49 protein-coding genes, 2 tRNA genes and 1 other RNA gene (2 of these 52 cut by a window edge) are annotated in these 57,671 nt (G+C 57.2%); 32 read left to right on the top strand and 20 right to left on the bottom strand.

Annotated elements, in window-relative coordinates; translation table 11 throughout:
- Nucleotides 1–316, bottom strand: the 5' portion of a protein-coding gene (locus HBO05_RS26260; RefSeq protein ID WP_172314624.1) for a hypothetical protein. Its footprint begins 188 nt before the window's first position; 316 of the gene's 504 nt are visible here — the first part of the coding sequence; its start codon is at nucleotides 314–316; its stop codon lies off the left edge, out of view.
- Nucleotides 317–473: 157 nt separating this feature from the next.
- Here HBO05_RS26260 and HBO05_RS26265 point away from each other — a divergent pair, with 157 nt between their 5' ends.
- The 3 genes from HBO05_RS26265 (at nucleotide 474) to HBO05_RS26275 (ending at nucleotide 4,462) form a co-directional block, all read left to right on the top strand.
- Nucleotides 474–983 carry a sigma-70 family RNA polymerase sigma factor gene (locus HBO05_RS26265; RefSeq protein WP_057440199.1) on the top strand — a complete coding sequence of 170 codons (510 nt, stop codon included), beginning with the start codon at nucleotides 474–476 and terminating at the stop codon, nucleotides 981–983.
- Nucleotides 984–985: 2 nt separating this feature from the next.
- Nucleotides 986–1,948: a DUF4880 domain-containing protein gene (locus HBO05_RS26270; protein ID WP_346343167.1), complete on the top strand. Its 963-nt coding sequence runs from the start codon at nucleotides 986–988 to the stop codon at nucleotides 1,946–1,948.
- Between the two features lie 105 nt (nucleotides 1,949–2,053).
- Nucleotides 2,054–4,462: a TonB-dependent siderophore receptor gene (locus tag HBO05_RS26275; RefSeq protein ID WP_172314628.1), complete on the top strand. Its 2,409-nt coding sequence runs from the start codon at nucleotides 2,054–2,056 to the stop codon at nucleotides 4,460–4,462.
- Here HBO05_RS26275 and dapF read toward each other — a convergent pair.
- Genes dapF through HBO05_RS26295 form a run of 4 tightly spaced genes read right to left on the bottom strand, consistent with a single transcriptional unit; the run spans nucleotide 4,459 to nucleotide 8,998 of the window.
- Entirely contained in the window at nucleotides 4,459–5,259 is an 801-nt protein-coding gene (dapF, locus tag HBO05_RS26280) for a diaminopimelate epimerase (RefSeq protein WP_169955106.1), read from the bottom strand. The genes HBO05_RS26275 and dapF overlap by 4 nt on opposite strands.
- 44 nt (nucleotides 5,260–5,303) lie before the next feature.
- Entirely contained in the window at nucleotides 5,304–6,239 is a 936-nt protein-coding gene (gene dsdC, locus HBO05_RS26285) for a DNA-binding transcriptional regulator DsdC (protein WP_169955105.1), read from the bottom strand.
- Nucleotides 6,240–6,272: 33 nt separating this feature from the next.
- A complete protein-coding gene (locus tag HBO05_RS26290) occupies nucleotides 6,273–7,628 on the bottom strand; it encodes a D-serine ammonia-lyase (RefSeq protein ID WP_170043647.1) in 1,356 nt (451 codons plus the stop codon).
- Nucleotides 7,629–7,654: 26 nt separating this feature from the next.
- Nucleotides 7,655–8,998, bottom strand: a complete 1,344-nt coding sequence (locus tag HBO05_RS26295) for a gluconate:H+ symporter (RefSeq protein WP_169955103.1) — start codon at nucleotides 8,996–8,998, stop codon at nucleotides 7,655–7,657.
- A gap of 189 nt (nucleotides 8,999–9,187) precedes the next feature.
- Between HBO05_RS26295 and HBO05_RS26300 the strand changes: the two genes are divergently transcribed.
- Nucleotides 9,188–9,487 carry a hypothetical protein gene (locus HBO05_RS26300; protein ID WP_172314630.1) on the top strand — a complete coding sequence of 100 codons (300 nt, stop codon included), beginning with the start codon at nucleotides 9,188–9,190 and terminating at the stop codon, nucleotides 9,485–9,487.
- Here HBO05_RS26300 and HBO05_RS26305 read toward each other — a convergent pair.
- Entirely contained in the window at nucleotides 9,481–10,134 is a 654-nt protein-coding gene (locus HBO05_RS26305; RefSeq protein WP_172314632.1) for a TetR/AcrR family transcriptional regulator, read from the bottom strand. The genes HBO05_RS26300 and HBO05_RS26305 overlap by 7 nt on opposite strands.
- A gap of 116 nt (nucleotides 10,135–10,250) precedes the next feature.
- Between HBO05_RS26305 and HBO05_RS26310 the strand changes: the two genes are divergently transcribed.
- A complete protein-coding gene (locus tag HBO05_RS26310) occupies nucleotides 10,251–10,604 on the top strand; it encodes a gamma-glutamylcyclotransferase family protein (protein WP_172314634.1) in 354 nt (117 codons plus the stop codon).
- A 94-nt stretch (nucleotides 10,605–10,698) separates the two neighbouring features.
- Complete coding sequence (locus tag HBO05_RS26315) at nucleotides 10,699–11,127, top strand: TOBE domain-containing protein (RefSeq protein ID WP_169955099.1); 429 nt, start codon at nucleotides 10,699–10,701, stop codon at nucleotides 11,125–11,127.
- A 229-nt stretch (nucleotides 11,128–11,356) separates the two neighbouring features.
- Here HBO05_RS26315 and HBO05_RS26320 read toward each other — a convergent pair whose 3' ends face one another.
- The 5 genes from HBO05_RS26320 to HBO05_RS26340 form a co-directional block, all read right to left on the bottom strand.
- Nucleotides 11,357–13,693 (bottom strand): restriction endonuclease subunit S, encoded by a 2,337-nt coding sequence (locus tag HBO05_RS26320; protein WP_172314636.1) that lies wholly within the window; start codon nucleotides 13,691–13,693, stop codon nucleotides 11,357–11,359.
- Nucleotides 13,690–15,159: a class I SAM-dependent DNA methyltransferase gene (locus HBO05_RS26325; RefSeq protein ID WP_060768023.1), complete on the bottom strand. Its 1,470-nt coding sequence runs from the start codon at nucleotides 15,157–15,159 to the stop codon at nucleotides 13,690–13,692. Before HBO05_RS26325 ends, HBO05_RS26320 begins: the two co-directional genes overlap by 4 nt.
- 88 nt (nucleotides 15,160–15,247) lie before the next feature.
- Entirely contained in the window at nucleotides 15,248–17,614 is a 2,367-nt protein-coding gene (locus HBO05_RS26330) for a DEAD/DEAH box helicase family protein (protein ID WP_172314638.1), read from the bottom strand.
- A gap of 458 nt (nucleotides 17,615–18,072) precedes the next feature.
- Nucleotides 18,073–18,951 carry a hypothetical protein gene (locus tag HBO05_RS26335; RefSeq protein ID WP_172314640.1) on the bottom strand — a complete coding sequence of 293 codons (879 nt, stop codon included), beginning with the start codon at nucleotides 18,949–18,951 and terminating at the stop codon, nucleotides 18,073–18,075.
- 3 nt (nucleotides 18,952–18,954) lie between these two features.
- Nucleotides 18,955–21,678 carry an N-6 DNA methylase gene (locus tag HBO05_RS26340; protein ID WP_172314642.1) on the bottom strand — a complete coding sequence of 908 codons (2,724 nt, stop codon included), beginning with the start codon at nucleotides 21,676–21,678 and terminating at the stop codon, nucleotides 18,955–18,957.
- A gap of 1,704 nt (nucleotides 21,679–23,382) precedes the next feature.
- On the opposite strand from HBO05_RS26340, the gene HBO05_RS26350 reads away from it, so the two are divergent.
- Genes HBO05_RS26350 through HBO05_RS26365 form a run of 4 tightly spaced genes read left to right on the top strand, consistent with a single transcriptional unit; the run spans nucleotide 23,383 to nucleotide 26,359 of the window.
- Nucleotides 23,383–24,789: a YfjI family protein gene (locus HBO05_RS26350; RefSeq protein ID WP_172314646.1), complete on the top strand. Its 1,407-nt coding sequence runs from the start codon at nucleotides 23,383–23,385 to the stop codon at nucleotides 24,787–24,789.
- On the top strand, nucleotides 24,776–25,129 hold the full coding sequence (locus tag HBO05_RS26355) for a hypothetical protein (protein ID WP_150689290.1): 354 nt from the start codon (nucleotides 24,776–24,778) through the stop codon (nucleotides 25,127–25,129). Before HBO05_RS26350 ends, HBO05_RS26355 begins: the two co-directional genes overlap by 14 nt.
- Nucleotides 25,113–26,093: an integrase domain-containing protein gene (locus HBO05_RS26360; protein WP_172314648.1), complete on the top strand. Its 981-nt coding sequence runs from the start codon at nucleotides 25,113–25,115 to the stop codon at nucleotides 26,091–26,093. The genes HBO05_RS26355 and HBO05_RS26360 overlap by 17 nt, the downstream gene beginning before the upstream one ends.
- Complete coding sequence (locus tag HBO05_RS26365; RefSeq protein WP_172314650.1) at nucleotides 26,090–26,359, top strand: hypothetical protein; 270 nt, start codon at nucleotides 26,090–26,092, stop codon at nucleotides 26,357–26,359. Before HBO05_RS26360 ends, HBO05_RS26365 begins: the two co-directional genes overlap by 4 nt.
- A gap of 166 nt (nucleotides 26,360–26,525) precedes the next feature.
- Here the strand turns inward: HBO05_RS26365 and HBO05_RS26370 are convergent, their stop codons facing one another.
- From HBO05_RS26370 to HBO05_RS26390, 5 genes are all read right to left on the bottom strand, one after another.
- On the bottom strand, nucleotides 26,526–27,782 hold the full coding sequence (locus HBO05_RS26370; RefSeq protein WP_172314652.1) for an integrase domain-containing protein: 1,257 nt from the start codon (nucleotides 27,780–27,782) through the stop codon (nucleotides 26,526–26,528).
- A gap of 186 nt (nucleotides 27,783–27,968) precedes the next feature.
- Nucleotides 27,969–28,362: a transfer-messenger RNA gene (ssrA, locus tag HBO05_RS26375) on the bottom strand.
- Between the two features lie 102 nt (nucleotides 28,363–28,464).
- Nucleotides 28,465–28,749, bottom strand: a complete 285-nt coding sequence (locus tag HBO05_RS26380) for a hypothetical protein (RefSeq protein ID WP_172314654.1) — start codon at nucleotides 28,747–28,749, stop codon at nucleotides 28,465–28,467.
- A 101-nt stretch (nucleotides 28,750–28,850) separates the two neighbouring features.
- Nucleotides 28,851–31,685: an FAD-binding and (Fe-S)-binding domain-containing protein gene (locus HBO05_RS26385; RefSeq protein ID WP_172314656.1), complete on the bottom strand. Its 2,835-nt coding sequence runs from the start codon at nucleotides 31,683–31,685 to the stop codon at nucleotides 28,851–28,853.
- A gap of 126 nt (nucleotides 31,686–31,811) precedes the next feature.
- The gene (locus HBO05_RS26390; protein ID WP_169995173.1) at nucleotides 31,812–33,506 is read right to left on the bottom strand and encodes a lactate permease LctP family transporter; all 1,695 of its coding nucleotides are present in this window, start codon (nucleotides 33,504–33,506) and stop codon (nucleotides 31,812–31,814) included.
- Nucleotides 33,507–33,766: 260 nt separating this feature from the next.
- On the opposite strand from HBO05_RS26390, the gene HBO05_RS26395 reads away from it, so the two are divergent.
- Nucleotides 33,767–34,534, top strand: coding sequence for an FCD domain-containing protein (locus tag HBO05_RS26395; protein WP_070994380.1), 768 nt, complete (start codon nucleotides 33,767–33,769; stop codon nucleotides 34,532–34,534).
- A gap of 66 nt (nucleotides 34,535–34,600) precedes the next feature.
- Here HBO05_RS26395 and smpB read toward each other — a convergent pair whose 3' ends face one another.
- Nucleotides 34,601–35,083, bottom strand: a complete 483-nt coding sequence (gene smpB / locus HBO05_RS26400; protein WP_029299012.1) for an SsrA-binding protein SmpB — start codon at nucleotides 35,081–35,083, stop codon at nucleotides 34,601–34,603.
- Nucleotides 35,084–35,251: 168 nt separating this feature from the next.
- On the opposite strand from smpB, the gene HBO05_RS26405 reads away from it, so the two are divergent.
- Nucleotides 35,252–35,686 carry a type II toxin-antitoxin system RatA family toxin gene (locus HBO05_RS26405; protein WP_032862891.1) on the top strand — a complete coding sequence of 145 codons (435 nt, stop codon included), beginning with the start codon at nucleotides 35,252–35,254 and terminating at the stop codon, nucleotides 35,684–35,686.
- Entirely contained in the window at nucleotides 35,679–35,993 is a 315-nt protein-coding gene (locus tag HBO05_RS26410) for an RnfH family protein (protein WP_172314658.1), read from the top strand. Before HBO05_RS26405 ends, HBO05_RS26410 begins: the two co-directional genes overlap by 8 nt.
- A 61-nt stretch (nucleotides 35,994–36,054) precedes the next feature.
- On the opposite strand, the gene HBO05_RS26415 is transcribed toward HBO05_RS26410, so the two are convergent.
- Nucleotides 36,055–36,582, bottom strand: a complete 528-nt coding sequence (locus HBO05_RS26415) for an outer membrane protein assembly factor BamE (protein WP_169955091.1) — start codon at nucleotides 36,580–36,582, stop codon at nucleotides 36,055–36,057.
- A gap of 98 nt (nucleotides 36,583–36,680) precedes the next feature.
- Here HBO05_RS26415 and fur point away from each other — a divergent pair, with 98 nt between their 5' ends.
- Complete coding sequence (gene fur / locus HBO05_RS26420) at nucleotides 36,681–37,085, top strand: ferric iron uptake transcriptional regulator (RefSeq protein WP_038448157.1); 405 nt, start codon at nucleotides 36,681–36,683, stop codon at nucleotides 37,083–37,085.
- An 85-nt stretch (nucleotides 37,086–37,170) separates the two neighbouring features.
- Here the strand turns inward: fur and recN are convergent, their stop codons facing one another.
- Nucleotides 37,171–38,844, bottom strand: coding sequence for a DNA repair protein RecN (gene recN / locus HBO05_RS26425; RefSeq protein ID WP_170058514.1), 1,674 nt, complete (start codon nucleotides 38,842–38,844; stop codon nucleotides 37,171–37,173).
- Between the two features lie 232 nt (nucleotides 38,845–39,076).
- Between recN and grpE the strand changes: the two genes are divergently transcribed.
- From grpE to HBO05_RS26465, 8 genes are all read left to right on the top strand, one after another.
- Complete coding sequence (gene grpE, locus HBO05_RS26430; protein ID WP_169955089.1) at nucleotides 39,077–39,646, top strand: nucleotide exchange factor GrpE; 570 nt, start codon at nucleotides 39,077–39,079, stop codon at nucleotides 39,644–39,646.
- 103 nt (nucleotides 39,647–39,749) lie between these two features.
- Nucleotides 39,750–41,669 (top strand): molecular chaperone DnaK, encoded by a 1,920-nt coding sequence (dnaK, locus tag HBO05_RS26435; protein ID WP_169955088.1) that lies wholly within the window; start codon nucleotides 39,750–39,752, stop codon nucleotides 41,667–41,669.
- 316 nt (nucleotides 41,670–41,985) lie between these two features.
- Complete coding sequence (gene dnaJ / locus HBO05_RS26440; RefSeq protein ID WP_169955087.1) at nucleotides 41,986–43,110, top strand: molecular chaperone DnaJ; 1,125 nt, start codon at nucleotides 41,986–41,988, stop codon at nucleotides 43,108–43,110.
- Nucleotides 43,111–43,120: 10 nt separating this feature from the next.
- Nucleotides 43,121–43,927: a 4-hydroxy-tetrahydrodipicolinate reductase gene (gene dapB / locus HBO05_RS26445; protein ID WP_169955086.1), complete on the top strand. Its 807-nt coding sequence runs from the start codon at nucleotides 43,121–43,123 to the stop codon at nucleotides 43,925–43,927.
- Nucleotides 43,928–44,185: 258 nt separating this feature from the next.
- Nucleotides 44,186–45,322, top strand: coding sequence for a glutamine-hydrolyzing carbamoyl-phosphate synthase small subunit (carA, locus tag HBO05_RS26450; protein ID WP_169955085.1), 1,137 nt, complete (start codon nucleotides 44,186–44,188; stop codon nucleotides 45,320–45,322).
- 105 nt (nucleotides 45,323–45,427) lie between these two features.
- Complete coding sequence (gene carB, locus HBO05_RS26455; protein ID WP_169955084.1) at nucleotides 45,428–48,649, top strand: carbamoyl-phosphate synthase large subunit; 3,222 nt, start codon at nucleotides 45,428–45,430, stop codon at nucleotides 48,647–48,649.
- Nucleotides 48,646–49,122, top strand: coding sequence for a transcription elongation factor GreA (gene greA, locus HBO05_RS26460; RefSeq protein WP_032862903.1), 477 nt, complete (start codon nucleotides 48,646–48,648; stop codon nucleotides 49,120–49,122). Before carB ends, greA begins: the two co-directional genes overlap by 4 nt.
- A 28-nt stretch (nucleotides 49,123–49,150) precedes the next feature.
- Nucleotides 49,151–49,555 (top strand): MFS transporter, encoded by a 405-nt coding sequence (locus tag HBO05_RS26465; RefSeq protein ID WP_172314661.1) that lies wholly within the window; start codon nucleotides 49,151–49,153, stop codon nucleotides 49,553–49,555.
- 8 nt (nucleotides 49,556–49,563) lie between these two features.
- On the opposite strand, the gene HBO05_RS26470 is transcribed toward HBO05_RS26465, so the two are convergent.
- The gene (locus tag HBO05_RS26470) at nucleotides 49,564–49,872 is read right to left on the bottom strand and encodes a YhbY family RNA-binding protein (protein ID WP_029298992.1); all 309 of its coding nucleotides are present in this window, start codon (nucleotides 49,870–49,872) and stop codon (nucleotides 49,564–49,566) included.
- Between the two features lie 105 nt (nucleotides 49,873–49,977).
- On the opposite strand from HBO05_RS26470, the gene rlmE reads away from it, so the two are divergent.
- From rlmE to nusA, 10 genes are all read left to right on the top strand, one after another.
- On the top strand, nucleotides 49,978–50,628 hold the full coding sequence (gene rlmE, locus HBO05_RS26475; protein WP_038445965.1) for a 23S rRNA (uridine(2552)-2'-O)-methyltransferase RlmE: 651 nt from the start codon (nucleotides 49,978–49,980) through the stop codon (nucleotides 50,626–50,628).
- 200 nt (nucleotides 50,629–50,828) lie between these two features.
- Entirely contained in the window at nucleotides 50,829–52,739 is a 1,911-nt protein-coding gene (gene ftsH, locus HBO05_RS26480) for an ATP-dependent zinc metalloprotease FtsH (RefSeq protein ID WP_029298988.1), read from the top strand.
- Nucleotides 52,740–52,747: 8 nt separating this feature from the next.
- Nucleotides 52,748–53,599: a dihydropteroate synthase gene (folP, locus tag HBO05_RS26485; RefSeq protein ID WP_170043569.1), complete on the top strand. Its 852-nt coding sequence runs from the start codon at nucleotides 52,748–52,750 to the stop codon at nucleotides 53,597–53,599.
- A 16-nt stretch (nucleotides 53,600–53,615) separates the two neighbouring features.
- Nucleotides 53,616–54,953 carry a phosphoglucosamine mutase gene (gene glmM, locus HBO05_RS26490; RefSeq protein WP_029298983.1) on the top strand — a complete coding sequence of 446 codons (1,338 nt, stop codon included), beginning with the start codon at nucleotides 53,616–53,618 and terminating at the stop codon, nucleotides 54,951–54,953.
- A gap of 66 nt (nucleotides 54,954–55,019) precedes the next feature.
- Nucleotides 55,020–55,775, top strand: a complete 756-nt coding sequence (gene tpiA, locus HBO05_RS26495; RefSeq protein ID WP_070994377.1) for a triose-phosphate isomerase — start codon at nucleotides 55,020–55,022, stop codon at nucleotides 55,773–55,775.
- 4 nt (nucleotides 55,776–55,779) lie between these two features.
- Nucleotides 55,780–56,163, top strand: coding sequence for a preprotein translocase subunit SecG (gene secG / locus HBO05_RS26500; RefSeq protein ID WP_029298979.1), 384 nt, complete (start codon nucleotides 55,780–55,782; stop codon nucleotides 56,161–56,163).
- A 21-nt stretch (nucleotides 56,164–56,184) separates the two neighbouring features.
- Nucleotides 56,185–56,270: transfer RNA gene (locus HBO05_RS26505), tRNA-Leu, on the top strand.
- A gap of 96 nt (nucleotides 56,271–56,366) precedes the next feature.
- Nucleotides 56,367–56,443 (top strand) — tRNA-Met (locus tag HBO05_RS26510).
- A gap of 140 nt (nucleotides 56,444–56,583) precedes the next feature.
- Nucleotides 56,584–57,042: a ribosome maturation factor RimP gene (rimP, locus tag HBO05_RS26515; protein WP_032867412.1), complete on the top strand. Its 459-nt coding sequence runs from the start codon at nucleotides 56,584–56,586 to the stop codon at nucleotides 57,040–57,042.
- Between the two features lie 59 nt (nucleotides 57,043–57,101).
- Nucleotides 57,102–57,671 carry the 5' end (the start) of a transcription termination factor NusA gene (nusA, locus tag HBO05_RS26520; protein WP_038445977.1) on the top strand. The gene runs 912 nt beyond the window's last position, so only the first 570 of its 1,482 coding nucleotides appear in the window; it begins with the start codon at nucleotides 57,102–57,104; its stop codon lies off the right edge, out of view.

Below are 57,671 nucleotides of genomic sequence, written 5' to 3' on the forward strand. Positions count from 1 at the left end.
CGCCCGGCCTTGTGCTTGAAAAAAACACAAGCAATGACAACACGAAAAAATCGGCCACGACGATAACGGCGAGCAGCGAGATCGCCTCTTCCAACGAGTCCATTATTGTAAATCTGAGGCGCGGATTCCTGCGCCGAACCCCCAGCACAAATGCCACGGCAGCCAATAGGGGCGATGTCACCAGGCAGATCATCACGCTCAACGTATTGAAGTACACGATGCGGTCGAGCCAGAACACCCATAACCCGATGGTTGCCACGAAAAGTACTACGCCCAGGCCGACGAGCAGGCGTGTAGAGGTCAGCGGTCTTCTCAATTCAAATGGCTTCCATGCAGTGAAGCAAAGGGGTAAACGCGACAGGCACTGTGTTTGGGTCGGATAAAACAGCAGGGAGTATAAACTTCTACTTGTCTCTAATGAGAAGTATTATCATACGCGCCTCCCGTCAGCTGCCAGTCCGGAAATCATCTCGATGGCCTCATCCTCTTCCTCCCACCGTGCTGTGGGTGAACTCTACGCCCAGCATCACGGCTGGGTGGTGCAGTTGCTGCGGCGCAAGCTGGGTGGGCAGGAGCAGGCACTGGACCTGGCTCAGGACACCTTCGTGCGTATCCTCAGCAGTGGGCCCTTGCCGCTGTTGCGTGAGCCGCGGGCTTATCTCACCACGGTCGCCAGCCGCCTGTGCGGCCAGTATTTTCGCCGCCAGGCTCTGGAGCGTGCGTACGAACAATCCCTGTTGATCCTCGAGCCGGAACACGCGCCGTCGCCGGAGACCCGCTTGTTGGTACTTGAAGCACTGGATGCGGTCGGGCAGGTGCTGGACGGGTTGGGGAGCAAGGTGCGGGAGATTTTCCTGCTGTCGCAGTTGGACGGCCTGACTTATCCACAGATCGCCGAGCAACTGGGCCTGACCGTGAATGTTGTGCAAAAGGCCATGCTCAAGGCCTATCGGCATTGTTACCTGGCGGTGTACCAGGCATGACGATGTTCCAGCCAACCGACGATCAATTGTTGGATGAATACGTGCTGGACCAGGCGCTGATGTGGATGGTCACCCTGCAATCGGGCGTCAGCGGCGCCGCCGAGCAACGCGCGTGTGCAGCCTGGCGCAATGCAAATCCCCAGCATGAACTGGCCTGGCAGCGCTTGACCGGCTTGAGCCGCGACCTGCGTAGCAGCACCGTTGCCCTGCCGGCGCCCGCCGCCCGCCAGTTGTTGCGGGCGCGCAGCCTGACCTCGCGGCGCACGCTGCTCAAGGGTTTCGCCGGCCTGGGGATTGCGGCGGCCATGGGCCTGGGTGTGCGCGAGCGCGTGGTATTGCCGCAGTTGTTCAGTGACTACCGCACCACCACCGGCGAGCGGCGGCCCTTGCAGTTGGCCGGCGCTGGCGCGGTGCAACTGGACACCCAGACGGCGGTGGATGTGCGCGGCCCGCAATTGGCCCTGAACCAGGGACGCTTGCTATTGGCGACGGCGGCGGACACCTTCGTCGGCGTCAAGACCGCCCATGGCTGGGTGCGGCCGGTGGCGCTGTCGCGGCTGATCATCAGCCAGGATCTGCCAGGCCAGCGCGGGACCCTGGTGCAAGTGCTCGCAGGCCATGTCTGGATCGAACCGCAGCAAGGTGGCCGGGTGTCGATCGGCGCCGGCCAGCAGTTGGCCTTCGACAGCCGCCAAAGCGGCCCGGCACAACCCCTTGCGCCCGCCGCCGATGCCTGGAGCCGTGGCTTGCTGATTGCCGAGCGCATGCCGCTGGCCCAGGTGGTCGATCAGCTCAACCGTTACCGGCGCGGGGTGTTGCGCTGTGACCCGGCGGTTGCCGGTCTGCAAGTCTCGGGTTCGTTCTCCCTCGACCGCCCGGATGCCAGCCTCGACCTGCTGGCCAAGGTGCTGCCGGTGCGCGTGCAGCGGGTCTTCGGCTACCTGGCGACGGTGGTGGCGGCCTAGGTAAAAAAATTTCCATGGGGCCGGCAGTATTTGCCATCTCGTGCATCAAGACAGGGAAGACGCTGAATAAGAGCGCCCCCAACCTTTCACCACAGGACAGTCTTTATGCACAGCCGCGTCACTCCGCTTGCCAGCGCCCTGCGCGCCATCATCGTTGGTTTAACCGTGGCCACGGCCAGCCACGGCGCCATGGCCGCCGCTGCGCAACCGGCTACCGAACAGGCCCCGCGCCAGTCCTACGACATCGCTGCCGGCAGCCTGGACCGCGTGCTGGGTGCTTTCGGCAATCAGGCGGGCGTGATGATCGCTATCGATTCGGCGCTGGCCAAGGGTGTGCACAGCCAGGGCTTGCACGGCAGTTTTGCCCTGGCCGAGGGGCTTGAGCGCCTGCTGGCACCGCTGGGCCTGCAGGCCGAGTATGAGCAGGGCAGCTATCGTGTGGTGGCGCGGGCCGTCGCAGACGGGCAAGTGCAATTGCAGGCCACGCAGATCAGCGCCAACCAGTTGGGCTCGATCACCGAAGGCACTGGCTCCTACACCCCGGGCACGATTGCCACCGCCACGCGGATGGTGCTCACCCCACGGGAAACGCCGCAATCGATCTCGGTGGTCACGCGCCAGGTGATGGATGACTTCGGCCTCAATGCCATCGACGACGTGATGCGCCACACGCCCGGCATCACCGTGTCGACCTACGACACCGAGCGCACCAACTACTATTCCCGTGGTTTTTCCATCGTCAACTTCCAGTACGACGGCATCCCCACCCTGCGCGACGCGCAGTACTCGGCGGGGCAGACCCTGACCGACATGGCCCTGTATGACCGCGTCGAAGTGCTCAAGGGCGCCACCGGCCTGCTCACCGGCGCGGGCGGCCCGGGCGGTACCATCAACCTGATTCGCAAGAAGCCGACCTCGGAGTTCAAGAGCAGCATCGAACTGGGCGCCGGCTCCTGGGACAACTACCGCTCGCAGATCGACGTCAGCGGCCCGTTGACCGAAACCGGCAACGTGCGCGGCCGGGCGGTGGCGGCGTACCAGGATAAAAAATCGTTCCTCGACCACTATTCGCGCAAAACCGGCGTTTACTACGGCATCCTTGAATTCGACCTTGACCCCGACACCCTGCTGACCCTGGGCGCCGACTATCAGGACAGCGACCCGAAAGGCTCCAGCTGGACCGGTACGCGGACCATCTTCGACCCGGCCGGCAACAAACTGGACCTGCCGCGCTCGTTCAACAACGGGCCGAAGTGGAGCAGTTGGGAGCAGTACACCCGCACCCTGTTCGCCACCTTGGAGCACACCTTCGACAATGGCTGGGTGACCAAGGGCCAGTACAACCATCAGATCAACGGCTACAACGCGCCCCTGGGCTACATCTCCCAGGACTCCCTGACCGCCAGCTCGATCTTTGCGCGTAAATACACCGGCGAGACCACCAGTGACAGCGTCGATGTGTACGCGTCCGGGCCGTTTGAGTTGTTTGGTCGTGAGCATCAACTGGTGGTGGGCCAGTCGTTGTCCATCTCCAAATGGAAGGGCAAGGACTACGGCAGCGCGACCTATTTCGACAACTCCTACGACTTCTACAAGTGGCACGGCGAAGCCATCGAGCCGCTGTGGAACCAACCGACCAGGATCAGCGACGAAACCACGCGCCAGACCGGCAGCTACATCACCGGGCGCTTCAGCCTGATGGATGACCTGCACTTGCTGCTGGGCACGCGCATCGCCAACTACCAGGTCACGGGCACCAGCGACACCCGGGAAAGCGGCAAGGTCGTGCCCTATGCCGGCCTGACCTACGACCTCAACGACAACTTCACGGCCTACGCCAGCTACACCGAAATCTTCCAGCCACAAACCCAGTATCGCGACCGTACGCGCACCATGCTTGATCCCAACGAAGGCAAGAACTACGAACTGGGCCTCAAGAGTGAGTTCTTCGACGGGCGCCTGAACGCCAGCCTGGCTTACTTCGAGGTCCACGAAAAAAATCGCCCGGTTGCTGATACGGCCTACAACTCCCAGCCGGGCGTGGACTACTCCTACATCGGCACTAAAACCGAGACCAAGGGCTACGAAGCGGAAATCTCCGGTGAACTGAGCCCCGGCTGGCAGCTACAGGCCGGCTACACCCACAAGATCGCCCGCGATGCCGACAAGAAAAAGGTCGCCACCTGGGAGCCGGAAGATCAACTGAGTTTCTACACCAGCTACAAACTCCAGGGCCGCCTGGACAAACTCACCCTGGGTGGTGGAGCGCGTTGGCAGGCTGCCGGTTGGCAAAACGTCAACAACCCCGGCACGCGCCAGAGCGAAAAATTCACCCAGGACCCGTACTGGCTGGTGGACCTGATGGCCCGTTATCAACTGACGGAAAACCTGTCGGCCACGCTCAACGTCAACAACCTGTTCGACAAGGCGTACTACACCAACATCGGCTTCTACGACTCGGCGTATTACGGCGACCCGCGCAATGTGATGGTGACTACGCGCTGGGATTTCTAGGCCGCAAACGTCCCTGAAAACACCCATTCAACCGGCCCGGTAAGCAGCACCGGGCCGGTGCCACGCCATTGCACCGTGACGCTGCCCCCATCACATTCAACCTCAACGCAATCGTCCAGCAGCCCCCGACGTATCCCATTGATCGCCGCACCACACGAGCACGAGCCAGACCCCAACGGCACGCCACCACCGCGCTCCCAAATGCGCAGCCGGATATGCCGGCGGTTGATGACTTTGACGAAATGCACATTCGTGCGCGCGGGAAACAGCGGGTTGGTTTCAATCAACGAGCCGACGGCCGCGATGTCAATGTTCGCCAGATCATCGACAAAATAGGTGCAGTGCGGATTACCAATGCTGCATGCGGTGGGCTCTCCGGCCAGTGGCAGCCGTAGGCTATCCATGGCCGTGGCCAAGGGGATCTGCGACCAGTCGAGCAGCGGTTCGCCCATGCTCACGGTAATCGCGCCGCTGCTGGTTTGTTCGCAGGTAAGCAGGCCACGGTTGGTTCGCAGTATCACCGAGGTGCTGTTGGATTCGCGCATCAAGCGCTCGGCAACCCCTCGCGTGGCGCTGCCACAGGTATCCAGCGCAGAACCATCGGCATTCCAGAACTCCACCCGCGCCTGTGCATCGTCGCAATCGAGCATCACCGCCAGTTGGTTGAAGCCAACCCCACGGTGGCGATCCCCCATGCGCTTGGCCAGGGCGCTGGTGATAGGGTTGGTGGCGTTGCGTGCGTCGACAACGACAAAATCATCGCCATTGGCGTGCATCTTGTGAAAGTTCAGCGGCATGGCGAAGTCCTGAGGTCAGCGTGATTTGCGCGCGGGTAGAGGCGTCAATTGTCCGCTTGCTCGACCAGCCAGTCGATCAGCGCCTTGAGCCGTCTGGGCAGGGTTTCGTGGGCGGGGTGGACCAGGTAGTAACCGTAATTGACCGCCTCGCTGAACCCGCCGAACGGCAGTACCAACTCGCCATCCTGCACGCGCTTGCGCACCAGTTGCTCGCGGCCGATGGCGACGCCCGCGTGGTTGATTGCCGCGAGAGTGCTCAAGTCGGAGCGGTCAAAGGTCATGAAGCGGCTTGGCAATGGGCTGCTGTCGCCCACCGCATCCAGCCATAAACGCCATTCTGCATCGAATGAAATGTTGTCCCATGCCGCCACATCGTGCAGCACCGTGCACTGTGCCAAGCGTTCCGGGTGCCCCATCAGGCCATGGGCCTGGGCATATTGCGGGCTGCACACCGGGGCAATCCGCTCGGGCATCAGGCGCAGGCTTGCCAGGCCCGGATGCTCGCCGTTGGAGTAGCACAGCACCAGGTCGATGCGCCGGGTGCGATAGTCGATCGGTTCGTTGCCGACCCGCACATCCAGTTGAATCCCGGGATAGCGGGCGGTGAAATCGGCCAGCCTTGGCACCAGCCAGCATTGCGCGACGGAAGGCCTGGCGTAGAAGCACAGCTGGCCTTCGATCTGCGTATCGGAACGCTCCTGCACAGCCTCGGACAGGGTGTCCATGGTGTGCTGCATGACCTTGAAAATGCGCTCGCCGTCATCGGTCAGGTCGACCTTGCGCGGCAAGCGATGGAACAGCTTGAGCGACAGTTCTTCTTCCAGGCGCGCTATGCGGTGACTGACCGCACTGGCGGTCAGGCACAGTTCGTCGGCGGCGCGGGCGAAGCTGAGGTGGCGGGCGGCGACCAGGAACGTATGCAGGTTGGACAGGTGGGCGCCGTTGAGCTTGGGCGCTTTGCTCAGGCCAAGTACTGCCATGTGGGTATCCCTCTTCGCGTCAGCCGCCGGCGATCAGCGGTGGATTGTCGTTTGCAGAGCACGCCCCTTATCCAGATAAGTCGCGTACTCCTGCGCAGGTACCATGCTGCCGCCGGTACCCCAGATCAAGTGCGTGGCGTTGGCCAGTTGTGCGGCACCGACGCCAATGCGCTGCAAATACTGCGCGTCCTTGAGTACCCGCACAATGCCTGGCGCGCCGGCCAGGGCCGAAGGTTCGAGTTTTACCCCTTCAAGGTCGTGGGCGAGGAACATCAGGCGGTAGAGCTCTTCGTCGGTGACGGTGTAGTAGCCATCGATCAGGCGCTGCATCGCCTTGCCGACGAAGCCGGAGGGGCGGCCCACTGCCAGGCCGTCAGCCGCGGTGACGTTGTCGATGCCGAAGTCCTGCACGCTCACCTGGTCGTGCAGCCCGCTGTACACACCGAGCAGCATGCATGGGGAGTGGGTCGGCTCGGCAAACACACAATGCACCGCATCGCCAAACGCCAGCTTCAAGCCAAATGCCACGCCACCAGGGCCGCCGCCAACACCGCAGGGCAGATACACGAACAGCGGGTGCTCGGCGTCTACCCGCACGCCCGCCACGTCGAATTGCCGGGCCAGGCGCTCGGCGGCCACGGCATAGCCGAGGAACAGGTGGGGCGAGTTTTCATCGTCGATGAAATAGCAGGCCGGATCGTTTTGCGCCTGCAGGCGGCCGTTTTCCACGGCAACGCTGTAGTCAGAGGCGTATTCCACCACCGTCACGCCGCTGGCGCGCAGTTTGTCCTTCTTCCATTGGCGGGCATCGGAGGACATGTGCACCGTCGCCTGGAAACCCAGCTTGGCGCTGATGATGCCGATGGACAGGCCCAGGTTGCCGGTGGAGCCCACGGCGATTTTGTACTGGCTGAAAAACGCCAGTGCGCGCTCGCCGGCCAAGGCTGCGTAGTTGTCGTCGAGGGTGATCAGGCCTGCCTGCAGGGCCAGGTCTTCGGCGTGCTTGAGCACTTCATGGATACCGCCACGGGCCTTGATCGAGCCGGAGATCGGCAGGTCGCTGTCTTTTTTCAGCCACAGCGCGCCGCTGTCGGGGAGGGCGGCCTCGCTCAACAGCGCGTGCTGCATGGCCTTCAGCGGCTGGATCGCGGACTCGATGATGCCGCCTGCCGCCGCCGTCTCCGGGAACACCTTGGCGAGATAGGGCGCGAAGCGAAGCAGGCGCGCGCTGGCGTCTTGTACATCGTCCAGGGTCAGGCCGACATCCCCCAGCCCTACAGCGGCCGGGGCGATCGCGGGGTTGAACCAACTGACCGGCTCAAGCGCGACCAGTTGCTGGATAACGGGATGACTTGCATACCAGGCGTCTAGGGTTTTGCCTTGAATCATGGGAACTGCCTTTGGGGTGGGGTTCATCACACAAACCGGGAAAGAATCAGGGTAAAGACCAGGGCCGCTACCGAGGCGAGCACGGTGGCGCCGGTGAATTTCTTGAGGGCCTCGGAGAGGGAAATCCCCAGGTACTCTTTTACGACCCAGAACGCCGAGTCGGTCACGTGGGTCCAGCCGATGGCGCCGGCACCGATGGCGATCACCAGGATCTCGGGGCTGTATTGCGGGTTCTGTCCGAGGATCGGCAGCACCATGCCGGCGGTGCTGATCATGGCGACGGTGGCCGAGCCCACGGCGAAGTGCATCAGCCCGGCGATCAGCCACGCCAGGAGGATCGGGTTGATGTTGGACTGGCCCAGCACGTCCGCCAGGACTTTGCCGATGCCGCTGCCGACCAGCATGTCGTTGAACGCCCCACCTGCACCGATCACCAGCAGAATGCCGGCCAGTGGCGGGAAGCAGCGGTGGGTCAGGTCAAGCAGGTCGCCCATGCCCAGCCCACGGCGCAGGCCCAGGGACCAGTAGGCAAAGCAAATCGACAGTACGAGCGCAATCAGCGGGTTGCCTATAAAAGATACCCACTCAAACGCCATCGAGCCTTTGGCCAGCAAGGGGGTGGCCAGGGTTTTGCCCACCATCAGCGCCAAGGGCAACAGCACGGTGATCATCGCGATCGCGAAGCTGGGGGATTGGCTGTCGTCGATGTTCCCTTCGCCGCGCTCGGCCAGGAACTGCGCCTGGCCGGCCGGGGCCTGCCGCGCGCAGGTCAGCTTGACCCAGATCGGCCCGGCGATCACGGCAGTGGGCAACCCGACGATCAGCCCGTACAGAATCACCTTGCCGATATCGGCATTGAGCATGCCGGTAATGGCCGTGGCGGCAGGGTGCGGCGGCAGGATGCAGTGCACCACCATCAGCGAGGTCGCCAGCGGCACGCCCAGGTACAGCAGGTTGATCCGGGTCTGACGGGCAACCACATAAATCAGCGGGATCAGCAGCACAAATCCCACCTCGAAGAACACCGGAATCCCGGCAATAAAGCCCACCAGCATCATCGCCCACGCGGCGTTCTGCTCACCCAGCAGCCGTAGCAGCGTGGTCGCAATGCGCTTGGCGCCGCCAGACTCTTCCAGCAACTTGCCGAGAATACTGCCCAACCCAATGATGCCGGCGAGAAAGCCGAGCGTGCTGCCCATACCCTTCTCAAATGCCGAGACAATGGCGGTGGGGGTCATTCCCGTGCCGACACCCACCAGCAGGCTGGCGGCGATCAGGGCGAGGAATGGATGGACGCGACATTTACCGATCAGCATGACGATCAACAGGATTGACGCGCCGAGGATCAATAGAGAAAAGGTAGGGGACATGGGTGGGTCTGCTCCATCGCAGTTATTGTTAGTTGTTTGCGATGGATTAGATTTCAGGCCTATGGCGGGGACAAACGATGATTCGTCAGGCGCTAGTTGAAGCCTGTTCACTTATGGCCAGGGGCTGCCGATTGCTCGACAATGCGCGGCGCCTGCGCAATCGTCAGGCCCTTACAGGAGTTCGAGTACTTGAAAGCATTACTGTTAAGCGGATGTATTGCCCTGGCCCTGACGGGTTGCACCTTCACCGGCGTCAATGAAATCGCGCCCGGCCAATACATGATCACCAGCCACGGCAGCATCTTTAACTCCCGCGAAGGCTTGTTGGAAAACATCAACCAAAAGGCCGCCAAGGCCTGTGATGGCAAGCCATATCATCTGGAAGGTGATACCGGGGCCAATATGGTGGTTGCCACGCAGACGCATATTGGCAGCACGCCGACCACCGTCTTGGGGTTGAAGGCTGTTTGTGAAGAGAGCGGTCAGTAACCTGGCGGTGTACCGGGGATTACCCCGCGCAGCACCATTCGCGTAATAGTCGCGGCCGCGCACGCATAGTCGGCGTCGTCGGGTGTTGGCTTGCCGGTAATCAACGACATCTGCCAGCCGAGGTTGGTGTAGGTCCGCGTTGCCGACCAGATGAACAGCATCAAGTGTTCCGGATCAAAAGGGCCGAGCAGGCCACGGTCGATCCAGTTGCGCAGGCATTCGACATTACGCCGCACCTCGGCCTGGAGCAGGTCCCTGCATTCATCCGGGAGTTGCTTGCCTCCAAGTAGCAGTTCGTGGCTGAAGACCTTCGAGGTCAGCGGGTTTTGCTCAAGGATGCGAATCCTGGCATGGACATAGGCCTGTAGTGCCACCACCGGATCGTCGCTGGCGCGCAGTTCTGCAGACGCCTGGAGCAGGGGCTCTACAAAGCTGAGCAGCACCTGGGCGTACAGGTTTTCTTTACTGTGGAAGTAGTAATAGAGGTTTGCCTTAGGGACCCCGGCGCGTGCGGCGATGGTGCGGGTCTGGGTCGCGTCGAAGCCTGTGGCGGCGAATTCCTCGCAGGCAGCCTGCAGGATCACACGTTGATGATGCTCACGGGTGCGGCAACGCTCGGCACCCTCTTGCGCGCTAGAGGTGGTCATGATGAGGGCTCATGGCTGTATCATTGACGAATATCGCAATATACAAAACTACATAGCGAATGACCTGCGCTTTCTAACAGCGGCAGGTTTTATGAAGACTTACCCAAGGAAACCCCATGACACATGACATCGAGCAAGCGGTTCTGTTGTTTTCCTACGGCACCTTGCAGGACAAGGCCGTGCAGCTGTCCAATTTTGGCCGCGAATTGAAGGGCCGCCCCGATACGCTGCCCGGTTACACGCAACAACTGGTCGAAATCACCGACCCCGCAGTGCTGGCCGCCAGTGGGAAAACCCATCATCCCATCGTGCTGGAGAGCGCCAACCTGCAGGATGAAATCGCCGGCACTGTTTTCGAGATTACCCAGCAGGAACTGATTGCCGCCGATGCCTACGAGGTGGCGGACTACAAACGAGTTAGCGTGGCCCTCAAATCGGGCAGCCGGGCCTGGGTGTATGTACGGGCTTGAGCCTGCTGCGCGAATCGCTGTCGTTGTCTTTACACAGCACTAAGCGTAATGATGGCTGGAGTTCTTAACTGAAAAGTCAAAAAAGGCCTCTCTCATGAAAGTCAGTGCACGCAACGTATTCAACGGCCGTGTCAGCCAGGTCCAGGCAGGGGCCGTCAACGCCGAAGTGGTATTGACCCTACCGGGCGGCGAGCAACTGGTTGCCGTGGTGACCATGGAAAGCATCCGCAACCTCGGAATTGCGGTGGGTAAAGACGCAGTCGCCCTGATCAAGGCACCGTGGGTGATGCTGATGACCGAATCCAGCGACATTCGCCTGTCGGCGCGCAACTGCCTGGAAGGCAAGGTGTTGAGCGTCAACGATGGTGCGGTCAACGCTGAAGTAGTTATCGAGTTGGCAGGAGGGTCGAAGGTCTACTCCATCGTCACCCGCGATGCCGTTGCAGAGCTGGGGCTGGTGCCGGGCGTTGGTGCTACTGCGGTGATTAAGGCTTCGCATATTATTTTGGGGGTGCGGGGTTGAGGTTTTTTTTTGGGGGGGGGGATGGGATTAATCGTGGGGTACAGGAAAGACGTTCTTGGACGTCTTTAGGCCGGGGTAATCTGAATTAGTTTCTTAGATATTTGATTTAATTGACTAATGTGAGTTTTTAAATTTCTTTGGAATACCAACTGGAATACCGCGATGAGCTGCATTGAGCGATATGCTTCGTATCCGTATCTTTCCGAGGACGGCCAAAAGCAATCTCTGTTTACTCGAAACCGGGCAAGCTGAGCATGCCTCCTGTGGTGCGTTTGCCAAAGCCGCTGGGCATGAGGATTTTGTGCTTCTTCATCTCTCCGAGTACCGCTAACCATTCGGCTTTGCCAAAGCGCAGCTTGGTGTCGTTCCAGCTATGCATGACTTCCTCCACGATGGCTTCATCGAAAACCGGGCGGCCTTCGAGAATAAAGTCGTTCCATGCGGCATAGAGCGTCACAGTCATTTCGCAACGATCCGTATCCCAGTCCCGCATTAGCTCGATTACCTGCTCAATGGTGTCGCGCTCAGCGGCCGACCAGACGCTGCTATACGCCTGTCTATGCTGCCCTGCTTGGGGAAGCGGGCGGTAAGCATGGCCAACAGTCTCGCGCTCGATGCGTTCATACCACTGATTGTTTTGCAGTTCGCCTTCGACCTTATTCATCAACTGGCGATCATGGGGGCCCGCGGCGTCTCGCAGGTAGTCGCCTTGGATGGCGGACAGCTTGGCTGCGTGTTCGGCCAAGTAAATCACTTTCTGCAGCTTGCGTTGACCGAAGGTGCGTTGGCTGTGCAGGCGATGAGTAACTTCTGCGGCGAGCAGGGTACGGGCTGTTTGCTGGTGCGTGGCAATGGGAGTCTGCTGGCCATCTTCGGCAAGAGCGCGTTCGATCAAGGTGTTGGCTAACTGTTCATTTAGTTGACGAGTCTGAGTTAGGCGGATTTTGAGTTGGTCGCAGAGGGCCATTAGCTGGTTGACTTTGGCAACGATACGATGTTGTTCGGCTATTGGTGGAGTAGAGACCATCATGTTTTTCATGATGGTTCCATTAACGTTGGCCTGCCCACACTGTTGCTTTAAGTGTGGGGTTATCTGGGTCTCACGGAAGCGTGGGGCATTCATCGACATATTCAAATATGACGGAGAAAATAGGCTTTTCAGGCATCGGATACGGATCAGGTATGAAGCGAAGGTGAACTCATCAGCGCGGCCCAAGAAAAGTCCAGTTTTACCGACTAACTCAGCGCTATTGGTTCTGTTGTAGAGAAGGTCTTCAGGTTCGAGGTATAGCTCTGGCAACCCCTCTGTTGCCTTACTTACTTTCATCTGTCCGCCAAGCATAATTTGACCATTCTGAATGTCCCCCATCTTTAATACAGGTACGCCATCCTGTAAGTCAGAGGTTTTCTCAGATAGGCCATATTCTGTACTGAGCGCTAAATCTCCTATTCGAGACCAAGTCCAATTGTCTGGTAATCCAAACGGCGCCTCTGGGGCGGTAATTTCTGCCTGAGGCTTCTGCTTCTTGAGCTTGCCTTCCGCCACCAGTCGCGCTTTCTCTACTGCAATGCGCTTCAATAACTCGCTAGCCGGCTCATCGCTGGGATCTTGTGGTACTAGTTTGCCCATCACGGCCATTTGCAGCAGGGCCGCTTTGAGGGTGTCGATACTGGGTTCAGTGGTAAACAGAGTGTGGAAGTGTTGGACTAGGCGTTGCCAGTTAGCGGCGAAATCGGTGGCGTCGCTGGTTTGCGTCAGGCTGTCGAGCAGTGCTTGAACCAGTTGGGCGTGGGCGCTTTCGGCATCAGCCCTCTTGGTTTTCATGCGGTCGCATAGTGCCATCAGCTCATCGACTTTGGCGACGATTCGGTGTTGTTCTGAAACAGGAGGAAGGGGGAAGAGCGCTTGCCTGCCATCTTCGGTTCCGAGCCGTGGCATTTTCATACCGTAGCTTTTGGCATTTACATAACTGAGAAAGTACGGACTTTTGATCGCGATCATGAAGTAGCGTGCCACAAAGGGACCGTGGCATCTGAAAGGAAGTATCTCTGTAGTGCAGAATCCATCGTCCTCAGCCACGAGAACCTTATTTAGATACGGGCGCAGCTTCCCGTACAGCACATCGCCTTTAGCGAAGCTGTTTTTGTCGCTGAGAGAGTTACGTTCGGAAAAGCGAGCTTTTCGCAGAAGCTTTGATGAGTCTTTCTCAATATCCTCAAGGTCGAGCACCCAAGCATCGTCTGGAATCTCATCTTTCTTAATCGTGGCACCAAAGTTGGTGATTTCTCCAAGGCGAGTCCATGTCCATTTCGCTGGCACGTCATACGGTGTTTCCTCAGGAGAAACTTCCGCCAGCGGCTTCTGCTTCTTGAGTTTCCCTTCTACAACCAACCGCGCTTTCTCTACTGCAATACGCTTCAATAACTCGTTAGCCGGCTCATCGCTGGGATCTTGTGGCACTAGTTTTCCGCGCACTGCCAGCTCAAGAATTAGCTCATGCAGCTTTTTTATGCCGTTTGGTGCGCCTGTCAGCAGCGGCAGATTCTCGGTTAGCAGCATGGTCATACCTGGCGCTCCAGGGCTTCGGCCAACACGGCCTTAAGCTGCTCGCGTAGGTCGCTGATTTCGCCTTGCAGGCTAGAGTAGTCGCGCAGCAGTTGATCTGGGTCGTGGCTGATCTGCTCACCGATATGTGGGTTTTTACAGTCCAAATTCCAATTACGCGCTTGTAGTTCTCCGACGCTGACTTGCCAGGCAAATTCGTTTTCTACTCGTGCGGCAAAGCCATCGGATTCGCTACCCCACCAGCCTTCCTCCACAGCGAACTCTTCGATGCGCATGGGGCGGGTTTTCGAGTAGTTCTTAACGCCTGCAGGGTACTGATGTTCGTAGAACCACACCTGTTTGGTCGATGCGCCCTTGGTGAAGAACAGCAGGTTTGTCTTGATGCTGGTGTAGGGGTTGAACACGCCGTTGGGCAGGCGAACGATGGTGTGCAAGTTGCACTCAGTCAGTAGTTTTTCTTTGATACGGCTTTTGATGCCGTCGCCGAATAGAAAACCATCGGGTAGCACTACTGCCGCGCGGCCACCGTCTTTGAGCAGCTGCATAATCAGCACCAAAAACAGGTCGGCGGTTTCGCGGGTGCGGAAGGTCGCAGGGAAGTTGGTTTCGATGCCATCTTCTTCCATGCCGCCGAACGGCGGGTTGGCGACGATGCAGTGCACGCGTTCACTCGGCCCCCAGCTGATCAGCGGCTTGCTCAGGGTGTTGTCGTGGCGAATCTGGTTGGGCACCTCGATGCCGTGCAGGATCATGTTCGTGGTGGCCAACAGGTGCGGTAGCGGCTTTTTCTCCACACCGAAAATGCTGGCCTGCAGGGTGCGTTCGTCTTCGGCGGTTTTTACATAGCGGCTGCGTTTGTGTTCGATGGCACATGTGAGGAAGCCGCCGGTGCCGCAGGCCGGGTCCATGACCTTTTCGTCCAACTTCGGATCGACCATACGCACCATAAACTCGGTGACTGGGCGCGGGGTGTAGAACTCGCCAGCGTTACCCGCGTTCTGTAGGTCTCGCAGCAGTTGCTCATAGAGGTTGCCAAACTCGTGGCGCTCCTGGGCCTTGTTGAAGTCCACACCTTCTTGAATCTTGTTGATCACTTGGCGCAATAACTGCCCGGACTTCATGTAGTTGTAGGCGTCTTCGAACACGCTGCGCACCACGAAGGCTGACGGCGTATTGCTGTACTCATGAAGGTTCTGCAACTGGGGGAATAGGTTGTTGTCGATAAAGTCCTTGAGCGCCTCACCGGTCATGCCTTCCGGATCGGCGGCCCAGTTACGCCAGCGGCAACTGTCGGGAATGGGCGAGTGGTAGTTGTCGTCCATCAGCTCCCATTCAAGCTCGCGGTCATCGAAGATTTTCAGGAACAGCAGCCAAACCAATTGGCCGATACGCTGGGCGTCGCCGTCTACGCCAACGTCTTTGCGCATGATGTCCTGGATGGACTTGATGGTGGAGCTAATGGACATGAAGTTCTCTCAACGCGTACCGCAAGGGGGGCGAAATTCTACCGGATAGTGGGGACGACTGCTTTGGCATGTCGTCGGTGCTTAGCCCTTAGCTTGCGTAAAGTTCGTCTTCCAGTTCGTGGATAGCCTTGTTGTAGCCAGCCTTGCCGCCAAATGCTTTGACCAGCTCGATAGGTGCTCCGAACTGGCTGAAAGGGTCAAGCTGCAGGATTTTGATGTCCTCGATATGCTCGATGCCGGTATCGGCGTATTTATCCAGCAACGCCTCCAGCACCTGGCGGGCTGCGCCTGAATATTTGGCGAAATAGTTTCGTTTTTTCACCTGCTCGGCCCGCTCGCGGCGTGATAGGGCAGGCTGATCGAAGGCGACGTGGCAGATCAGGTCGAACGGATCGAGCGGCTTGCCCTGTTTCTTTTCCACTTCCTCCGCCAAGGCTTCCCACATCACGCCCTGGACGGCCATCTCCTCGATGATGACTTTCTTTTGCTCGGCATCACTCCAACGCCGGAGGAAGTCATCCAGCGAGACGAATTGCTTTTGCACACAGGCGCGGGTGTAGTCGTGCAGCGATTCGGTGATCAGTCGGCCATCCGGGCCGTAATACTGCACACGCTCTGCGATGACATAAATTGGGACGTTGTCGATGACATACTTGATGCGTTTTTTGCCCTCATCTTCGCCTGTAAAATCCAGGTCATCACCCTCGTTATCGTTGCCTGCGCTTATTCCATCTTCATCGGCAAGTGGGTCATCCGGCGGTACGGGGGAGTCATCGCCTTCTGGCGCGTAGATCACCACTGGGTCTCCATCGAAGGCTGGGTCGGCAAACAGCTCGGTGGCCTTTTTGAAGTCCATGATGGTGAACCAGTACTTGCCGTAGTCCTCGTTGATGCGGGTGCCGCGACCGATGATTTGCTTGAACTCGGTCATCGATTTGATGTGCTGGTCGAGCACAATCAGCTTGCAGGTCTGCGCATCGACGCCTGTGGTCATCAGCTTGCTGGTGGTGGCAATCACCGGGTAGCGTTCTTCCGGGTTGATGAAGTTATCCAGCTCAGCCTTGCCTTCCTGATCATCGCCGGTGATACGCATGACGTATTTGCGATTCTCGGCCACGCGCTCAGGGTTAAGGTTGACCAGGGCCTGGCGCATGCGCTCGGCGTGGTTGATGTCGTCGCAGAAGACGATGGTTTTCTGAAACGGATCCGTGGCCTTGAGGAGTTCGGTAACCTTCTGCGCCACCAGTTGGGTGCGCGCCTCGATCACCAGAGTGCGGTCCATATCCTTGAGGTTGTAGATGCGGTCTTCGATCAGCTCGCCATTTTTATCGAGCATGCCTTTGGGGGGCCGCCAGCCTTGCAGGTCTTTGTCGAAGTCGATGCGCACCACTTTGTAGGGGGCGAGAAAGCCGTCTTCGATGCCTTGCTTCAAGGTGTAGCTGTAAATCGGTTCACCGAAGTAAGTGATGCTGGATACTTCTTTGGTTTCCTTCGGTGTGGCGGTGAGGCCGACATGGGTAGCGCTGGAAAAATAGTCGAGAATTTCACGCCAGGCGGAATCCTCGGAGGCGCTGCCACGGTGGCATTCGTCGATCACGATCAGGTCGAAGAAGTCGCGGGAGAACTGCTTGTAGATGTTCATCTCTTCATCGGTGCCGGTGACGGCCTGATAGAGCGACAGGTAGATCTCGTAGGAGGTATCGATCTGACGTTTGGCGATCTTGGTCATCGCCTGGCCGAAGGGCTTGAAGTCGTTGTTCTTGGTCTGGTCGACCAGGATGTTGCGATCGGCCAGAAACAGGATGCGTTTCTTCTGTTTCGATTTCCACAGCCGCCAGATGATTTGGAAAGCGGTGTAGGTTTTGCCGGTGCCCGTGGCCATCACCAGCAGGATACGGTCTTGGCCCCGCGCAACAGCTTCGACAGTGCGGTTGATGGCATTCATCTGGTAGTAGCGCGGCATGCGCCCGGAGCCGTCGTCGTAGTAGGGGGCTTCGATCTTGTGCTGGGCTGTAGTATCCAGCCTCTTCCACTGGCAGTAGCGATGCCAGAGTTCGGCAGGGCTGGGGAATTGATCAAGGGTGAGTTCGGTTTCTACCTGGCTGCCTGTGCCACTGCGGTCGTGAAACAGGAACCCATCGCCATTGCTGGAAAACACGAACGGTACGTCCAGCGCCTCTGCATAGCCCAGGGCTTGCTGCATGCCGGAGCCAACGGAGTGCTTGTTGTCCTTTGCCTCGATCACAGCGATAGGCAGGTTTGCCTGGTGGTAGAGGATGAAGTCTGCGCGGCGTGCCTCGCCGCGGCTGTGTAGCTTGCCCCGGACGATAATGCGGCCTTTGGTAAAGCTGACCTCCTCGCGCACCTGCTTGTGCATGTCCCATCCAGCTTGCTGAACGGCTGGGGCAATGTACTTGCTGCAGATGTCCCGTTCGGAAAGCGACTTTTTGTCCATAACCTCAATTCCCTTTCAAGCCGGTGTGGTCGCCCCATTCCGGCACTGCTGATCGTGCTCGATGGGCGTAAATGTACCTTGTTTGATGGTGGCGCGGGGGACGATCAGACTTTGGTGGCTGAAGCTATAAGCAAGATGAGTCGACGCCATAACAGCGGGAATGTTTCGCGTCGTCCGGATTCTTTTATCTTGGATCGCTCTCTGCGACGGGCTGAAGATGGCTAGGGTGAATAGGGACACAAGCGAATTGTTGGTGCTGAATTAACTTTCGTCGGCGTACGTCGTCAATTCTTAGCTCGGTAACACCCTGCCCAACGATAAAGCAGCCTCAAAGTTGCACTTTTAATTTGCAAGCAAACGCAATATTGGGCTAAGGCCATAACAAATAAAAATAAGTCGCGCATTGGGGGTGGTCGCCTTCTTTATAGTATTAATGAAGGCGAACTCTTGGGGTTGATTTATTTCTTGGGCAGATAAAGCTTTGACCAGAATATGAGTTCCAGTAAGCTAAGAATTGAGGATTTTAAAGTGTAATTACTAATATAGTACTTTTCAGCGGGGTCCGCATGGATGTATTTACCACATACCCAGTAGAGAGAGTTTGTTAGGTTAAATATGGCTGAATTTTGGTATTCTATTTTTGTTGGGATATGATTGGCGGAAGGGTAGCCGTTAAGGTGTTTCATTAGTTTGTTGAAATCTAACATGCCGTTGGGTCTTATTAGGTTGTCTGGAACGACTGGCTTATTGTATAGGTTGATCGTTTTATAAATGGTTTCCTGGAGCGATCTGATGTCTCTAAATATCCCACCAAAGCGAGGAAAGCTAGCCTCATCCTCATTCTTCAAGATTTCTATAAGAGTTGATTCTGCACTTTGAACGTAGCCGTGAGTTCTGATGATCGAAAATATTTCGTTGTGCGATATCGTTATTTTTATAAGTTCAGAATTGTCGCAATAAAATTTTAATTTTGTGATGGCTTCGCTTAGTCCGTCTGGTGTCTTTTGGTAGATGTTTTTCTCTTCTGCAAATCGCTTAAAGTTATTGAAGGCATCATCATCCCCAGTGAGCACAATTCGAGGGAAATTTGGAAAGTTTGTGTCCAGATATTTTAATGCGGTGCCAATGAAGTTTTCATTTTCAATAGCTTGGTCGTCAGAAATCAAACATTTTATATCGAGAACTACTGCGGATATGGAGTTGTGATACTTTGGCATCACTTCCTGTAAGCCTTCAAGACTTTTTCTATATATCAATCGAAGTTGGTTGTTCTGGGCTTCAATTTGGAATGTGTCTTTAAAATGTTCGTCGTCATCGATTAGAAGGATATTGTTCATTTGTCATTCGTCCTTGTTGGGTATTTCGATTTTCATTGAAAAGCCTTTGATTTTGTTTTCGTCTACTTCAATGTCTCCATCATGCGCTCTAATTATTCTATATATATAGTTTCCGCCAATTCCAGAGCCGGTACTTGATTTGCTTTTGGTGAAAAACTGAATATAGTCGGACTTTGTTAGCGTAAACGGTTTGCCGTTGTTGCTATATTCGATAATCGCAATTTTTCTTTCTTTATCTTCCTTTATTGTGAAAGTTATTCTGTCTTTACTGGATGCTACTGGGAATGCGTGGCACTCCGCGTTAGCTATAAGCTGGTCTATTACTTGTAGTATTGAAGCTTGATGTATGTTGGCTTCAATGTCGTAACCCTTGATTTCTAGTTTGTACTTGTGAGGGCGCTCAATTGTCTTTTTGCTAAAATGATCGCTCAAGAATTTCAGTAACCTTGTTTTTGTGAATTCTGACGGTTTAAGGTTTAGGGTCATAATTTCTTTAACAAGTGACAGTGTGTCGTTTAGCTCTTTAGAGTTGATAGCTATTTTTTGAGATACGAACCCGATGTCTAGATTTTCAGGTTGCTCAATTAGTCCCAAAATGTCATCGTCTATACCCAGCTCATCTGCGTCGTATTGCGAAAGCATGGATATATTATGTTTTTCAATGATCCGAATAAGTTTGTTGGATAGTGAGTTTATTTTGACTAGCTTTGGGCGTAACTCGTGAACTAGTGTGCTTATTAGTTCGTTCTCTTTCTGGATGTTTTCCTCTTCAAAGCCGATTGCTCGTAATCTTTGGGTGACTTTCTCTTTTTCTGCAGATATTAGGTTCGATTTTTGTGTTGCTATGAATTCTCTTTGGGAGTGCAACGGCATCATTGGTATAATTATTTCTGATAGCAGCCGTTTGCTAATGAAAGGCATCACCGTACCAATGCGTCTCTGCTCTACTTGTTTTTGTATTAGTGGTGAGTAAAGTTGGTAATACAAGTACTCAATATCTAAAGACGATTTTGGAAATGGGCGGAGGGCAATTACTCCGTTGTGAGTTATGATTTCGGGAAGTGTCTTGGAAGGTTTAAATATCGTAGGTTTTAAATTGTCACCAATCCTGGCAATAAGCAGGGACTCCTCCTTGATTAACGACTTTTCCGATTGTTTGGTTTTGATTATACGTGAGTTGGACTTTCCAGAGGAAAGGTGCATGTCCAGAATGTCTTTTTCTAAGCTCTCAATTTTTATATATGATGTGTCTTGAGCTAGGGCTTGAGTGTCACGTGTTGTGAAGCCAGAAATTATTTCAACGAGCTCACCAAGTTTTCGAGCCTTTCCATCCTTCAGCAGCTTTCCAGCTTCTTTGAATTCGTCAGTGTAGTAAGATGCGCTTAGACTTTTTTGAGAAATTACTTCTTCTGCGCTGACTATCTGTGAGTTACGGGATTCAGCATTTTTTTCCTGATATTGCTCAAGAATATTAGATATGTCTAGAACTGGAAGCTGCGACGCTGGAGATAAATTTTCAGCGGTTATAAATTTGATCTTGTTGATCAAAAAAGACGGCTTTGATTTGTTTATAATAATTATTGATGATTTGCCGTTCGTATATGGTTTTAAGCTGCCTGGAGGCAAGCTGATGATGCATTCTATGATATCGTTATGTAAAAGATATTCTCTGTAATTTTGCTCTTTTCCTTGGGAAAGTAAAAAGCTATCTGAAACTGTTAGTACCGCTTTGCCTTGCTGGTCGAGCTTTGAAATTACAAACTCGAGCAAAGGAATAAAACCCTTATCCTTCCATGGAGATCTATGGTTCGAATAGCCGGTTAGCGGAAGGTCACCAACGATATAATTGTAGTATTTTTCATCGTGTATCTCATCTAAGCAGTTCTCTGAAGTGATCTCATAGCTCGGTATGCCATGCATCTCAAGATTCATAAAAGCAATCTGAGCATTGCTGTTTTGGATTTCACTTCCTTTTATATGTAGTTGTGCGCCAGCTATCCTAGATGTATGAGCAAGTAGGCTTCCTATTCCGCACACAGGGTCGTAAACTACTCCAAGTTTAGGATTTAACAGTTTGGCCATTAGCTCAGAAACTTGCGGCGCCGTACCTGTGATGTAGCTTTTATGCGCCGAAGGCGTGCGTGTTTCAAGTATATACTCGAATGCAGTGCTAAATTCACTAGCGCTGAAAAGTAAAGTGTCTACTTGTTGTATCATGTTTATGATGTCTTCTAGTCTCTCAGGGGGGCATTTATTGAGTAGATTAGAAAAATCATTAAAGAGATCTAAGTCGTTTTGCTGTTGATTTCTTGCGGCTTGGATGGAGTCGAGCCATATTGTAAGAGTGCTATTTGAATTTAAATTTTTGTTGTATTTAATGCGACTCTTTGAGTCGTTGTATGCGCCATGTTTTTTATGCGTGTCTATAAGTCTTTTGTAGTAAAATAGGGCGGCTATAAGGAAGTGGAGCTCATGGGGTTTGTAATTCGCTTGAAGCGTGCTCAGCAAATACCAGTGCGCCCTAATTATTTCTTTCCATTTAGAGTTGGATATTGATATTATTTTTCCATTTATCTCTTGGAATGTCTCTTGGTTTCTTTTGACCGTTTCGATTACATCGATTACTGAGTGCTTTCCTCTGCGTCTGTAATTTAATTCTTCTGTGATTTCTGATGGAGTAAGAGGGTGTTTTTCTATAATGCCTTCTATTTCTTCAGTTAGTTGCACTGGAGTCTCCGGCGAAGTAGTGGTTAAATAATCATTTGCTGGTTTCAATGCAGAGGTCTTCTAATATTATATTTTGATAGTGATCTTAGTCGTTTGCGACCTGTTGGCTCAAGAGCTGTGGCGTCAATGATACAAAAATATTTATGGGGGCTGCAAAGCGCTTGCTTGTATGGAGAGACTTTTCGGATCGCCTTTCTATTAAAACAGGAGCCGATATTTTTGGTAATAGGTTGTTTGCCCTGTCAGGGGAGCGGCGGGCCTCCGCGCTGGGAGCGGCACCATTTCAAGACACAAGCGTGAGATAGTCCAGTTGGAGGTTTTCCCAAATCGACTCCAGTTCAACATGGCAGTGGGTTGGTAATAATACCGCGTGGCGCTGTACTGGTCTTTCAGGTTGTGAGAGAAAAACCAGCGGACATGATGAATTCGGCCCGATGAGTGACGACGGCGTTCGCTGTGCTGAGACCTGGCTTGACGGCTCATCACTACCGCTATGGTGGGCACTGGTGCAGAACCGAAGGCGTCATCGCCCAGGCGATTCCCGGGAAGTATTCGAAGCCAGTTTTCTGCTGCGGTTGCAGCAGACGCCGAGCATGCTACGTGAAGCCGCCACCGCCCAATCACCGGCTTTGATGCTTGAGGCGGTCTTTGACGTTTGAGATTTGTTTTTCCCGCCAAACCCTCCGATCCAGCGATCTTTGATCGCGCCGATCGGAGGGTTCACTCGCTCTTTCGCGGAGCCACCTCGTTCCTTCCTCCCATTTCAAATTTGATTAGCTCCATGTCTTCTTTTTCCGAGTAATTGCCTACGATCTCTATCGAGCGCAACACAATTTAAGAGTCAGAGCCGAGCTTGTCGTAGGCCTATGGCTAGAGAGGTGGCGACACCGGCGACAGCGGCGACAACCCGTGCAGCACGGGGCCTGGAACGTGGCGACAAAAGTGGCGACAGTCGCCATTTTTTCACGCTTTGGCCGTGACGCTTGACCGCCTTTTCGAGTGGGTATAAAAATTGGCGCACGGATCGCTGTCGTTGGCAGCACCTGCCCAGGTAGCCAGAACCTTCAAGGCTACGCCACTTGCGTGGTGGTTCTCCCAAAGTGCGATTAGCATCCGGCGGCTCGCACGGTCACTCCCCAAGAGTGATGGATGCCTATTTCACTTATCTGTCCACTGCGACAGACGATGGACCTTCCTGGCTGCACTGCAGCAACCTCACCTCTCGGCACACTTCGCTGCGCCAGATCGCGCCCGTCTCTTTCTCCTGGAAAGAGACGGGCGCTCGTACCACTGCTGCAAGCCACGTCATACAAGGCATTGCCGCAACTCTCCGCGTGACAATCGGCCAGACAAATCCGATTCGTCGCCATCCGCAACGACACAGGCACCGGTGCCGCAGCCTATGGAAAGGCCGCACCTGACTGACAGTCAGACATGCCCCAGGTTTCGATGTTGTTGCCTTCTCCCGCTCAGGATCTCTAGGTGCCGAACTCGTCAGTCGGCACAGCCTCCACCCGCCCGTATCTTCGGATGCGTCTAAGGAGGCCAGATTCATGGGGTCATGCCCTTGCTCCCGGTCCTAAGGAGCCGTTCGTTCCACGTCAGTGAACACCTCACAGGCTGCAGGGGCCTTGATCCCTGATAACACTCAACGTCCGTGGCGGGACTACGTGAGGACAACCAGCAATGAACGAGGAGAGGGCCATGCAGCAGTTAGATCCGAAGCTTGAACTACCACAACCACCTCGACCGTTGATTGAGTCGAATCCCCTAGCCCAGCTTTATCCTGTACAGGCACTGGGTGGGGTTCTTGGGCCTGCGGTGGAGCGCATGGCCGAGGTCATCGGCGTGCCCCAGGCATTGGCTGCACAATCGGTGTTGGCTGCCTCGGCGCTGGCTACCCAAGGTCATGCCGGCTTACAGCTCGACGGGAGAAATTATCCCCTCTCGCTGTACCTGATCACGGTGGCAGCTTCGGGAGATCGTAAAACGGCGGCAGACCGATCTGCATTGCTGCCAGCACGTCAATGGGAGCGTGAGCAGTGGCAGCGCTACCGCGAACAGCTTGCCCGGTACCGCGCCGCACAGCGCCAGATGCAGCGTATCAACCCTGCCGATCCCGACTCCGCGAACGGTGTACCGCTCGAAACGGAGCCCTCTGCACCGAGGCTAATTACCACGGACCCAACTATTGAAGCGCTGATCAAAGGGCTCTGCCATGACCTGCCGAGCATGGGGTTGTTCTGCGATGAAGGGGGACAATTCCTCGGCAGCAGCACCATGAGTCGAGATAACCGTTTGAAAGCGGTTACGACCTTGTCGTCACTCTGGGACGGCAGTCCGATAGATCGCGCGCGGTCTATGGCGGGTGAAAGCTTGCGAGCTTACGATCGACGCTTAAGCCTGCACCTGATGCTGCAACCGTATCTAGCCATGCAGTTACTCAGTGACCCATTGCTGCAGGGGCAAGGTATTCTCGGTCGCTGCCTCATCACCTGGCCCACCAGCCTGGCCGGACAACGCAGTTACCAGTCTGTCGACTTGTCCAAAGACCCCGCCCTAAAGCGATATCACCACCGTCTTTCGGCCCTGTTTCATCAGCCTTGGTCACTTTCCGCTGACGGTGCCTTGCGGCTATCACCGCTGACACTGAGTCCGTTAGCCCGCCGTCGCTGGATTGATTTGCATGATGCTATCGAAGCTCAGCTGGGGGAGTTTGGCGAGCTGGCCAGCGTACGGCCTAGCGGATCAAAGGCCGCCGATAACCTGCTGCGCGTCGCCGGCATTCTTGCAGTTGTGGAGGAGAGCAGCGTCGTGGAGGTCGACCATATCCAACGGGCCTCCGCTTTAGTCGGCTACTACCTCACCGAGATCCAGCGCCTGACTGAGCAGGAGCCAGTGTGTCGGGTAAAGGAAGAGGCGGACCGGTTGCTGCGATGGCTACAGGTCAAAGATTGGAAGCGTTTCAGTATTCGTGAATTGAATCGCAACGGTCCCCGCTTTGCCCGTAAGAGCAGTCGTCATACCGCCAAGCTGTTGGTCGAATTGATTGATCATCAGTGGCTCATCACTGACGGCCACACCTTCGAGGTGTGCCATGTTCAATATTGATGAAGCGCTACGCAACCATCTGGCTCAGCGCCAAAAGGAGCCGAAAGCGCGATTTGTCGCCGCTACTGTCGCCACTTTGTCGCCACGTTCAAAGCCAGGCAGGACAAGGGTTGTCGCCGCTGTCGCCGGTGTCGCCACTACCCACACAACTATTGCCTCGACGACAGCCATCATCCAATGGTTGGAAGAGCAGGGCGCGCAACTCTACGTCGCCAACAACACGCTTTGTTTCCGTCCAACTGATTGGGCCCAGTTCGCTATTGTGAGTGCACACTGGCAAGCCCTTCTACATGAGCTTGCTGCAGTCGATCAGGAACAGAAAAATGGCTCGCGTCGGTAAGCGAGCGGGGCGCAATTTCGGCTTCGGTCGCCAGCTCAGCTATGCCGGACCGCAAGCCCTGAAAGATCTGTTTGGCGACGGCCATTTTGCTACCGTCAAAGCCCATAGCGATCGGTGGCAGGCCTTCGTGAATTGGTGTCGATCCGAGGAAGGGCCGAGGCTCAATGACGCGCGTCAGATCGACCGCGAGATCCTCATGCGGTACGCCGCCTATATGAGGCAGCAGGTTGACCAGGGCAGCGTCGGCATCGCCACCGCGCAGAACCGACTGTCAAGCGTGAACCGAACGATGGCTGCGCTGCGCGGTGATCAGTACGTCAAAATCCCCAGTCCGAGCAAGGCGCTGGGTATGCAGCGCTCAAACGTGCGCGGGGAGGCACCGCAAGGCCAAGATCGTGCTCAGATCGAGTTGATCGCACGCGCACTGTCAGAGCGAGGTCAGCAACGAGTGACCGTAATTGTGCATCTGGCTCGGGAGACTGGTATGCGCCTGCGTGAAGCGATCTTGGCTGACCTGCCCCGACTGCAACGTGAGGCCGGGCAACTGGGCAAGATCAACATCCAAGACGGCACCAAAGGTGGTCGATCAGGCGCGTCAGCACCGCGCTGGATCGCGGTCACTGATCAAATCCGTGGCGCCTTGGATAGGGCCTGGGAGGCTTCACCCAGCGGCAGTCGGAACCTGTTGGCTCCCAACGAGAGCTACAAAGAGTTTATGCAATCAGTTGTGCGACCGGCACGGGACCTCCTGCATGAACACGGATTGAAAGGCTTTCATGAGCTGCGGGCGGCTTACGCCTGTGAGCGCTATGAGCAACTAATCGGCTTTCCTGCACCCGTTAATGGTGGTCGTGTTCGTCAAGAGGATCAAGCACTCGATCAGCGAGCCCGTAAGCAGATCAGCCACGAGTTGGGACATAACCGCATCGATGTGGTGAGTGCCTACATCGGAGGCCGGCGATGACGGCCGAGTTCGACATAGCGTTGTTCCTGCGCCCCGTGCTCAAAGGTGCACATGCCACGCAGCAGCGGCACATCAGGCAAGCAGAAAGGATGCACGAGGTGATTCGTGAGCGCTGGGGTTGCGCGACTCCCTGGTCCTGGAAAGAGAAGCACGTGAGATGGTTTCTGGAGCACTATTTGCGATGCTCAGCTCCAGCTACCATCTATTACTACGAGTTAACAGCAGGGTTGATCCGCCGTAGAAAGGCAAAAACCGTGGTTGCCTGATAGACCTTTAAGCGTGAGCCCCTGAGTATGGGAATGCGGAGCCTCCCCATACTCAGGGGCTTGGCTGAAAAAGCGCAGGCATACCAGAGATCTGGCAACTGTCGTCACTCCTTTCACCCTACTACACGACACGAATCGTAGCCGGTGCCGCGTACCTTTTGGATGTTCAGCGAATCGGTACGACGTTGCGATCTCTGGTTTGATTGATAGCCGATGCCGACAGGCTGCCGGTGGCCGCGTTCTGGATATGTTCACTCCACCAAGCCATCATCGGACGCCGGCGTTCGATGTAGTCAGTCCTGTTGTAGGCGCTACGAACTTCGTCCTTGTCGACGTGCGCCAGCGCGACCTCGATCAGTTCCGGATCCCAGCCATGCTCATTCAGGATGGTGCTCGCCATCGAGCGCAAGCCGTGGCTGACTAGACGGTCCTGAAAGCCCATGCGCTTCAACGCCATGTTGGCGGTCTGGCTATTGGCATGGATGCGGGGGTTTCTATCTGAGGGGAACACGTACTCTCTGTTACCACTGAGTTGCTTGAGCGTTTCCAGTAACGAAAGTGCCTGATCGGTGAGGGGGATTGTGTGCGGGCGCCGCTTTTTCATGCGCTCTGGCGGAATGGTCCAAATGCGCTTGTCGAAGTCGATATCTGCCCATCGTGTGGTGGCTGCTTCGGCGGGGCGGGTCATCGTGTGCAACTGCCATTCGATCAGGCAGCGGGTCGTACGCTTGATGCTGGCATTCGCGATTTCCATCATGAGCTCGGGAAGCTCCTCAGGTGGCAGCGCAGCCATGTTCTCTTTCTTGGGTTTCTTGAACACCGCCCGAATTCCATTGAGGGGGTTCGCAAATATCAGCCCGGAGTTGACCCCGTAGGTCATGATCTCGTTGAGTCGTTGACTCAATCGTTTCACGGTTTCGAGGCTCCCTTTGGCCTCGATTGGGCGAAGGATCTTGATAACCATCGGAGCAGTGATTTGAGAGAGCGGCGTTGTTTTCATGCTTGGGAACACATGGAGCGTCAGCGATCTCCAAATGTCTTCGGCGTAGGCTTTGGTTACGGAATCTTTCTTCAGCTCGAACCAGGCGGTGGCCACCTTCTCGAACGTGTGTTCAGTCTCAGCAAGTTTGGCTTGCCTTACCTCATCACGCTGGGTTTTGGGATCAATGCCCAAAGCGAGCAGCTCACGGGCCTCTGCTGCTTTCTTCCGGGCGTTGGCTAGCGAGAGGTCGGGGTATGGACCGAGCGCCATGTTAAGACGGGCTCTGGTCAACGGCTCGCGGTAATTGAAATTCCATATCATCGAGCCGCTGGCGCGTACTCGAAGCTGCAGGCCGTCGCCGTCGCTGAGGACGAAGTCTTTACCAGTTGCCTTGACTGCCTTGAGCTGGCGATCGGAGAGGCGGGTTGCGTTAGTAGGCATGGGGGCTACCTCCAGCACCGTTTTGGTATCCTGAAAATAGCATTTGGTAACTCGGGATACCACCTGGGATACCAAAGCGCATGGAACTCAGAAACCCTCCAAAGCCCTCAAAAGAGCTGAAACCCTCGTATTTACTGGATTTCAGACACAAAAAAAGACGTCCGTGGACGTCTTTAGATGATGAAGTGGTGGAGCCGGGGGGATTTGAACCCCCGTCCGCCAGTACTCTGCTGTCGGTACTACATGCGTAGCCGTTTCTATTAAGTTAACCCTCAGCGACCCGAAGGGCAGGGTGCTTTGGGCGAGTTGTGTAAGTTTTAGCCGCTTCGTCCACAACGTACTGCACGGCGATTCTGTTCTATATGACAATCACTTTGGGTTTACAGACATCCCCTGATGATTGCTGGACCCGAAGGTACCAGGAGGGAAGGGCTAAGGCTGCTTACGCAGCGAGAGCGTATTCCCCGTAGGTTTCGTCATTGGCAACTATAGAAAGTTGCAACAGTGGATTTACGAGTTCTGTTACCAACTCGGCATGCACCTAAAGGTTCGCAACCGGCGTCGAATCCTAAACGGCCCCGTGCTTGTTGCTCGATGTGATCGTGAGCGACAAGCCTGCGCAGTGTACGTCAAACGGTCACAGAAGGCCAACCCGAAAGGTTGGCCTTGAGCGGTTGGCGGGTTATGGGTTGCCGCCTTTGTCCAGGTTCTGCAGGTCTTGCAGGGCCTTGGAGGTGATCTCGATACACTTCTTCTCATCACCGGCCGTGTGGGCAGCCTTGGCTTGGGAGACGGCAGTGTCGATCTCGCCGCTTTTGCCTGTGCTGTCAGTGGCGAGCAAGGCCTTGCTGTTGTTGATTTTATCCAGGTTGATCTGGCACAGATCTGCCTCGTTACCTGCGGCAAACACGGGTGAGGCCAGCATCGCAGCGGTAACGAATACACCAGCCAGTACGGAACGCTTCATGGGTATCTCCTTGTGCAAAGAGGTCTCGATGCTGCGCGGTACGTGCGGGCAGCCGGCGAGGTCATGGGTCGGCCCCGGTTGCCCGGGGCTTAAGCAAGTGACTACGCCAGTGCGCAGGGGTTCGTTTTTATTGCGCGGGCCTGGGTCACCCGGTCGACCAGGTAGACCAGGCCGTGGTAATCAATCCCACCGTGCTGGGTCAGACCGATCTCACAGGTGCGGCTGGTGGAGATGCCTTCGCTGCAGTACTGCACCGCGTCTTTTAGGGAGCGCAAGGAGTGGGCATTGAGTTCCGGCGTGGTGAAGCCTTTATCGCCGGCGAACCCGCAGCAGTGGATGCCTTCGGGGATTACCACGTTGTTGCTGCAACGCCGGGCGAGGTCGATCAGGGCCTGGCTTTCGCCCAGGTGCTGGGTGCTGCAGGTGACATGCACGGCAATCGGCGCGTCCTGGGGTGTGAAGTCCAGGCGGTCCATCAGGTGGGTGCGGATAAAACGGACCGGGTCGTAGAGGTCCAGGCGTGTTTGCCCCAGGTCTTGGACCAGGCGCAGGGTGCAGGGGCTGGTGTCGCAGTAGATCGGGTCGAGGCCGCCACGGCTGGCGTGGAGCAGGGCGCCGATCAGTTCCTGGCGCTTGTGCTCGGCCTGTTCGGCGTAGCCTTTGGAGGCAAAGGGCTGGCCGCAGCATAGGCTGTCGGGATTGTCCGGAATGACTACCTGGTAGCCGGCTTTTTCCAGCAGGCCGCGGGTTTTGTCGTACAGCGACATTTGCTCTTTGTCGCCGGCTGCCGGGCCCATTGCCCGCGATACACAGGCTGCGAGGTAGACCACCCGTGGGCGTTCATCGTTGACGGCGGGGCTGAAGCGGATGGCTTTTTCCGGCTGTGGCATGGCGCTGGTCCACTGCGGGATTTGTCCCTTGGACAGCTTAGTCACGGAGGCTGAGAGTTTCGCCAGGCGGGGTGCGCCGAGCAGCATGCGTGCGCCGTTGGCCACATGCAGGGTGAAGCGTGCACCTTGCAGCGCGGTGGAGAAATGGCTGGCCAGCCACTCGGCGGTTTTCGTACTGCCTGCTTCACGGCTGCGCAGTTTTTTCACCAGGTCGCCGGTATTGATGCCTACCGGGCAGCGCTGGGCGCACAAGCCGGTGGCGGCACACGTGTCGATGCCTTGATAGTGATACGCCGCTTCCAGTTCGGTGGTGTCGATGCCCGCGCGTTTGCGTGCCTGGATATCGCGCCAGATCACAATGCGCTGGCGCGGGCTCAGGGTCAGGCCCTTGGAGGGGCATACCGGCTCGCAGAAACCGCACTCGATGCACTTATCCACAATCTCATCGGCGGCCGGCAGGGGCTTGAGGTTTTTGAGGTGGATTTGCGGGTCTTCGCTGAGCACCACGTCCGGGTTGAGAATGCCGTTGGGGTCGAGCAGGCGCTTGAGTTGCCACATCAATTGATAGGCATCGCTACCCCATTCCAGTTCGACGAAGGGCGCCATATTGCGCCCGGTGCCGTGCTCGGCTTTCAGCGAACCGCCGAACTCCACGGCCACCAGTTGCGCCACGTCATCCATGAACGCCTGGTAGCGTGTGACTTCTTCCGCGCTGTTGAAGCCTTGGGTGAACACAAAGTGCAGATTGCCTTCCAGGGCGTGTCCGAAAAGGATGGCTTCATCGTAGTGATGCTTGTCGAACAACTCGATCAAGCGATTCACGCCAATGGCCAGTTGCTCTACCGGGAAGGTCACGTCTTCGATGATCACCGTGGTGCCCGTCTTGCGTACGGCGCCGACGGCAGGGAAGGTGTCCTTGCGGATTGCCCACAGGCGTGCGTTTTCCAGCGGGTCTTCGGTGAAGTCGACTTGCTTCTCGACCGGGAAGTCGGCCAGCGAGGCCATGATCAGCGCCAGTTGCTCATGCAGCAATGTGGATGAGGCTGCGCGGGATTCGATCAAGAGCGCGCAGGCACCTTCCGATAGCTGTTGTACGAAAGCGGGCATGCCGGGTTTGTCTTGCACCGAGCGCATGCTGCGTCGGTCCAGCAACTCGACCGCCGACACGGGCTGGGTTTTCAGCACGGTCACGGCGTTGCAGCAAGTTTCTACATCGGGGAACACGATCAGGGCCGATGCCTTGTTGGGGTGATCGATCACCGTGTCGTAGGTCACTGCGCTGATAAAGCCTAGGGTGCCTTCGGAGCCCACCAGCAAATGGCTGAGGATATCCAGCGGCTCGTCGAAATCCACCAGGGCATTGAGTGACAGGCCGGTGGTATTTTTCAGACGGTATTTATGGCGGATTTTCGCCGCCAATTCAGAATTGGCCCGGGTCTCGCGGCCCAGGGTGGCCAGGCGCTCAAGCAACTGGCTGTGTTGCTCGCGGAAGGCCGCGACGCTGGCGGCATCCTCGGTGTCGAGACGGCTGCCGTCGGCCAGCACCAGGCGAATCCCGGCCAGGGTGTGGTAGGTGTTCTGGGCAGTGCCGCAGCACATGCCGCTGGCATTGTTGGCGACAATTCCGCCGATCTTGCAGGCATTGATCGACGCCGGATCCGGGCCGATCTTACGCCCGAACGGCGCAAGCCAGGCGTTGGCCTGGGCCCCGATCACTCCCGGTTGAAGGCGGATTTGCGTACCTTGGCCCCGAATCTCGCGGCCGTTCCAGTTATCGCCGAGTACGATCAGCACCGAATCGCTGATGGCCTGGCCGGAGAGGCTGGTGCCGGCTGCACGAAAGGTCACTGGCACGCGGTCGCGTTGCGCCAGTTGCAGGAGTTCGACCACCTCATCTTCCGATTCGACGCGGATCACCAGCTGTGGGATCAGTCGGTAAAAACTGGCGTCGGTGCCGAAAGCCAGGGTGGAAAGAGGATCGTCGAAGCGCCGATCTTTCGGGATCAGTCGTGCGACAGCATCAAGGAACGCGATGGGCAGACTCATGGGTCCTCCAGGATCAGCAGCACCCAGTCTGGGGAGCCTGGACGCCACGGTCCAGCAGACTGGGTTGTGAATAGCTGACGCCGCAAGGCGGCTGCGGCGTCGGTTCTTACGGTATTGCCTGTGGTCTTAATGCACCAGCATGCCGGTGAACCAGTACGCCTGGGCGTAAGTAATCAGGCCGACAATCGTGGCGAAAAACAGACTGTGCTTGAGGGTGAAGCGGAACAGGTCGGATTCCTTGCCCACAAGGCCGGTCGCGGCGCAGGCCACGGCGATCGATTGCGGGGAAATCATCTTGCCGGTCACGCCGCCACTGGTATTCGCCGCTACTAGCAGGGTGTCGTTGACGCCGATCTGGTGGGCGGTGGTGGCTTGCAGGGAGCTGAACAGGGCGTTGGACGAGGTGTCGGAACCGGTGAGGAACACGCCCAGCCAGCCAAGGAACGGCGAGAAGAACGGGAATGCCGCACCGGTGCCGGCCAGTACCAGGGCCATGGTCGAAGACATGCCGGAGTAGTTGGTCACGAACGCGAACGCCAACACCATGCCGATGGACAGGATCGGCCAGCGCAGCTCGTAGAAGGTCTCTTTCAAAGTGGTCAGACCAGTTTTGAAATTGATCTTCAGCACCAGCATGGAGATCAGTGCGGAGAAGAAAATCGCCGTGCCGGTGGCGGAAATCGGATCCAGCTTGAACACTGCTGGGATGGCGGTCGGGTTGGTGACGATCGGCGCAACCTTGATCACCATCTGGTCCAGGTGCGGAATCGCAAAGTTGAACACCCAGCTGTACATCGAGCCGCCGGCGGCGAACATCGCCTTGAACGGCTTGAGGGTCCAGATGGTCACCAGCACGGTCAGGATCAGGAACGGCGACCAGGCCTTGAAAATTTCCATCAGGCTGTAAGGCGATGCCACGGAAGTGCGCGGCTGGCCGAAACCGCCGACGCTGCCGGTAACCGAAACGCTGGAGGTGGCGCCAGCAATCTGTGCGCCCGCAGTGCGCTTGGGCTGCCAGACTTTCAGGAACAGGGTCAGGGAAATCAGGCTGGCCAGGGCCGAGGTGATGTCCGGCAGTTCCGGGCCGATAAAGTTGGAGGTGAAGTACTGGGTAATGGCAAAGCTCAAGCCGGCCACCAGTGCCGCAGGCCAGGTTTCCTTGACGCCGCGCACACCGTCCATCATGAACACCAGCCAGAACGGTACGAACAGCGACAGCAGTGGCAGTTGGCGGCCGGTCATGGCGCCGATCTTGAAGGCGTCGATGCCGGTGACCTGGCCAGCCACGATGATCGGGATCCCCAGGGCGCCGAACGCCACTGGCGCGGTGTTGGCAATCAGGCACAGGCCGGCGGCGTACAGTGGGTTGAAGCCCAGTCCTACCAGCAGTGCGGCAGTAATCGCCACGGGTGCGCCGAAACCGGCGGCGCCTTCGAGGAATGCACCGAAGCAGAAGCCGATCAGCAGCACTTGCAGGCGCTGGTCATCGGTAATCGACAGCACGGAGCTGCGGATCACTTCGAACTGGCCGCTCTTTACCGTCAGTTTGTAGAGGAACACTGCGGCGACGATGATCCAGGCGATTGGCCACAGGCCGTAGGCAAAGCCGTAGCCGGCAGCGGCGAATGCCATGTCGACCGGCATCTGGAAAGCGAAGATCGCCACCAGGATCGACAACGCCAGGGTGATGCTCCCCGCAACATGGCCTTTGAGGCGAAACACCGCCAGGGCCAGGAAGAAAAATACGATGGGAATAACGGCGGCCAGTGCGGACAGGCCAAGGCTGCCGAGTGGGCTGTAAAGCTGTTGCCAGGTTTGCATATGGGGTGGCCCCTAATTGTTGTTGGTCATGCATGCTCAGCTGATTTGGGTAATTGGTAAGACCAATTTACAATCGCTGATGGCTAGGTTAAGAGCCTTCGGGGTGATGTGTCAATTTGCCGCCTGAGAAACTTTGGTCGCATGTCGGCGGGCGCGGGGTCTGATCGGTGTAATCAAAGGGGCTCTGATAGGTGCCGACAGCGCGGCAATAGGCCAGAATAGAGGGCCCGGCGAGTGGCCGGGATCGTGGAGAGTCAGTTATGGCGTTTGATCAGGTGCGTCAGCGCCGTTTGTCCGACGATATTGTCGAGCAGCTTGAGGGCATGATCCTTGAGGGCACGTTGAAGTCGGGCGAGCGATTGCCAGCCGAGCGCGCACTGGCTGAACAGTTTGGTGTGTCGCGGCCGTCGTTGCGCGAGGCGATCCAGAAGCTGGCGGCCAAGGGGTTGCTGGTCAGTCGTCAGGGCGGCGGCAACTATGTGGTGGAGACGCTGGGTTCAACCTTCAGCGACCCATTGCTGCATCTGCTGGAAAACAACCCCGAAGCCCAGCGTGATCTGTTGGAGTTTCGTCAGACGCTCGAGGCGTCTTGCGCCTATTACGCGGCGTTGCGCGCCACGGAAGTGGACCGCGAGCGGCTGACGGCAGCCTTTGATGCCTTGCAGGATTGCTACACGCGTGACGATGAGGTGAGCCGTATTGAAGAGGGCGCGGCCGATGCCAGGTTTCACTTGGCTATCGCCGAAGCGAGCCACAATGCGGTATTGCTGCACACCATTCGCGGTTTGTTTGATCTGCTCAAGCGTAACGTGGTGACCAATATCGGTGGCATGTACCAGCAACGCAGCGAAACCCGCGACATGCTGATCAATCAGCATCGCGACTTGTACTTGGCGATTATCGAAGGGCGGGCGGAACAGGCGCGGGAAGTTTCAACACGTCACCTGCTGTACGTGCAGGAAGTGTTGGAAGAAGTGCGTCAGGAAGTGCAGCGCATGGCGCGGGCGGAGCGGCGCAAGGGGATGTGATCGGCAGTTGCGGCGCAGGGAGCAGGCTCCCTGGCCACACGGGCTTGCATCAAGGGCCGGGGAAGATCAGTCTTCCTTGCCCTTGTTGCGTACGGCGCGCTGCAATTCCCGGTTGGAGTCGCGCTCGCGCTCGGTATCACGCTTGTCGTATTCCTTCTTGCCCTTGCCCAGTGCGATCTCGCACTTGACCAGGTGCTTGCTCCAGTACCACGACAGGCAGACGCAGGCGTAGCCCTTCTGTTGTACGGCAGCGGCGAGCTTTTCCAGTTCGCGCGCATTGAGCAGTAGCTTGCGCGTACGCACTGGGTCGGCAATGACGTGGGTGCTGGCGGTCATCAACGGCGTGATATGACTGCCGAGCAGCCAGGCCTCGCCATCCTTGAGCAGCACGTAACTGTCGACCAGCTGCAACTTGCTGGCGCGCAGACTTTTTACTTCCCAGCCGGCCAGGACCAGACCAGCCTCGAACCGATGTTCGATGAAGTAATCGTGTCGCGCCTTTTTGTTCTGCGCGATGGTCCCTGTTGGGTGTTTCTTTTGTTTAGCCATAGGGGCGGCATTATAGGGAGTTGCGAGCGTGTCGGCTACGGTCAACCTGCGTGCTTGAGCGTGTTGGACGAATCCCGGACAATACCGCCAGGTTTCTGGTTTTTTTCTCTCGCGAATCGGGCAGTCTTTTCGCGATGTTTGCCGCTCAGCTTCGGAAATAACGTTCCCATGACGACGCATATTCAACGCTCGGCCCTGCTGCCTTATCCGGCGCAAGCGCTCTATGACCTGGTCAACGACGTGGCGAGCTACCCGGATTTCCTGCCCTGGTGCTCCTCATCCACGGTATTGGAGAGCAGCGATGAGCATATGCGTGCGAGTCTGGAGGTGTCCAAGGGCGGGCTTGGTCAGAAGTTTGTGACGAGCAATGTCCTGGTGCCTGGTCGATCCATCGAGATGAATCTGGAAGAGGGGCCGTTCACTCAACTGCATGGTGTCTGGGTATTCAAGCCATTGGGGGAGAAGGCGTGCAAGATCAGCCTGGACCTGACGTTTGATTACGCAGGCTCCATTGTGCGGGCGACCTTGGGGCCGCTGTTCAATCAGGCGGCGAACACCCTGGTGGATGCGTTTTGCCAGCGGGCCAAGCAATTGCATGGCTGAGTCCATGATTGAGATTGAGGTGGTCTGCGCGGCAGTGGATCGCCAATTGTTGTTGAATCTGGCGGTTGCGCCGGGGACGAGCCTGCGGGCGGCGGTGCTGGCTTCAGGTATTGCGGCGCAGTTTCCTGAACTGGATGTTGCCAGTTGCCCCTTGGGAATTTTCGGCAAGGTTGTGGCGGATGCTGAAACGCGTAGCGTGCAGCTCGGCGATCGCATCGAGATTTATCGCCCTTTGCTGGCGGATCCCAAAGAGGTAAGGCGCTTGCGAGCGGCTAAAGCAGCCGAAGCTCGGCGGCAAAATCCATAACCTGCGAAACAGCAGGCAACAAAAAGCCCGGCATGCCGGGCTTTTTGTTGAGCGATGCAAATTATTGCGGGCCTGTATCCAGAGGCTCTGGCGTTGGCACCGGTACGGTTTCGACGCTGTCGATATCTTTCTGGATGGTATCCAGCAAGGAGCCAGGCTTGGCCGGCACCTCGGACTTGGGCTTTTCAGCATTCTGCGCTGGCGCAGTGACGCTGGTCCCGCTGTCCTTGCCCAGCAGGGCTTCATCGCGGCTTACGCCAGGCATGAAGTCACCGGAAAGGCTGACGAGTTGGTCATTGCCATTAAAGATGACACTGACGCGCTCCTGTTGGCGTTCCCCGCCTCCAGGCTGCAGGCTATAGAGATAATCCCAGCGATCGGCATGGAATGTGTCGGTCAGCAGGGGATTGCCCATGATAAACCGTACTTGCCGTCGGGTCATTCCCGGGCGTAACTGGTCTATCATGTCCTGCGTGACGACATTGCCCTGCTGGATGTCGATTTTGTAAACCCCGGGGAATGAACAACCGGCGAGTGCGAGCAGTCCCACAAGGGTGAAACTGGTTAGCAAGAGCTTGGTGTTTTGCATCGGTGGGCGACTTCCACTATCTTGGCTGGGACAACGTAAACGCCGATCATACCCGTATTAAGAGAAGCTGCGAAGCAGCATCCGCGAGAAAGCTAACCATGGTTGAAAATAGCGAACTACGCAAAGCCGGTCTTAAAGTGACTCTGCCACGAGTCAAGATTCTACAAATGCTCGATTCCGCCGAGCAGCGCCACATGAGTGCCGAGGATGTCTACAAGGCACTGATGGAGTCTAACGAGGACGTCGGCCTGGCCACGGTTTACCGTGTACTGACCCAGTTTGAAGCCGCAGGGCTGGTGGTTCGTCATAATTTCGACGGCGGTCATGCAGTGTTTGAACTGGCTGACGGTGGTCATCACGACCATATGGTTGACCTGGATACCAATGAGGTAATCGAGTTCACCAGTCCTGCAATCGAGAAGCTCCAGCATGAGATCGCTGAGCAGCACGGATTCGATTTGGTGGACCATAATCTGGTCCTGTACATACGTAAGAAAAAGTAAGAAAGCTACGCAGATTCGCTCTGCGAAACGATCGAAGGCGACCTTAGGGTCGCCTTCGTGCTTTCTAGCGAGGGAAAACTCGCGATCAGACCTTCGCCGTCACCACCATTTTCTTCGCATGGGCCAGGGACTCCTTGGTCAGATCGATGCCGCCGAGCATGCGCGCGACTTCTTCCACGCGTTCGGTCTTGTTCAACTTGGACACCGCGGTGTGTGTGGCATCACTGCCCCGCACCTTATGCACAAACAGATGCTGATGCCCCTGGGCTGCCACCTGGGGCAAGTGGGTAACGGTCAATACCTGCCCGCGCTCACCGAGGCGACGCAGCAGTTGGCCGACAATTTCTGCGGTTGGCCCGCCGATCCCCACGTCCACTTCGTCGAAGACTAGGGTCGGTACGCGAGAGGTCTGGGCAGTGATGACTTGGATCGCCAGGCTGATCCGTGACAACTCGCCACCAGACGCCACCTTGGCCAGTGCCTTGAGGGGTTGGCCCGGGTTGGCGCTGACCAGCAGTTCGACTTGCTCAAGGCCGTTGGGCTGCAGTTCATTGCCGCTATTGGCGTGTAGCTCGATGGTGAAGCGCCCGCCGGGCATGCCCAAACGCTGGATTTCCTGTTCCACCGCGCAGGCCAGTGCAGTTGCGGCCTGGTGTCGCAGGTCGCTCAGCTCCCGCGCTTTTTCCTGGTAGTGGCGGGCGAAAGAGGCCAGTTCATCACCCAGGCGCTCAATGGATTCATCGTTGGCGTTCAGGGTTTCGATCTCATCCAGCAGTTTTTGCTGCATGGCTGCGACTTCTGTTGGTTGGATCCGGTGTTTGCGCGCCAAGGTATAAATAGTGTCGAGGCGTTCTTCGATCTCTTGCAGGCGAGCCGGGTCGGCATCGAAGTGGTCAAGGAAGCGGTTCAACTCGCCAACCGCCTCTTCTACCTGGATCTGCGCACTGGTCAGCAGTGTGGTGGCTTCATTTAGTGAGCCGGAGCCGCTGTTTACGCTCGACAGGCGGTTAAGGCTTGCCGTCAGTGCGTTCAGCACATTGCCGGAGTCACTTTCGCTGCATTGCTCGACAACCTGGCGGCAGATGCCCAGCAGGGTTTCGGCATTGGTCAGGTTCTTGTGTTCCTGCTCCAACTGTTCCAGTTCGGTTTCGCCCAGGCCCAGGCTTTCCAGCTCTTCCAGTTGATAGCTGAGGAGTTGGTGGCGGGCGCGTTGTTCGTCGCCGGAATTGGACAGGCGCTCCAGTTCCAGGCGGGTCTGGCGCCAGCGCTGCGCAGCCAACTGCACTTGGCGAGCCAGGTCGGTGGCGCCGGCGTACTCATCCAGCAGGCGGCGGTGGGTGTCGGTTTTCAGCAGGGATTGATGTTCGTGCTGGCTGTGGATGTCGATCAACAACTCGCCGAGGGCTTTCAGGTCGCCAAGGGGGCAGGGCGTGCCATTGATGTAGCCTCGGGAGCGGCCTTCGGCGGTGATCACGCGGCGCAGGATGCATGGGCCGTCGTTGTCCAGGTCACGTTCGGCGAGCCAGGCGCTGGCTTCCGGGATATCTGCCAGATCAAAGGTCGCCAGGATATCGGCCTTGTCTGCACCCGGGCGAACCACGCCACTGTCGGCGCGATCGCCCAGGGTCAGGCCCAGGGCGTCGAGCATGATCGACTTGCCGGCGCCGGTTTCGCCTGTGATTACGCTCATCCCGCGATCCAGTTCAAGATCCAGATGCTCAACGATGGCGTAGTTATGTACGGACAGGTGAACCAGCATAATGGCTGCTCCCAGGCTTTAGGTCTGGTTATTTATACAGTGTTTTGTTTGGCGCTGACAATCCTGCGGCTTAGCTCAATTTGCTTGGATGGCGATGTTTTTTAGCGCGATGTGGAATGTGCGGGAAAGTGTCGGTCAGGACATGTCGGCCCTTGAACCTGGAAATTGTGGCCCCATATACCGGAACAGAAGCGCGAGTTGAGTTCGCGCAGGATTTTGAAAGGAGAAAACTATGGCTGACGAACAGACGCTGGATACGCAAAACCCAGACGCCAACCAGGCCTCGCAGGCAGCGGGTGAAGACCTGGTGGCTCGTGTGCAGGTGCTCGAAGAGCAGCTGGCAGGCGCTCAGGATCAGGCTTTGCGTGTTGCTGCCGATCTGCAGAACGTCCGCCGCCGCGCCGAGCAGGATGTAGAGAAAGCCCACAAGTTCGCGCTGGAAAAGTTTGCCGGTGATCTGTTGCCGATCATCGACAGCCTGGAGCGCGGCTTGGAGCTGTCCAGCCCGGACGACGAAAACATCCGAGCCATGCGCGAAGGGATCGAACTGACCCTGAAAATGTTCCAGGACACCCTGAAGCGTTATCAGTTGGAAGCCATCGATCCACAAGGCGGCGAGCCGTTCAACGCGGAGCATCACCAGGCCATGGCCATGCAGGAAAATGCTGACCTTGAGCCCAATAGCGTGTTGAAGGTGTTCCAGAAGGGCTACCAGCTCAACGGTCGCCTGTTGCGTCCGGCGATGGTGGTGGTGAGCAAGGCTCCCGCACCGGTTTCGCCATCGATTGACGAGCAGGCTTGAAATCGTTCGTAACGACCCCATTTATAAGTCAAGCGTTTAAGTGCTACCGCAGTTAGCCACCACTGCTGCGGCAACCAAATCCAAAGTTTCGGGAGAGTGAATCATGGGCAAAATTATCGGTATCGACCTGGGGACTACCAACTCCTGCGTCTCCGTGCTGGAAAACGGCGTATCCAAGGTTATTGAGAACGCAGAAGGCGCGCGTACCACTCCGTCCATCGTGGCTTATGCCAACGACGGCGAGATCCTGGTAGGCCAGTCCGCCAAGCGTCAGGCTGTGACCAATCCGCATAACACCCTGTACGCGGTGAAGCGTTTGATCGGTCGTAAGTTCGACGAAGAAGTCGTACAGAAAGACATCAAGATGGTGCCGTACAAAATCGCCAAGGCCGACAACGGTGACGCCTGGGTTGAAGTGAACGGCCAGAAAATGTCGCCACCGCAAATCTCGGCTGAAATCTTGAAAAAGATGAAAAAGACTGCCGAAGACTACCTGGGTGAAGCAGTGACTGAGGCGGTGATCACCGTTCCGGCCTATTTCAACGACAGCCAGCGCCAGGCGACCAAAGACGCCGGCCGCATCGCGGGCCTGGACGTAAAACGTATCATCAACGAACCTACCGCGGCCGCTCTGGCCTACGGCATGGACAAGGCCAAGGGCGACCACACTGTGATCGTTTATGACCTGGGTGGCGGTACTTTCGACGTTTCCGTGATCGAAATCGCTGAAGTTGATGGCGAGCACCAGTTCGAAGTGTTGGCGACCAACGGTGACACGTTCCTCGGCGGTGAAGACTTTGACATTCGTCTGATCGACTACCTCGTTGACGAATTCAAGAAAGAAAGCGGTATGAACCTCAAGGGTGACCCGCTGGCGATGCAGCGTCTGAAAGAAGCCGCTGAAAAAGCCAAGATCGAACTGTCTTCGAGCAATTCGACCGACGTGAACCTGCCGTACATTACTGCAGACGCCACCGGTCCTAAGCACCTGAACGTGAAGATTTCGCGCGCCAAGCTCGAATCGCTGGTTGAAGACCTGGTTCAACGCACCATCGAGCCTTGCCGCATCGCCCTGAAAGATTCGGGTATCGACGTTGGCTCGATCAACGACGTGATCCTGGTCGGTGGTCAGACCCGTATGCCGCTGGTGCAGCAGAAGGTCACCGAGTTCTTCGGTAAAGAAGCGCGTAAAGACGTCAACCCGGACGAAGCAGTTGCCATGGGTGCTGCCATCCAAGGTGCGGTACTGGCCGGTGACGTGAAGGACGTGCTGCTGCTGGACGTCAGCCCGCTGACCCTGGGTATCGAAACCATGGGCGGCGTGATGACCGCGCTGATCGAGAAAAACACCACGATTCCTACCAAGAAATCGCAAGTGTTCTCGACTGCCGATGACAACCAGGGCGCCGTGACCATTCACGTGCTGCAAGGTGAGCGTAAGCAGGCCGCGCAGAACAAGTCCCTGGGCAAGTTCGACCTGGCCGAGATTCCACCAGCTCCACGTGGCGTGCCACAGATTGAAGTGACCTTCGACATCGACGCCAACGGCATTCTGCACGTAGGCGCCAAGGACAAGGCTACTGGCAAGACTCAGTCGATCGTGATCAAGGCCAACTCCGGCCTGTCCGAGGAAGAAATTCAGCAGATGATTAACGATGCTGAAAAGAACGCCGAGGAAGATCGCAAGTTCGAAGAGCTGGCCGCTGCCCGTAACCAGGGTGATGCGCTGGTTCACTCGACTCGCAAAATGATCGCTGATGCTGGCGAAAAAGTGACTGCTGAAGAGAAGACCGCAATCGAAGCCGCCGTGGTTGCCCTGGAAGCCGCTGTTAAAGGCGACGACAAGGCAACCATCGACGCCAAGGTTGAGGAACTGTCGAAAGTCTCCGCGCCGGTCGCTCAGAAGATGTACGCCGAGCAGGACCCGCAAGGTGACGCTGCGGCGCAACAGGCAGAGCCTGAAGCCAAGCACGACGACATTGTCGATGCTGACTTCGAAGAAGTTGACGACCAGAAGAAGTAACTTGGTCGCCCGGTTGACCGCTATCAAGCGGTGACTGGTAGGATGTCGCCGCGCGGGAGCTTGCTCCCGCGTTGGCGTGTCTGGGGTACGGGAATTTTTACAGCATGCGACAAGGTTCGGATGCTGGCGGTGTGATCGGGAATGCTCCTGCTTTGCGATCAACAGTCACCGCGTTTTTAGCTGGGTCTCGGCTGAGAGCAGTAAAGACCAGGATCGTTGAATTTGACGTGAGTTGGGTCCGGGCCTGTATTGGGGCTCAACGAGTTTGGCAGGCTCAGGAGGGTTTTGCCGAACGTCCTTAAGAGTGCAAAGACTTATGGCAAAGCGTGACTATTACGAAGTGTTGGGTGTGGAGCGCGGCTCCAGCGAGGCGGACCTGAAGAAGGCCTATCGTCGCCTGGCGATGAAGCATCACCCGGACCGTAATCCGGATAGCAAAGAATCCGAAGAAATGTTCAAAGAGGCCAATGAGGCCTACGAATGCCTGTGTGATCCGAACAAGCGTGCCGCCTACGACCAGTACGGCCATGCCGGTGTCGATCCAAGCATGGGTGGCGGCGGTGCCGGTTTTGGCGGGCAGAACTTCTCCGACATCTTCGGAGATGTTTTCAGCGACTTCTTTGGTGGCGGTCGCGGCGGTCAGCGCGGCGGTGCTCAGCGCGGCAGCGACTTGCGCTACACCCTGGAGCTGAACCTGGAAGAAGCCGTGCGCGGCACCAGCGTCAACATCCGTGTACCGACGCTGGTCAACTGCAAGCCGTGCGATGGTTCGGGCGCCAAGAAGGGCTCTTCGCCGATCACTTGCCCAACCTGTGGCGGTATTGGTCAGGTGCGCATGCAGCAGGGTTTCTTCTCTGTGCAGCAAACCTGCCCGCGCTGCCATGGTCAGGGCAAAATCATTTCCGATCCGTGCGATTCCTGCCACGGCGAAGGGCGTGTCGAAGAGTACAAGACCCTGTCGGTGAAAGTGCCTGCGGGTGTTGATACCGGTGACCGCATCCGCTTGTCCGGTGAAGGCGAGGCGGGTACACAGGGTGGTCCGACGGGCGACCTGTATGTGGTGATCAATGTGCGCGAGCACGCGATCTTCCAGCGTGACGGCAAGCACCTGTTCTGCGAAGTGCCGATCAGCTTTGTCGATGCGGCCCTGGGTGGCGAGCTGGAGATTCCGACCCTCGAAGGTCGGGTCAAGCTGAAGATCCCCGAGGGGACACAGACCGGCAAGCAGTTCCGGATCCGTGGCAAGGGTGTGGCGCCGGTGCGCGGCGGTGGTGCGGGCGACTTGATGTGCCGTGTGGCCGTCGAAACCCCGGTCAACCTGGATCGTCGCCAGCGTGAGTTGCTCGAAGAGCTGCGCGGCTCGCTGGCCGGTGATGGCTCCCATTCGCCCAAGACTGCTGGCTGGTTCGAAGGCGTGAAGCGCTTCTTCGGCGACCTGTAAGGACGTGGATATGCGACGTATAGCAGTGATGGGCGCCGCCGGGCGTATGGGCAAGAACCTGGTGGAGGCGGTGCAGCAGCGTTCGCCTCTGTCGGGGCTGACTGCGGCAATCGTACGCCCCGGCAGTACGCTGATCGGCGCCGATGCTGGCGAGTTGGCTGCGCTGGGGCGGATCGGTGTGGCGCTGTCCGGCAGCCTGGAGCAAGTGGCTGATGAATTCGATGTGTTGATCGATTTCACCCTGCCCGAAGTGATGCTGAAAAACCTGGCGTTCTGCCGCAAGGCGGGCAAGGCCATGGTCATTGGCACCACCGGCCTGAATGCCGAGCAGAAGCAGTTGCTCGTCGCGGCGGGCAAGGACATTCCTATCGTGTTTGCCGCCAACTTCAGTGTGGGCGTCAACCTGTCGCTGAAGTTGCTCGACATGGCTGCACGGGTGCTGGGTGATGATGCGGATATCGAGATCATCGAGGCCCATCACCGGCACAAGGTCGATGCGCCATCGGGGACCGCCATGCGCATGGGTGAAGTGATTGCCGATGCGTTGGGGCGCGATCTGTCGAAAGTCGCGGTGTATGGTCGCGAGGGGCATACCGGTGTTCGCGAGCGCGAGACCATTGGCTTTGCCACTGTGCGCGGCGGTGACGTGGTCGGTGATCACACGGTGCTGTTTGCTGCCGAAGGTGAGCGCCTGGAGATCACCCACAAGGCCTCCAGCCGCATGACTTTCGCCAAGGGCGCAGTGCGTGCGGCATTGTGGCTGGAGGGGCGCGAAGCGGGCCTCTATGACATGCAAGATGTGCTGGATCTGCGTTAATCAGTAGCAAAAAGGGGCCCCGGGTATTACTCTAGGGCCCGTTTTTACCCGCTAAGCGACGTCCTGTCGCATTCTCCTGCCTTTTCGGCTCATTAGCGGTGGACCAAAAAAGCCTTTTTCTGTAAGCTACAGCTTTAGTGTGTCCACTAAAAGCGCGCAGAATAATTCAGTGAAGAAGCGGGGTGACGTGTCCATACGTCACTCCGCTTTTTTACAACCTGCGATCGCCCTTTCAGGCTTTATTTACGGGAGGTCTTCTTGACTAAGCCAGCCATACTCGCCCTTGCTGATGGCAGCATTTTTCGCGGCGAAGCCATTGGAGCCGACGGTCAGACCGTTGGAGAGGTGGTGTTCAACACCGCCATGACCGGCTATCAGGAAATCCTTACCGATCCTTCCTACGCCCAACAGATCGTTACCCTGACCTATCCGCACATCGGCAACACCGGTACCACACCGGAAGACGTCGAGTCTGATCGTGTCTGGTCGGCTGGTCTGGTGATTCGTGATCTGCCACTGGTTGCGAGCAACTGGCGTAACACGATGTCTCTGTCCGATTACCTGAAAGCCAACAACGTGGTGGCAATCGCTGGTATCGACACGCGCCGCCTCACGCGCATCCTGCGTGAAAAAGGCTCGCAAAACGGCTGCATCATGGCCGGTGACAATATTTCCGAAGAAGCTGCGATTGCTGCAGCGCAGGGCTTCCCTGGCCTGAAAGGCATGGACCTGGCGAAAGTTGTCAGCACCAAAGAGAAGTACGAGTGGCGCTCCACTGTCTGGGACTTGAAGACCGACAGCCACGCGACTATCGAAGCCAGCGAGCTGCCGTACCACGTCGTGGCCTACGACTACGGCATCAAGTACAACATCCTGCGCATGCTGGTCGAGCGCGGTTGCCGCGTAACCGTGGTGCCGGCGCAAACCCCGGCCGCCGACGTACTGGCCCTGCAACCGGATGGCGTGTTCCTGTCCAACGGCCCGGGTGACCCGGAGCCATGCGACTACGCCATCAAGGCCATCAAGCAAGTGCTGGACACCGAGATCCCGGTATTCGGTATCTGCCTCGGTCACCAACTGCTGGCCCTGGCCTCCGGCGCCAAGACCCTGAAAATGGGCCATGGCCATCACGGTGCCAACCACCCGGTACAAGACCTGGATACGGGCGTGGTGATGATCACCAGCCAGAACCACGGTTTTGCGGTGGATGAAGCTACCTTGCCGGCCAATGTGCGTGCCATTCACAAGTCGCTGTTCGACGGTTCCCTGCAGGGTATCGAGCGCACCGACAAGAGCGCGTTCAGCTTCCAGGGCCACCCTGAAGCGAGCCCGGGCCCGAACGACGTAGCGCCGCTGTTCGACCGTTTCATCAATGAGATGGCCAAGCGACGCTGACTGAGTGGCTTGCGGGCGGCCCCGAATTTCGGTGGCCTCCGCAGGCTCTTCAAAGATTGTTCAAGACGGCTTGCCGACTGACCTGCGGATTTGAGTGACAAACCCATGCCAAAACGTACAGACATAAAAAGCATCCTGATTCTCGGCGCTGGCCCGATCGTTATCGGCCAGGCCTGTGAATTCGACTACTCCGGCGCCCAGGCCTGCAAGGCCCTGCGCGAAGAGGGTTACCGCGTCATCCTGGTGAACTCCAACCCGGCCACCATCATGACCGATCCGGACATGGCCGACGCCACCTACATCGAACCGATCAAATGGCAGACCGTTGCCAAGATCATCGAGAAAGAGCGTCCGGACGCACTGCTGCCGACCATGGGTGGCCAGACTGCACTGAACTGTGCCCTGGACCTGGAGCGCGAAGGCGTCCTGGAAAAGTTCGGCGTAGAAATGATCGGCGCCAATGCCGACACCATCGACAAGGCTGAAGACCGTTCGCGTTTCGACAAGGCCATGAAGTCTATCGGTCTTGATTGCCCGCGCTCGGGTATCGCCCACAGTATGGAAGAGGCCAACGCGGTTCTCGAAAAGCTCGGCTTTCCGTGCATTATCCGTCCGTCCTTCACCATGGGCGGCACCGGCGGCGGTATCGCTTACAACCGTGAAGAGTTCGAAGAAATCTGCGCCCGCGGCCTGGATCTGTCGCCGACCAAAGAGCTGTTGATCGACGAATCCCTGATCGGCTGGAAAGAGTACGAGATGGAAGTTGTCCGCGATAAAAAGGACAACTGCATCATCGTCTGCTCGATCGAAAACTTCGACCCGATGGGCGTGCACACCGGTGACTCGATCACCGTTGCACCTGCGCAAACCCTGACGGACAAGGAATACCAGATCATGCGTAACGCCTCGTTGGCGGTACTGCGTGAGATCGGCGTTGAAACCGGCGGTTCCAACGTTCAGTTCGGTATCTGCCCGGACACGGGCCGCATGGTCGTGATCGAGATGAACCCGCGTGTATCGCGTTCTTCGGCGCTGGCATCAAAAGCTACCGGCTTCCCGATTGCACGCATCGCTGCCAAGCTGGCGATCGGTTACACCTTGGACGAGCTGCAAAACGAAATCACTGGCGGTGCTACGCCGGCGTCCTTCGAGCCGTCGATCGACTACGTCGTCACTAAGCTGCCGCGCTTCGCTTTCGAGAAGTTCCCGAAAGCTGACGCCCGCCTGACCACTCAGATGAAGTCGGTCGGTGAAGTCATGGCCATTGGCCGGACATTCCAGGAGTCCCTTCAGAAAGCCCTGCGTGGCCTGGAAGTGGGCGTTTGCGGTCTGGACGAGAAGCTCGACCTGAGCAACCCGGAAAGCATGAGCATCCTCAAGCGCGAGCTGACCGTCCCGGGCGCCGAGCGTATCTGGTACGTGGCTGACGCCTTCCGCGCGGGCATGACCGTCGAAGACATCTTCGGCATGAACATGATTGACCCGTGGTTCCTGGTGCAGATCGAAGATCTGATCAAGGAAGAAGAGAAGGTCAAGACCCTGGGTCTTTCCTCTATCGACCGCGACCTGATGTTCCGCCTCAAGCGCAAAGGCTTCTCCGACCAGCGTCTGGCCAAGCTGCTGGGTGTGACCGAGAAAAACCTGCGCACCCACCGCCACAAGCTGGATATCTTCCCGGTCTACAAGCGTGTTGACACCTGCGCCGCAGAGTTCGCCACCGACACCGCGTACCTGTACTCCACTTACGAGGAAGAGTGCGAAGCCGCGCCGTCGGGTCGCGACAAGATCATCATCCTGGGTGGCGGTCCAAACCGTATCGGCCAGGGCATCGAGTTCGACTACTGCTGCGTACACGCCGCCCTCGCCCTGCGCGAAGACGGGTACGAGACCATCATGGTCAACTGCAACCCGGAAACTGTTTCCACTGACTACGACACTTCTGACCGCCTGTACTTCGAGCCGGTAACGCTGGAGGACGTGCTGGAAATCTGTCGCGTCGAGAAACCAAAAGGCGTGATCGTGCAGTACGGCGGGCAAACCCCGCTGAAACTGGCGCGGGCCCTGGAAGCGGCCGGCGTGCCGATCATCGGTACCAGCCCAGACGCCATCGACCGTGCCGAAGACCGTGAGCGCTTCCAGCAAATGGTCGAGCGCCTGAACCTGCGTCAGCCGCCAAACGCTACTGTGCGCAGCGAAGACGAAGCCATCCGCGCCGCCAGCAAGATCGGCTACCCGCTGGTGGTGCGTCCGTCGTACGTGCTGGGCGGCCGGGCGATGGAAATCGTCTACGAAGAAGACGAACTCAAGCGCTACCTGCGTGATGCGGTGAAAGTGTCCAATGACAGCCCGGTGCTGCTGGACCACTTCCTCAACTGCGCCATCGAGATGGACGTGGATGCGGTCTGCGATGGCACCGACGTAGTGATCGGCGCGATCATGCAGCACATCGAGCAGGCGGGCGTTCACTCCGGTGACTCCGCATGCTCCCTGCCGCCGTACTCGCTGCCGCTGCACATCCAGGACGAGATGCGCGAACAGGTCAAGAAAATGGCCTTGGAGCTGGGTGTGGTCGGCCTGATGAACGTACAGTTGGCGCTGCAGGGCGAAGACATCTATGTCATCGAAGTCAATCCACGTGCCTCGCGTACCGTACCGTTTGTTTCCAAGTGCATCGGCGTATCCCTGGCAATGATTGCCGCCCGTGTGATGGCCGGTAAGACCTTGAAGGAAATCGGCTTCACCAAGGAAATCATTCCGAACTTCTACAGCGTGAAAGAGGCGGTATTCCCATTCGCCAAATTCCCTGGCGTGGACCCGATCCTGGGCCCAGAGATGAAGTCCACCGGTGAAGTGATGGGCGTGGGCGATACCTTCGGCGAAGCATTCGCCAAGGCCCAGATGGGCGCCAGCGAAGTGCTGCCGACCGGCGGTACTGCGTTTATCAGCGTGCGTGATGATGACAAACCACTGGTTGCAGGCGTGGCCCGTGATCTGATCAACTTGGGCTTCGAAGTCGTGGCCACTGCCGGGACCGCCAAGCTGATTGAAGCCGCTGGCCTGAAAGTGCGTCGCGTGAACAAGGTAACGGAAGGCCGTCCGCACGTGGTCGACATGATCAAGAATGACGAAGTCACCCTGATCATCAACACCACCGAAGGTCGCCAGTCGATCGCGGACTCCTACTCCATTCGTCGTAATGCCTTGCAGCACAAGATCTACTGCACCACCACCATTGCTGCTGGCGAAGCCATCTGTGAAGCGCTCAAGTTCGGTCCGGAAAAGACCGTGCGTCGCTTGCAGGATCTACACGCAGGATTGAAGGCATGATCAAATACCCTATGACTGTCCAGGGCGCCAAGGCCCTGGAAGAGGAGCACGCCCACCTGACCAAGGTCGTACGTCCAAAGCTGAGCCAGGACATCGGTACGGCCCGTGAGTTGGGTGACTTGAAGGAAAACGCCGAATACCACGCTGCCCGTGAGCAGCAAGGTATGGTCGAGGCGCGGATCCGTGATATCGAAGGGCGCATGCAGAATGCGGTCATCATCGATGTCACGACCATTCCGAAGACCGGCAAGGTGATTTTTGGCACGACTGTGGAAATCGCCAACGTCGAGACGGATGAAAGCGTGACTTACCATATCGTGGGTGAGGACGAGGCTGACTTCAAACTCGGCAAGATCTCCGTCGGTTCGCCGCTGGCCCGTGCCTTGATCGCCAAGGAAGAGGGTGACGTGGTCGCCGTCAAGACGCCTGGTGGCGTGATCGAGTACGAGATTGTCGAAGTTCGTCACATCTGAAGGACGGCGCCCGCTTCCCGCGGGCGCCATGCTTTGGCAGCTGGCCCAGATGCTCTGGGTTGGCGGCCTGTGGCTGTTACACCTGGGTGTATTGCCGGTACTGGGCATGATTGGCCTGGCGCCGTTGCTGATCGATGAGATCGGCGGATTATTGAGTGCGCTGCTGGTGGGATTTGCGGCGGCGTGCGTGACTCTCCAGGCATTGGTGCTGGTCAAGGCCGAGGGCTTGGGGAGTTTGTGGCGGGATATGCGCGGGCAACTGCTGTTGATGGCGCTGTATGCGTGCGCAATGTATTGCGTGGTGCGCATATTGCTGCCGGAAGCGTTGCGCTGGCAGCTGTTCAGCTATCTTGTGCTAGGGTTTTCTGGCTTGGTGCTGGTGGCACAACCTGCGCCGGGATGGAGTGGCAGGGCGCGCGAAGCACGCCCGTGACCCTTGTATCATTTGAAGCGGTGAACGTTCGACAATTGCTTGTTGGCGCTGAAATTCTTGCGATACAGCAGCGCCATCTTGCCGATGACCTGAACCAGGTCCGCCTTGCCCACCTTGCACAGTTCTGCAATGGCGGCCAGGCGCGCTTCGCGATCGAGGATATTGACCTTGATCTTGATCAGCTCGTGATCGCCTAATGCGCGTTCAAGTTCGGCTAACACACCTTCAGTCAAACCGTTGTCAGCCACGATCAAAACTGGTTTCAGATGGTGGCCAATGGATTTGTACTGTTTCTTCTGCTCTTGAGTGAGCGGCATAATCTGACCCCTGCGTCTGATCTTGTAAAAAGCGGCGGCCAGTTTACCCGAGCGAGTCCGGGACCGCCCAGTTAATCACGACCCGTTTTATTTTCGAGGTGGCCCGTGGCCCGTTCCAAAACTAGCCTTAACTGGCTTAAAGAGCATTTCAACGATCCTTACGTCAAAAAGGCGCAAAAGGATGGCTACCGTTCCCGGGCCAGCTACAAGCTGCTGGAGATCCAGGAAAAGGACCGGTTGATCCGTCCAGGCATGAGCGTAATCGATCTTGGCGCAGCCCCAGGTGGCTGGTCCCAGGTGACCAGTCGTCTGATTGGTGGGCAAGGCCGGTTGATCGCTTCCGATATCCTGGAGATGGACAGCATCCCTGATGTGACCTTCGTCCATGGCGACTTTACCCGCGATGACGTGTTGGCACAGATCCTCGAGGCTGTCGGAAATTCGCAGGTAGACCTTGTGATTTCGGATATGGCCCCCAATATGAGTGGATTACCAGCCGTGGATATGCCACGCGCCATGTTCCTGTGCGAATTGGCACTGGATCTGGCAGGAAGGGTTCTGCGTCCGGGTGGTGATTTTCTGGTCAAGGTCTTCCTTGGGGAAGGTTTTGACGAGTACCACAAGAACATGCGCAAGCTGTTCGACAAGGTGCAGACCCGCAAGCCTGACTCATCGAGGGACAGGTCTCGCGAGCAGTATTTGCTGGGCCGCGGTTACCGCGGTGTCGAAGGCGCTGCCAGTGATGAGCGTCTTTAAAGGTTTTAAGGGAGTCGATAGGTTTTTTTATATCGCTTTCGTCACGAAGCTTTACGAATATTGTGTAGTCAAAGTTTCACAAAGGGTTACAGACGGCGCCTGCCAGAGTTGTAGGTAATGTAGTAAGTTAGGCCGGTGAATATCATGCGAAGCGCGCGCCAGTAGCGGAGCTTGCTTCAGAGGGTAGTTAATTGAACGATATGGCAAAGAATCTGATCCTGTGGTTGATCATCGCGGCTGTCCTGGTGACGGTGATGAACAACTTCTCCAGCCCTAACGAGCCGCAGACCCTCAACTATTCCGACTTCATCCAGCAAGTTAAGGATGGCAAGGTCGAGCGCGTAGCGGTTGATGGCTACGTGATCACCGGCAAGCGCAACGATGGCGACAGCTTCAAGACCATCCGTCCGGCGATCCAGGACAATGGCCTGATCGGCGACCTGGTGGACAACAAGGTGGTCGTCGAGGGCAAGCAGCCTGAGCAGCAGAGCATCTGGACCCAGTTGCTGGTAGCCAGCTTCCCGATCCTGGTGATTATTGCCGTGTTCATGTTCTTCATGCGCCAGATGCAAGGTGGTGCAGGGGGCAAGGGCGGGCCGATGAGCTTCGGCAAGAGCAAGGCACGCCTGCTTTCCGAAGACCAGGTAAAAACCACCCTGGCTGACGTTGCCGGTTGCGACGAAGCCAAGGAAGAAGTCGGCGAGTTGGTCGAGTTCCTGCGCGACCCAGGCAAGTTCCAGCGCTTGGGTGGCCGTATTCCTCGCGGCGTACTGATGGTTGGTCCTCCGGGTACCGGTAAAACCCTGCTCGCCAAGGCGATTGCCGGCGAAGCCAAGGTGCCGTTCTTCACCATTTCCGGTTCCGACTTCGTCGAGATGTTCGTCGGTGTAGGCGCCAGCCGTGTGCGTGACATGTTCGAGCAGGCCAAGAAGCACGCGCCATGCATTATCTTCATCGATGAAATCGACGCTGTCGGTCGCCATCGTGGTGCTGGCATGGGCGGTGGTCATGATGAGCGTGAGCAGACCCTCAACCAGTTGCTGGTGGAGATGGACGGCTTTGAAATGAACGACGGCATCATCGTGATTGCCGCCACCAACCGTCCTGACGTACTTGACCCGGCGCTGCTGCGTCCGGGCCGTTTCGACCGCCAGGTGGTGGTTGGCTTGCCGGATATCCGTGGCCGCGAGCAGATTCTCAAGGTCCATATGCGCAAAGTGCCAATGGGCGATGACGTGGCGCCGGGCGTGATTGCCCGTGGTACTCCTGGTTTCTCCGGTGCCGACCTGGCCAACCTGGTGAACGAGGCCTCGCTGTTCGCTGCCCGTACCGGCAAGCGCATCGTCGAGATGAAAGAGTTCGAGCTGGCCAAGGACAAGATCATGATGGGCGCTGAGCGCAAATCCATGGTCATGTCCGAAAAAGAGAAACAGAACACCGCTTATCACGAAGCCGGTCATGCCATTGTCGGTCGCGTTGTGCCTGAGCATGACCCGGTCTACAAGGTGTCGATCATTCCTCGTGGTCGGGCGTTGGGTGTCACCATGTTCCTGCCGGAAGAGGATCGTTACAGCCTCTCCAAGCGTGCCCTGATCAGCCAGATCTGCTCGCTGTACGGCGGCCGTATCGCTGAAGAGATGACTCTGGGCTTCGACGGTGTAACCACCGGCGCGTCCAACGACATCATGCGTGCCAGCCAGATTGCGCGGAACATGGTCACCAAGTGGGGTCTTTCGGAAAAACTCGGCCCGCTGATGTATGCCGAGGAAGAAGGCGAAGTATTCCTGGGGCGTGGTGGCGGCGGTCAAAGTGCCAGCTTCTCCGGCGAGACTGCCAAGCTGATCGACTCTGAAGTGCGCAGCATCATTGACCAGTGCTACGGCACGGCCAAGCAGATCCTTACCGATAACCGTGACAAGCTCGACGCCATGGCTGATGCCCTGATGAAGTACGAGACTATTGATGCCGAGCAGATCGACGACATCATGGCTGGCCGTACTCCTCGCGAGCCTCGTGATTGGGAAGGTGGTTCGGGTACTTCTGGCACACCGCCAGTGGTACAGAATGAGCGCCCGGAAAACCCAATCGGCGGCCCGGCTGCCGACCTTTAAGGCTTGAAATGACTTCTGTGTTGTCCTCCACCCGGTTGCCTTGCGGCAACCGGGTTCTTGATTTGGCCCGTACCCACGTTATGGGCATTCTCAACGTAACCCCTGATTCCTTTTCCGACGGTGGTCGCTTCAGCCAGCTGGACGCGGCTTTGCGTCATGCAGAGGCAATGGTGGCTGCGGGTGCGACCATTATCGATGTCGGTGGTGAATCGACTCGGCCTGGAGCACGTGCTGTTTCCCCGCTGGAGGAGATGGAGCGTGTTGCGCCGATTGTCGAGCGAATCCATCGTGAGCTGGATGTCATCATCTCGGTAGATACCTCGACGCCCGCCGTCATGCGTGAGACCGCGCGACTCGGCGCGGGGCTGATCAACGATGTGCGCTCATTGCAGCGCGATGGTGCGCTGGATGCTGCTGCTGCCACCGGGTTGCCTGTGTGCCTAATGCATATGCTTGGCGAGCCCGGGACGATGCAGGACGCCCCGCACTACGACAACCTGGTTGAAGAAGTGACGGAATTTCTGGTGAGTCGCATTGCCCAATGCGCCGTTGCAGGAATTGCACCTGAGCGGATCATTCTCGACCCGGGGTTTGGTTTTGCCAAAACCCTGCAGCACAACTTGAGCCTGTTCAAACATGTGGAGTCGCTGCATGCCCTTGGTCGCCCCCTGTTGGTTGGGGTGTCACGCAAGAGCATGATAGGCATGGCCTTGAATCGTCCCGTGGGCGAGCGCCTGTATGGCGGCCTGGCCCTCGCGGCGCTGGCCGTGGCCAAGGGGGCGCGCATTCTGCGGGTGCATGATGTGGCCGAGACAGTTGACGTAGTGCGGATGATCGAAGCGGTAGAATCAGCCGAATAAGAATGATGGAGCACTTATGACAAAGAAATATTTTGGCACCGACGGTATTCGTGGTCGGGTCGGCGAATTCCCGATCACTCCGGATTTTATGCTCAAGCTGGGCTGGGCGGCCGGGATGGCCTTTCGCAGCATGGGCGCATGTCGCATCCTGGTCGGCAAGGACACGCGGATCTCCGGTTACATGTTCGAGTCTGCGCTGGAGGCGGGCCTGTCCGCTGCCGGGGCTGATGTGATGTTGCTGGGGCCGATGCCTACGCCGGCGATCGCTTATCTGACGCGTACCTTCCACGCTGAAGCCGGGATTGTGATCAGCGCTTCGCACAATCCCCATGACGACAATGGCATCAAGTTTTTCTCGGGCCAGGGCACCAAGCTGCCGGACGAGATCGAACACATGATTGAAGAGCTGCTGGATGCGCCGATGACCGTCGTCGAGTCGAGCAAGCTGGGCAAGGTATCGCGGATCAACGACGCGTCGGGTCGTTATATCGAATTTTGCAAAAGCAGCGTGCCTACCAGCACCAATTTTGCCGGACTCAAGGTGGTCATCGACTGTGCCCACGGTGCCACCTACAAGGTCGCTCCCAGCGTATTCAAGGAATTGGGCGCCGAGGTCACCGTGCTGTCGGCTCAGCCTAACGGCCTGAACATCAACGACAACTGCGGTTCGACCCACATGGGGCAATTGCAGGCAGCGGTATTGGCCGAGCACGCGGACCTGGGTATCGCCTTCGATGGTGACGGTGATCGCGTGCTGATGGTCGATCATACCGGCGCCATCGTCGACGGTGACGACCTGCTGTTCATCATTGCCCGCGACCTGCATGAGCGTAACAAGCTCCAAGGCGGCGTCGTCGGTACCTTGATGAGTAACCTGGGGCTGGAGCTGGCCCTGGCCGACCTGGGGATCCCGTTCGTGCGCGCCAATGTTGGCGACCGCTACGTGATTGCCGAGCTGCTGGAGCGCAACTGGGTGGTGGGTGGCGAGAATTCGGGCCATGTCGTGTGCTTCCAGCACACCACCACCGGTGATGCGATTATCGCGGCGCTGCAGGTACTATTGGCCCTGCGTCGCCGCGAAGAAAGCCTGGCCCAGGCGCGCCAGGCGCTACGCAAGTGCCCTCAAGTATTGCTCAATGTGCGTTTCTCGGGTGGTGAAAACCCTATCGAGCACCCGGCGATCAAGGAAGCCTGTGAGCGCGTTACCGTCGCCATGGCGGGGCGTGGCCGGGTCTTGTTGCGCAAGTCGGGGACCGAGCCTTTGGTGCGTGTGATGGTTGAAGGCGATGACGAAACACAGGTTCGTGGCTACGCCGAAGAGCTGGCAAAACTGGTAACTGAAGTTTGCGCCTGAATTCGGCTTGCCAGTGATGATGTGGTTGGGTAACATCTGCGCCCACTTTGACCGACGAGGTACAGCATGCGTCGCACTATGGTAGCTGGTAACTGGAAGATGCACGGTACCCGCGCCAGTGTCGCTGAGCTGGTCAATGGCCTTCGTCACCTGGCTTTGCCAAGCGGTGTCGATATTGCGGTATTCCCGCCTTGCTTGCATATCAACCAAGTGGTTGATGGCTTGAAAGGCAAGTCGATCCAGGTCGGCGCGCAGAATTCCGCAGTAGAAGCCATGCAGGGTGCGTTGACCGGTGAGATTGCACCGAGTCAGTTGGTTGATGCGGGTTGTTCCTATGTGCTTGTTGGGCACTCCGAGCGCCGTCAGATGATGGGCGAGCGGGATGGGACGCTCAACCGCAAGTTCGCGGCGGCACAGGCTTGTGGCTTGATTCCAGTGTTGTGCATAGGGGAAACCCTGGAGCAGCGTGAATCGGGCAAGACTCTTGAAGTTGTCTCGCGTCAGCTGGGCAGCATCATCGAGGAGCTGGGTGTTGGTGCATTTGCAAAGGCAGTGATTGCTTACGAGCCGGTCTGGGCCATTGGCACCGGGCTGACTGCTACACCGCAACAGGCGCAGGATGTGCATGCAGCCATCCGCGCGCAGTTGGCGGCAGAGAATTCTGAGGTCGCACAAGGTGTGCGGCTTCTATACGGCGGCAGCGTGAAGGCGGCCAATGCGGTCGAACTGTTCGGCATGCCGGATATCGATGGGGGGCTCATTGGTGGAGCTTCCCTGAATGCAGATGAGTTCGGTGCGATTTGTCGCGCCGCGGGAAACTGAGAAAATGCTGGAAACAGTCGTAGTCGTTTTTCATCTGTTGGGTGCGCTGGGCGTTGTTGCCCTGGTATTGCTGCAACAGGGTAAAGGTGCGGACGCTGGTGCGTCTTTCGGGGCAGGTGCTTCAAATACTGTGTTCGGAAGCCAAGGTTCCTCTACCTTTCTTAGTAAGTTTACTGCTATACTTGCCGCCGGTTTCTTCATAACCAGCCTGGGGTTAGGTTACTTTGCTAAAGAGAAAGCTCATGTGCTGACTCAAGCAGGTTTGCCAGATCCAGCAGTGTTGGAAGTGCCAAAAGCAAAACCGGCTTCTGATGATGTCCCGGTGCTTCAAGAGCAAAAGTCGGCTACTCCAGCGACTGACGTGCCTCCAGCTCAAGAGCAGAAGTAAGAAGGTTGTAAACGCTGTATTGCCGAGGTGGTGGAATTGGTAGACACGCAACCTTGAGGTGGTTGTGCCCATAGGGTGTAGGGGTTCGAGTCCCCTTCTCGGTACCAATTATCAGGAGAGCCCGCTGTTGCGGGCTTTCTTGTAGGTGGAAGGTTACATTGACCCTGTAAGGGATCGGTCGTATACTTCCGCCCCAGCTTTGTCGCGGGGTGGAGCAGTCTGGTAGCTCGTCGGGCTCATAACCCGAAGGTCGTCGGTTCAAATCCGGCCCCCGCAACCAGTTTTAGCGGAGCCCCTTTTAAGGGGCTTTTTGTTAGCTGGACACTTTCAACGCCGCTGTTCGACGGCGTTTCAAGGATGGGCGTTTCGCCCATTTTTTTATTTTGCACAGCATGCACATACATGCACGAGGGGGTTCAGGTGTCGAGCAAGCTAGAAGAGTTGCAGGCCTTGCTGGCCCCGGTGGTCGTGGCCCTAGGCTATGAATGCTGGGGTATTGAGTTTTCGGCTCAAGGTCGCCACTCAATGTTGCGCGTTTATATCGATAAAGAGGGCGGCGTGCTGGTGGACGATTGTGCCATCGTCAGCCGTCAGATCAGCGGTGTCCTGGATGTTGAAGATCCGATCGCCGTTGAATACACCCTCGAAGTTTCCTCGCCAGGCATGGAACGCCCACTGTTCACTATTGAGCAGTTTGCTAAATATGCCGGTGAACAAGTGAAGATCAAGCTGCGATCTCCTTTTGAAGGGCGACGCAACTTTCAGGGCCTTCTGCGCGGTGTAGAAGAACAGGATGTAGTGGTGCAGGTAGAAGACCACGAGTTCCTGTTGCCGATCGATATGATCGACAAGGCCAACATTATTCCCAGTTTTGACTGAGACGTGCCAGAAACTGCGGATCCCGCGGATCCAATGGCTTGCGAAAGGCGAGGCGTACGATGAGCAAAGAAGTACTGCTGGTTGTTGAGTCGGTATCCAATGAAAAGGGCGTACCGGCTAACGTGATTTTTGAAGCGCTGGAGTTGGCCCTGGCCACTGCTACCAAAAAGCGTTTTGAAGACGAAGTTGATCTGCGTGTGGAAATCAACCGCCACACCGGAGCCTATGAGACTTTCCGTCGCTGGACAGTCGTCGAAGAAGCCGATCTTGATGATCCGGCCATCGAAACCTGGCCAAGCAAGGTTGCGCAAACGCATCCTGGTGCCCAGGTGGGTGACGTCGTCGAGGAAAAGATCGAGTCCATCGAGTTCGGCCGCATCGCTGCACAGACTGCCAAGCAAGTCATCGTGCAAAAGGTCCGCGAAGCCGAGCGCGCTCAAGTCGTTGACGCCTATCGCGAGCGCCTGGGGGAAATCATCTCCGGCACCGTGAAGAAAGTGACCCGCGACAACGTGATCGTCGACCTGGGTAACAACGCTGAAGCGTTGCTGGCCCGTGAAGACATCATTTCTCGCGAAACCTTCCGTGTTGGCGTGCGCTTGCGTGCGCTGCTCAAGGAAATCCGCACC

It is taken from the genome of Pseudomonas sp. WS 5079 (assembly GCF_012985465.1).
Taxonomy (GTDB): Bacteria; Pseudomonadota; Gammaproteobacteria; order Pseudomonadales; family Pseudomonadaceae; genus Aquipseudomonas.

Coding starts and splice junctions, on each gene's coding strand:
- secG (WP_029298979.1), top strand. CDS start 55,780: ATGCTGGAAACAGTCGTAGTCGTTTTTCATCTGTTGGGTGCGCTGGGC.
- HBO05_RS26320 (WP_172314636.1), bottom strand. CDS start 13,693: ATGACCATGCTGCTAACCGAGAATCTGCCGCTGCTGACAGGCGCACCA.
- HBO05_RS26335 (WP_172314640.1), bottom strand. CDS start 18,951: ATGAACAATATCCTTCTAATCGATGACGACGAACATTTTAAAGACACA.
- HBO05_RS26465 (WP_172314661.1), top strand. CDS start 49,151: ATGCTTTGGCAGCTGGCCCAGATGCTCTGGGTTGGCGGCCTGTGGCTG.
- HBO05_RS26355 (WP_150689290.1), top strand. CDS start 24,776: ATGTTCAATATTGATGAAGCGCTACGCAACCATCTGGCTCAGCGCCAA.
- HBO05_RS26330 (WP_172314638.1), bottom strand. CDS start 17,614: ATGGACAAAAAGTCGCTTTCCGAACGGGACATCTGCAGCAAGTACATT.
- HBO05_RS26350 (WP_172314646.1), top strand. CDS start 23,383: ATGCAGCAGTTAGATCCGAAGCTTGAACTACCACAACCACCTCGACCG.
- HBO05_RS26405 (WP_032862891.1), top strand. CDS start 35,252: ATGACGACGCATATTCAACGCTCGGCCCTGCTGCCTTATCCGGCGCAA.
- HBO05_RS26410 (WP_172314658.1), top strand. CDS start 35,679: ATGGCTGAGTCCATGATTGAGATTGAGGTGGTCTGCGCGGCAGTGGAT.
- HBO05_RS26305 (WP_172314632.1), bottom strand. CDS start 10,134: ATGACCACCTCTAGCGCGCAAGAGGGTGCCGAGCGTTGCCGCACCCGT.
- HBO05_RS26265 (WP_057440199.1), top strand. CDS start 474: ATGGCCTCATCCTCTTCCTCCCACCGTGCTGTGGGTGAACTCTACGCC.
- ftsH (WP_029298988.1), top strand. CDS start 50,829: ATGGCAAAGAATCTGATCCTGTGGTTGATCATCGCGGCTGTCCTGGTG.
- HBO05_RS26310 (WP_172314634.1), top strand. CDS start 10,251: ATGACACATGACATCGAGCAAGCGGTTCTGTTGTTTTCCTACGGCACC.
- dapF (WP_169955106.1), bottom strand. CDS start 5,259: ATGCCGCTGAACTTTCACAAGATGCACGCCAATGGCGATGATTTTGTC.
- greA (WP_032862903.1), top strand. CDS start 48,646: ATGATCAAATACCCTATGACTGTCCAGGGCGCCAAGGCCCTGGAAGAG.
- folP (WP_170043569.1), top strand. CDS start 52,748: ATGACTTCTGTGTTGTCCTCCACCCGGTTGCCTTGCGGCAACCGGGTT.
- smpB (WP_029299012.1), bottom strand. CDS start 35,083: ATGGCTAAACAAAAGAAACACCCAACAGGGACCATCGCGCAGAACAAA.
- dapB (WP_169955086.1), top strand. CDS start 43,121: ATGCGACGTATAGCAGTGATGGGCGCCGCCGGGCGTATGGGCAAGAAC.
- glmM (WP_029298983.1), top strand. CDS start 53,616: ATGACAAAGAAATATTTTGGCACCGACGGTATTCGTGGTCGGGTCGGC.
- HBO05_RS26360 (WP_172314648.1), top strand. CDS start 25,113: ATGGCTCGCGTCGGTAAGCGAGCGGGGCGCAATTTCGGCTTCGGTCGC.
- dnaK (WP_169955088.1), top strand. CDS start 39,750: ATGGGCAAAATTATCGGTATCGACCTGGGGACTACCAACTCCTGCGTC.
- HBO05_RS26395 (WP_070994380.1), top strand. CDS start 33,767: ATGGCGTTTGATCAGGTGCGTCAGCGCCGTTTGTCCGACGATATTGTC.
- dnaJ (WP_169955087.1), top strand. CDS start 41,986: ATGGCAAAGCGTGACTATTACGAAGTGTTGGGTGTGGAGCGCGGCTCC.
- HBO05_RS26415 (WP_169955091.1), bottom strand. CDS start 36,582: ATGCAAAACACCAAGCTCTTGCTAACCAGTTTCACCCTTGTGGGACTG.
- HBO05_RS26325 (WP_060768023.1), bottom strand. CDS start 15,159: ATGTCCATTAGCTCCACCATCAAGTCCATCCAGGACATCATGCGCAAA.
- HBO05_RS26290 (WP_170043647.1), bottom strand. CDS start 7,628: ATGATTCAAGGCAAAACCCTAGACGCCTGGTATGCAAGTCATCCCGTT.
- tpiA (WP_070994377.1), top strand. CDS start 55,020: ATGCGTCGCACTATGGTAGCTGGTAACTGGAAGATGCACGGTACCCGC.
- HBO05_RS26315 (WP_169955099.1), top strand. CDS start 10,699: ATGAAAGTCAGTGCACGCAACGTATTCAACGGCCGTGTCAGCCAGGTC.
- HBO05_RS26275 (WP_172314628.1), top strand. CDS start 2,054: ATGCACAGCCGCGTCACTCCGCTTGCCAGCGCCCTGCGCGCCATCATC.
- dsdC (WP_169955105.1), bottom strand. CDS start 6,239: ATGGCAGTACTTGGCCTGAGCAAAGCGCCCAAGCTCAACGGCGCCCAC.
- HBO05_RS26365 (WP_172314650.1), top strand. CDS start 26,090: ATGACGGCCGAGTTCGACATAGCGTTGTTCCTGCGCCCCGTGCTCAAA.
- HBO05_RS26295 (WP_169955103.1), bottom strand. CDS start 8,998: ATGTCCCCTACCTTTTCTCTATTGATCCTCGGCGCGTCAATCCTGTTG.
- grpE (WP_169955089.1), top strand. CDS start 39,077: ATGGCTGACGAACAGACGCTGGATACGCAAAACCCAGACGCCAACCAG.
- recN (WP_170058514.1), bottom strand. CDS start 38,844: ATGCTGGTTCACCTGTCCGTACATAACTACGCCATCGTTGAGCATCTG.
- HBO05_RS26470 (WP_029298992.1), bottom strand. CDS start 49,872: ATGCCGCTCACTCAAGAGCAGAAGAAACAGTACAAATCCATTGGCCAC.
- HBO05_RS26270 (WP_346343167.1), top strand. CDS start 986: ATGTTCCAGCCAACCGACGATCAATTGTTGGATGAATACGTGCTGGAC.
- carB (WP_169955084.1), top strand. CDS start 45,428: ATGCCAAAACGTACAGACATAAAAAGCATCCTGATTCTCGGCGCTGGC.
- HBO05_RS26380 (WP_172314654.1), bottom strand. CDS start 28,749: ATGAAGCGTTCCGTACTGGCTGGTGTATTCGTTACCGCTGCGATGCTG.
- HBO05_RS26370 (WP_172314652.1), bottom strand. CDS start 27,782: ATGCCTACTAACGCAACCCGCCTCTCCGATCGCCAGCTCAAGGCAGTC.
- HBO05_RS26385 (WP_172314656.1), bottom strand. CDS start 31,685: ATGAGTCTGCCCATCGCGTTCCTTGATGCTGTCGCACGACTGATCCCG.
- fur (WP_038448157.1), top strand. CDS start 36,681: ATGGTTGAAAATAGCGAACTACGCAAAGCCGGTCTTAAAGTGACTCTG.
- HBO05_RS26390 (WP_169995173.1), bottom strand. CDS start 33,506: ATGCAAACCTGGCAACAGCTTTACAGCCCACTCGGCAGCCTTGGCCTG.